Below are 53,547 nucleotides of genomic sequence, written 5' to 3'. Positions count from 1 at the left end.
GGCCGCCCATGCGCCACCGCCCGTGGCCGGTGGCGCGCGGCCCGCGGCCCGCGGCCCGCGGCCCGCGTCCACCGCCTACCGTCAACCGCCGGCCGGCCCGCCACGTCACGGACGGGCGCCGGTCCGGAAATGCGGTAACTTGTGCCCATGGACTTCGGCAGCGCGGACGGCTGGGGGGACGCGATCTATTTCTGGATCATCCCGGTTGTTATGGGCGACGCCATTTTCCCGCCCTTGCCTTCCGAAATGGTGGTCATCACCGGCGGCGCGCTGTCCGCCGTCGGGCGCGCCAACGCCTTTCTGGTGGTGCTCCTTGCCGCGGCGGCGTCCTGGCTTGGCGACATCATGGTTTTCCAGCTCTTCAAGCGGCGCCTGAGCCATACCCTGGACCGCTGGCGCTGGGGCCGGGCTTTCCATCAGGCCGTGCACACCGCCATCGGGAAAGCCGGCCGGTCGACCACCTACGGGGCGATCATCGGCGTCCGCTTCATCCCGGGCGGCCGGCTGGCGACGACGGCCGCCGCTGGCATCGCCAACGTCTCCACCCGCGGATTCAGCCTCTGTGCGGGCCTCGGCGGCCTGCTCTGGGCTGTCTGGTCCGTCAGCCTCGGCTATGTCACCGGCGCGGCCACCGGGCTGCCGTTCTGGGCGAGCTCCCTAATCGGTGTCGGCGTCGGGGTCCTGGTCGGGGTCATCCTGGGCGTGATCGTCACGCGGCGGCGCGGCAATGGCTCCCCCGTCGCGGACGGACCCGACGAGGAACTCGACTTCTGAGGCGGCCGGCACCTGCCTAGACGGGCGCCCAGCGGCCGCGGTTGCGGCGGAGCACCATCAGGTGGCCGGTCACCGCAACGCGTTCGACGGCGTCGCGCATCATCGCGGCCGACTCCAGCGCCTGGCGGTTCTCGCCGCTGGACGAGGTGGGCTCGACCAGGAAGCGCAGGTTCAGTTGCGGAACCCCGCCGGCCAGATCCAGCTGGTTCGCCTCGACGTGGTGCCGCGCCTCCAGGGCTTCGACGGCCGCGGCCATCACGGCCTCCGGCGGGTTGCCCGGCTTGAGCCCGGTGATCTTCAGTCTGGTCTGGAACGACGGCATGGAACAACCCTAGCGGGACGAGCCGCCTGCCCTCCGCACCGGTTTTAGCCGGTGTTGCGCAGGCCCGCCGCCACGCCGTTGACCGTGATCAGCATGGCGCGCTGGAGACGCTCGTCGATCTCACCGTTGGGCATGCTCCCCGCGGCGGCCTCGGAACGGATCCGGCGCAGCAGTTCCACCTGGAGGTAGCTGATCGGGTCGAGGTACTGGTCCCGGATCTCCAGGGAGCGCTTCAGGGTGGGCTGCGCGTCGAGCAGCAGGTCCTCCCCGGTCAGGTTCTGGATCTCGGTGACGGTCAGTTCGTATTCGGCCCGGATGGTGCGGAACAGGTGATGGAGTTCGGCCGGGACCAGCGTGGAGACGTAGTAGCCGGCGATGTCCATGTCCGTCTTCGCCAGCGTCATTTCCACGTTGGAGAGCACCGAGCGGAAGAAGTGCCAGCCGTCCATCATCTCCACCAGCTGGGCCGAGTGGCCGGCCTCGCGGGCAGCCTTGAGCCCGGAGCCGACGCCGAACCAGCCCGGGACGATCTGCCGGGACTGCGTCCAGCCGAACACCCACGGGATGGCCCGCAGGCCCTCGAGGCCCGCGCCGGAATCCGGCCGTTTGGACGGCCGGGAGCCGATGTTCAGGGACCCCAGCTGTTCCACCGGGGTGGACGCCATGAAGTAGGCCGGCAGGTCCGGGTCATCGATCAGTGTCCGGTACCGGGCGAAGGCGGCATCGGAAATGGTCTCCATCACGTGGCCGTAGCGTTCGCGCTGGTCCTCCGAGGTGCGCGGTGTGCGGTGCAGCGCGGAGCCCTGCATGACCGCGGCGAGCGACAGCTCCAGGTTTTCGCGGGCGAGTTCGGGCAGCGAGTACTTGTCCGAGATGACTTCACCCTGTTCGGTGAACTTGATTTCGCCTTCCAGCACCCCGTTCGGCTGGGCCATGATGGCGTCGTAGGTCGGCCCGCCGCCGCGCCCCACGGAACCGCCGCGGCCGTGGAAGAGGCGCACCCGGACGCCGTGCTTCGCCGCGATGTCCCGGAGTTTGCGCTGGGTCTTGTGGATTTCCCACTGGCTGGTCATGACCCCGGATTCCTTGTTGGAGTCCGAGTAGCCGAGCATGATCTCCTGGACGTCGCCGCGCAGCCGGACCAGCTCGCGGTAGGAGGGGTCGGAGAGGAGCTCGTCCACGATCTCGGCCGAGGCCCGGAGTTCCTCCACGGTTTCCAGGAGCGGGGCGAAGCCGATCCGGGCGTACGGGGCCGCGCCGAAAATGCTGACCAGGCCGGCCTCGCGGGCCAGCACGGCCGCGGCCAGGACGTCATCCGCGCCGCGGGTCATCGAGATGATGTACGTTTCGATCACATCCGGGCCGTAGGTGCGCAGGGCCCGCCGGATCTCACGGAAGACGTCATAGGTGCCGTCGGCGACGCCGTCGAGCTTGACCGGGTGGCCGGACAGCGGGCGGCGGGAGGCGAGCTCGGACCCGAGCACCTCAAGCCGCTCCGAACGGCTGAGTTCCGCGTACCGGACGCCCGGGCCGCCGAGGCGGTCCATCAGCTGCCCCACCGCATCGTGGTGATGGTCGGCGTGCTCGCGGATGTCCAGGGTGGCCAGATGCAGGCCAAAGGAGGCGATGGCGCGCCGGACCCGGGCCAGGGCGCCGTCGGCGGCGAGCGCGGCGTGGTGGTTACGCAGCGAGCGCTCCAGCAGGGCCAGCTCGGCGAGGAGCTCCGCGGTGGCGGTGTAGTCGCGGCCCGGTTCATGCGCCGCTCCGGCCGCCACGCGACGGCCGGTGTTGAGCAGCTTGGCCTTGATGCAGGTGAGCTTGAGGCGGTACGGCTCCTGGGCGTTCAATTCCAGGACACGGCGGTCCAGGCCCGGGAGGTTTTTGAGGTCGACGTCGATCGAGTCCAGCAGCTCCTGGTCCGCCCCGGCGAGCGCCGTCGAGTTGGACAGGATGGAGATCAGCCCATCGATCAGGCCGATGCTGATCCGGATGGCGTGCTGGTTCTGGATCTGCAGGATTTCGCGGGTGACGGCCGCGGTGACGTTGGGGTTGCCGTCCCGGTCGCCGCCGATCCAGGAGCCGAAACGGATCGGAGCCTTCTCCGCGGGGAGGCTGACACCGTGTTCGGCGAGCAGTTCGGAGAGGTCAGAGAGCATCTCCGGCATGGCGTCGCCGAGGATTCCGGTGAGGTAGTAGATCGCGTTCCGGGCCTCGTCCACCGGCGTGGGCCGGACCTGGCGGAGTTCGTCGGTCTGCCACATCTGGTCGATCACTTCGGCGAGCTGGCGGTCCTGTCGGCGGCGTGCGGAGGTGCCCTCCGCGGTGCTCTCGGCGAGAATGTCGGAGAGCCGGCGGACCTTGTCCAGCACGGAGCGGCGGGAGGCCTCGGTGGGGTGCGCGGTGAAGATGGGCCGGACGTCGAGTTCGTTCACGACCTCCTGCAGCACCGCGGGGCCGGCCAGGCCGGCGATGTCGGTGACAGCCTTGGCCAGCCAGCCGTCCTTTTCCTGCCGGGTGCGCAGCCCGCGGACCCGGTGCACCTGCTCGGCGGCGTTGGCCAGGTGGAAGTAGAACGCGAAGGCGCGGACCAGGTCGGTCGCCTGGTCCAGGGGCAGGGAGCCGAGCAGTTCGCGGACCTGGGCGACGACGTCGTGTGAGCTCCACGGCCCGGTGGCATCCGCTCCGCCGCGGGCGGCTTCCTTGGACTCCTTGGTCAGCAGGCGCACCTGCTCCACCAGATCCAGGAGTTCGGGGCCGTGCTGGCGGACCAGGGATTCGCCGAGGAGGGTGGAGACCCGGCGGACGTCCGCGCGCAGTTCGGAGGCGAGATCGGCGCCGGGATTCGTTGCAGTGTCAGCCATGGAAACAATCTTTCGAGAGGACTTGGCTCGTACACTGCGCTGGATACTGTGAGCCGGGTTACTTTCTTCCTTAGGATGCTACCCGCAGCCACGGCCGGCAGGGAATCCGTCTCAGATAGTGTCCGTTTCCTTAGCGCGCGATTTTGAAGTTGAACGCTCCGGTGCCCAGCGCGCCCCAGAGCCGCACCCAGAGGGGCAGCATCATTTCGGCGCCGCGGGCGGTGGTGATGTCGCCCAGGTCGATGATGTCCCGGTGCCCGAAGCCCGTGAGCAGCCCGCCCACGATCTCCTTGGCCGCTGCGTCGTTTCCGGACACGAAGACCGAGTGCTCGCCCCCGGCCACACTCGCCGGATCCACCATCACGCTGGCAGTCATCGTGTTGAGGGTCTTGACCACCCGGGCTTCCGGGAAGGCCCGCTGGATCTGCTCACCGAGGCTGTCGGTGTTCACCGGGGTCAGCGACGGCGGAAAGCCGCGGGAGAAGTCCAGCGGGTTCGCGACATCCATGACCACCTTGCCGGCCAGGTTTGCCGCCCCCGCAGCGGCGAGCGCCTCAAGGGAGCCCGCGCCGCTGGTGGCGTTGACGACCAGATCCGAGCGGGCGGCGGCGTCCGCGAACGTGGCCACGCCGATCCGGCGGTGCGCCGCGTGCCATGCAGCAAAGGGTGGGCCGCCCGTCGCGCCGGGCTCGGTCCGGGCCAGCGTCGCCTTCGGGTCCCGCGTGCCCATCACGACGTCATGCCCGAGGGCGGACAGTGCCGCGGCAACCGTGGGGCCAACGGTCCCGGTTCCCAATACAGCAATCTTCACGGCGTCCTCAGTTCTGGATGGTTCAGTTCTGGATGGTTCAATTCTGGATGGTTCAATTCTGGATGGCCGGTTTCAGGACATCCCCGGGTAGACAATTCCGTCTACCCCTCAGCAGGAAGTTACCAGACAGACCTGTCTACGGCAACCGTAGACAGACTTGTCTGGGTACGATGGAGCCATGACGCCGCCAGCAGCCGCAGCACCACAGGGCGCCCGCACGCCAGCAGGGCAGGCCAGGGACAAGATCCTCGCCACGGCCTTCCGGCTCTTCTACGCCCAGGGGCTCCGGGCCGCCGGCATCGACACGATCATCGCCGAGTCCGGCGTCGCGAAGGCCACGTTCTACAAGTACTTCCCGGCCAAGGATGACCTGATCCTCGCCTACCTGGAGAAGGTCGACGGGGTCTGGACCGGGCAGCTCCACGCCGCGGCGGAAGCCGCCGGACCTGATGCCGCAGACCAGCTCGTGGGGCTGTTCGACGCCCTAGCCAGCGCCTGCGGCCGCGACGGCTACCGCGGCTGCGCCTTCATCAATGCCGCCGCCGAATCCGCCTCCGGAACCCGCATTCACGCACGGACGGTGGCGCACAAGGAGCACATCCGGACCTGGATCAGGAACCTGGCCGCCCAGGCCGGCGCCCCGGATCCGGACCAGCTCGCCCGCGGCCTGACCCTGGTCCTCGACGGCGGCCTCGCCAGCGGGGTGCTCGACGCCGATCCGGCGGCCGCCACCGCCGCCCGCCACACCGCAGCCCAACTCGTGTCCGCAAGCCTCGGGAGGAACCCGTGAACACCCTGCACCCCGATCCCCACGCCCAGCTCGCCCGCTGGCAGCGCTTCCGGAACAGCCGCAACACGGCCCTGGCCAGCGCGTACGGCTGGCTGACCCTGACCTCCTTCCAGTGGCTGGAGGACCGGCCGTCGGAGGTCGAGCTCGTCCCCGGGCTCTGGTCCACGGACGGCACGACGGCGTTCCTCACCGCCGCGGCGGCCGAGGGACTGACCCTCGTGAAGACCGGCGAGCCCGTGGACGGCACCATCAGCGCGGCGCTGGCCAATGAGGAATCGCTGCTGTGGGTCCAGTACGGCGGCACGGACGGACGGCAGGTCATGGTGGAACTCGCCATGCGCGCCGAGAAGTACGCCGTGCGCACCCGGGATTCGAAGTCGCCGGTGTTCACCGGGTTCGACGGCGTTCCCGCCTTCGACTACCGGCCGGACCTGGTGGTCGAGGCCAGCTTCCACCCCTATCCGGAGCCGGTCGAGGTCCCGATCGGCACCGCCAACCCGCTGGTCGACGGCGTCCACCGGTCCGTCGGCGAACTGGTGTTCCGGCTCCCCGGCAAGGACCACGACTTCCACCTGCAGGCCGAAGCGGAGAAGCTCGGCGCGCTGACGGTGACGTTCCATGACGAGACCAATGGAGCAGCCCCGCCGGAACTGGCAACTGCCGAGTGGCGGAAGCTTTCCACGGCCCGGCCCCGCGTCGACTCCCTGGGAAACCGGACCGTGGTCCTGGACTTCAACCGGGCGATCAACTACCCCAGCGCCTTCACCCCGTACGGCACCTGCCCCATGCCGGTGAAAAACAACAGCCTGGACTACCGGATCGAGGCCGGCGAGAAAGAGCCCGCGCTGTTTTAGATCACGCCTAGACGATCGCGGACACTCCGGTCACGGCCCGGCCGACGATCAGCGTGTTGATCTCGAACGAGCCCTCGTAGGTGTAGATCGCCTCTGCGTCGGCGAAGATCTTGGCCATCCGGTAGTCGGTGACGATCCCGTTGCCGCCCAGCAGGGACCGGCCCATCCCCACGGTCTCCCGCATCCGGGCGCTCACATAGGACTTCGCCAGCGCCACCTGCGGCATGTCCGCGGCGCCCTGGTCCTGCAGCTGCGCGATCCGGACCATCATGCCCATGCTCGCGACGGCATTGCCGAGCATCGTGACCAGCTGCTGCTGGACGAGCTGGAATTTCGCCAGCGGGCGCCCGAACTGCCGGCGTTCGATGGCGTACTGCCGGGCGACGTCGAACGCCGCCAGCTGCTGGCCAACACCCTGCCAGGCGACCATGATCCGTGAGCCGCGCAGCAGCTCATTGGTGTCCTCGAAGCTGTTGATCCCGGCGAAGCGGTCCGACTCGGCCACCTGCACGTCCTTGAAGACGATGTCGGCGTTCTGCACCGTGCGCAGCGCGATCTTGTTCTCGATCCTGCTCCGGCTCACCCCCGGCAGGGTGGCGTCCACGATGAAGCCGCGGATGCCGCCGTCGGCCTCGTCGCGGGCCCACACCAGCATGTAGTCGCAGAACGTCCCGTTGCCGATCCAGCGCTTGGCGCCGTTGAGCACCCAGCTGTCCCCGCCGTCGGGCGCCCCGCCCCGGACACGCCGGGCGACGGTCTCCATGCCGCCGGCCACGTCGGAGCCATGCTCGGGTTCGGTCAAGGCGAATGCCCCGGTGGTCCGGAGGCTGGCGGCGTCCTCGAGCAGGCGCGCCTTTTGCTCCTCGGAGCCGAAGCCGTAGAGCGATTCGACAAAGAGGTCGTGGTGGACCAGGAAAAACGTCGCCAGCGAGGTGTCCACCCGGGTCATCTCGGCAATGACCAGACCGGCGAACAGGTTGCTGTAGCCGCGCTGGGCCGGGGCACTGAGCTCCAGGGCTGCGAGCTTGGGCAGGATGTGTACGGGGAACTCGGCCTTATTCCACCACTCGCCGGCGAACGGTGCCACCTCGCGGGCCAGGAACACCCGCAGTTCGGCCAGCTTTGCCTGTTCACGAGGGTTGAGCATCGACTCGAAGTCGAAGAAATCGGCGGTCGGCAGCCCCGCGACGGATTCAGCGGGAGCAGGGGAATCGGCGAGTGCGGCCTGCATCATTTCGGTCCCATCCGGATGGCGCCGTCGAGGCGGATGGTCTCGCCGTTGAGCATGGCGTTCTCCACGATGTGCGCGGCGAGGAGAGCGTACTCGGCCGGGCGGCCCAGCCGGGACGGGTGCGGCACCTGCTGGCCGAGTGAGTCCTGGGCTTCCTGCGGCAGTCCAGCCATCATGGGCGTCTCGAAGATGCCCGGCGCGATGGTGACCACCCGAACCAGCGAGCGCGCCAGTTCGCGGGCGATCGGCAGTGTCATCGCGTGCACGGCCCCCTTGGAGGCGGCGTAGGCCGGCTGGCCGATCTGGCCGTCGAACGCGGCGACGGAGGCGGTGTTGATGATGACGCCGCGCTCCGGCCCGCCGAGCTCGGTCACGACCGGCTCGGTGGCCACCATCGCGGCCGCCGCCAGGCGGATGACGTTGAAGGTGCCCACGAGGTTGATCTGGATGACGCGGTTGAAGCTCTCCAGCGGCAGTGCGCCCTCCCGGCCCAGCACCTTGCCGGGGGTGGCGATCCCGGCACAGTTGACCACGATCCGCAGCGGACCGAGGGCGACGGCGGCGTCGACGGCGGCCTGAATCTCGCCCTCGCTGGTAACGTCGGCGGGAACGAAGACCGCCCGGCGCCCCGGCAGCATCGGGCTGCCGGCCCCGGAGGTCTCTGCCCGGACGGTGCCCCCGGCGTTCAGCTCGGCGGCGAAGGCCGCGCCGGCGGAGCCTGGCAGGTCCACCAGGACCACCGAGGCGCCGGCGTCGAACAGGCGCCGCGCCGTCGCGGCCCCCAGACCGGAGGCTCCGCCCGTAATCAGCGCAACAGTACCTTTGATATCCATGCATCCTCCTTGATGTGGAACCGGAGCCCGGGCCTGCAGGGACGCTGCGCGCAGCGTCACGGCCGCACCGCGAACGTTAGTTAATGAATGTTAACTGGAATACGGGCATTCCGCACCATTACCCGGCCGCTACTAGGCTGGAACCATGACCCCGGCCGACAATTACACCTCACCCAACTGGTCTTTCCGGGCCGACGAAGCCGCCCGCTCGGTGACCAGGCTGTTCGGGCAGCGGCTCTTTTTTCTGCCGGGAACCCACCTCGCCGCGACCGTCCGGCCCTCCGGCCGGCTCAGGAACCTGGCCCGGCCCTGGCACTACTGGTGGCAGGCCCACTACATGGACGCCCTGGTGGACACCGGACGCCGCGAACTCGGCCCGGGCGGACGGCCCGGGAACCGGTTCGACGGCGGGAACCGGCCCAGCGCCGGCCGGCTCGCCTCCCGGCTCGTCACGGGAATCCGGCTGCGCAACTTCCTCACCGTCGTCAACAACTACTACGACGACATGGCCTGGCTGGCACTGTCCACGCTGCGGCTGGAGAACCTCGCCAGGGACAGCCGCATGAAAGCCGGACGCCGCCGCAACGCCAGGATCCTGCAGACCCTTACGCTGCAGTTCGACTCCGCCTCCACGGACGACCTCGGGGGCGGCACCTTCTGGAGCAAGAAACGGGACTTCAAGAACACCCCGGCCACGGCACCGGTGGCGCTCCACTTCGCCCGCACCGGCCAGGCGGCCAAGGCGCAGGCCCTGCTGGACTGGCTGGACGCCCGGCTGTTCGACCCCGAACAGGGCCTGTACCGCGACGGCCTCCGGATTGCCCCCGGCGGCGACGTGGTGCTGGAAAGCGCCATCTACACCTACAACCAGGGCCCGGTCCTGGGCGCGCTGCTGGAGCTCGGCGGCGAGGCCAACCTGGCCCGCGCCGCCTCACTCGTGGCGGCGGTGGCACGCAGCCTTACCCTCCCCGCACCCCTGGCGGGGCGCGGCGCCGCGGTGCTGCGCTGCGAGGGCACCGGCGACGGCGGCCTGTTCACCGGCATCCTCGCCCGGTACCTTTCCCTCGCCGCCGTCGACGGGCGGCTTCCCGCCGCGACCCGGGTGACGGCCGCGACGCTCGTCACCGACACCGCCGAGGCCTTCTGGGAGGGCCGGCGCCTGCTGCCGGCCGGGGAACCCCTCGCCCGCCAGGGCGGCCGGATCGTGTTCTCCAGCCGCCCCGAACTGCCGGCGCGGGACACCTACCCGGCAGGCGCCGCCGTCGAACTCTCCACCCAGCTGCAGGCCTGGATGGTGCTCGAAGCGGCCGCCGCCATCGCCACCGGGAATTAAGTCACGCAATAGTTTCGTAATTGATGTGATCCTTATCACTTAAGGCGCTTTCAGCTTGGTTGGTTAGGTTTGGCTAACCTACAGTTTTTCGTAGTGAGCATGCCCTAACTTCCCCGCTCACAGGGGGGCTGGGGTTCCTACGACCTTCCTCCAGAAAGCAGCCCCATGAAGATCCGCAAGAACGCGCTGGCAGGTATCGCACTTGCCGCCACCGCCACTCTCGGCCTGGCCGCCTGTGGCTCCGGCGCCTCCACCTCCCCCAGCAGCAGCGCCCCCGCTGGCGGCACGGTCACCGGTGAAATCACGGTCTACAACGCCCAACACGAGTCCCTGACCAAGGAATGGGTCGACGCCTTCACCGCGGAAACCGGCGTCAAGGTCACCATGCGGCAGGGCTCCGACACCGAGATGTCCAACCAGATCATCCAGGAAGGCCAGGCCTCCCCGGCCGACGTCTTCCTCACCGAAAACTCCCCGGCCATGGCCCAGGTGGAAAACGCCGGCCTCTTCGCCGACGTCGACAAGGCCACTATCGACCAGGTGCCCGCCGAATTCCGTCCCTCCACCAACAAGTGGACCGGCATCGCAGCCCGCTCCACCGTACTGGTGTACGACAAGGCCAAGCTGAGCGAAGACCAGCTGCCCACATCCATGCTGGACCTGGCCAAGCCGGAGTGGCAGGGCAAGTGGGCGGCCTCGCCGTCCGGCGCCGACTTCCAGGCGATCGTCTCCGCCCTGCTGGAACTCAAGGGCGAAGCCGCCACCGAGGAATGGCTGAAGGGCATGAAGGCGAACTCCAGGGCCTACAAGGGCAACAGCACGGCCATGAAGGCGGTCAACGCCGGTGAGGTCGACGCCGCCCTGATCTACCACTACTACTACTACGGCGACCAGGCCAAGACCGGCGAGAACTCCAAGAACGTCAGCCCGCACTACTTCAAGAACCAGGACCCGGGCGCGTTCGTGTCCGTCTCCGGCGGCGGCGTGCTGAATTCCTCGAAGAACGCGGCAGCGGCCCAGGCCTTCGTCAAGTTCATCACCGGCAAGAAGGGCCAGGAAGTCCTGCAGAAGGGCACCTCCTTCGAGTACGCCATCGCCTCCGACGTCCCGGCCAACGAGAAGCTCGTCCCGCTGGCGGAACTGCAGGCACCGACGGTGGACCCGGCCAAGCTGAACTCCGCCAAGGTCACCGAGCTGATGACCAAGGCAGGACTGCTCTAGCCACGTGACAACGAAGCTGGCGGCTCCCGGAACACCCGGAAGCACGACGACGGCGGGCAGGGGCAAGCGCCCCCGCCCGCCCTTCGGCGTTTCCATTGTTGCCGTCCTCGCGGTCCTGATCGCCCTGTTCGCGCTGATTCCGCTGGGCTACGTCATCGTCATGACGGCCGCCACCGGCTGGGACACCGCCGTGGACCTGATCTTCCGGGCCCGCGTGGGCGAGCTGCTGCTCAACACCGTGCTGCTGATGCTGATCACCGTGCCGCTGTGCCTGGTCCTCGGTGTGGGCGGCGCGTGGCTGGTGGAACGAACCCAGCTCAGGGGGCACAAATGGTGGGCCGTGCTGCTCGCGGCCCCGCTGGCTATCCCCGCTTTCGTCAACAGCTACGCCTGGGTTTCCGCGGTGCCGTCGCTCGAGGGCCTGTGGTCCGGCGTGCTGGTCGCGACGCTCTCCTATTTCCCGCTCGTCTACATCCCGGCCGCCGCCGCGCTCAGCCGGCTGGACCCGGCCATCGAACAGTCCGCAGCGTCCCTGGGCCTGGGCGCGTGGCGCACCTTCTTCCGCGTGGTGCTGCCGCAACTGCGCATCGCGATGACCGGCGGGGCGCTGCTCGTCTCCCTGCACCTGCTGGCCGAGTATGGCGCCTTCGCGATGATCCGGTTCGACACGTTCACCACCGCGATCATGGTGCAGTACCAGTCCACCTTCAACGGCACCGCCGGGAACATGCTGGCCAGCGTGCTCGTGTTCCTGTGCCTGATCCTGCTGCTGCTTGAAGTGCGCAGCCGCGGCAGCGCCCGCTACGCCAAGATCGGCCCCGGCGCCCAGGCCCGCGCCCTGCGCCTTCCGCTACACGCCTACCAGCTCCCGGCCCAGCTGTTCCTGACCGCGCTCACCGCACTGGCGTTCGGGCTGCCGCTGACGTTCGTGCTGCGCTGGATCATCGCCGGCGGCCCGGACATCTGGGCGGCCGACGAGTTCCTGCCGGCCCTGCTGCAGACCCTGATGTACGGCCTCGCCGGCGCACTGGCCACGACCGTCGTGGCGTTCCCGATGGCGTATCTGGCCGTGCGGCACCCCAGCTGGTTCAGCAAGGCCCTGGAGCTGTCCAACTACATCACGAGCTCCATGCCCGGCATCGTGGTGGGCCTGGCCTTCGTGACGGTCAGCATCAAGGCGGCGCCGAGCCTCTACCAGACCTCGGCGCTGCTGATCGCGGCCTACGTGCTGCTGTTCCTGCCGCGGGCCCTGGTCAACATCCGTTCCGGCCTGTCCCAGGCACCGAAGGAACTCGACGAGGCCGCCCAGGCACTCGGCAAGCCGCCGCTGCTGGCCTTCCTCCGGGTCACGCTGCGGCTCACCGCCCCGGCCGCCGCGGGCGGCGCCGCGCTGGTGTTCCTGGCCATCGTGAACGAACTGACCGCGACACTGCTGCTCTCCCCCAACGGCACCCGGACGCTCGCCACCGAGTTCTGGAGCAAAAGCAGCGAAATCGACTACGCCGGCGCCGCCCCGTACGCGCTGCTGATGATCCTGATTTCGGCGCCCATGACCTACCTCCTCTTCCAGCAGTCCAAGAAAGCAGCGGGACAGTGACCCAGTACAGCCCTTCCCGGCTCCCGCAACCGCGGGTCGCCGCCTCCGTGGCCACCAGCACCAACAACCACCTGGAAATCGACGCCGTCACCAAGAATTTCGGCCCCCAGGCCGTCCTTATGGGTGTCAACCTGTCGGTGGCCAAGGGCGGCACGACGGCGATCGTGGGGCCCTCCGGCTCCGGCAAGACCACGCTGCTGCGGCTGATCGCCGGGTTTGAGCACCCGGATACCGGCAGTATCTTGCTCAACGGCGCCAAGGTGGCCGGAGACGGCGTCTGGGTGCCTGCGCACAGGCGCCAGGTGGGTTATGTGGCTCAGGACGGCGCGCTCTTCCCGCACCTGAGCGTCGGGCAGAACATCTCCTTCGGACTCGACGCCGGCAAGCTCCCCGGCGGGCACCGCGGCGTGAAGGACCGGGTGGCCGAGCTGCTGGACATGGTCTCCCTGGACGCCGCCATGGCCAAGCGGCGCCCGCATCAGCTCTCCGGCGGGCAGCAGCAGCGGGTCGCCCTGGCCCGCGCCCTCGCCCGCGAGCCGGAACTGATGCTGCTGGACGAGCCGTTCTCCGCCCTGGACGCCGGCCTGCGCGTCGCCACCCGCCGCGCGGTGGGCAAGGTGCTCCAGGACGCCGGCGTCACCACCATCCTGGTCACCCATGACCAGGGCGAGGCGCTGTCGTTTGCGGACCAGGTCGCGGTGATGCGCGGCGGACGCCTCGCGCAGATCGGCAACCCGTTCGTCGTCTACACCCGCCCCGCGGACCGCGCCACCGCGGAATTCCTGGGCGACGCCGTCATCCTCGACGCCTGGATGGAAGGCTCCCTTGCCACCTGTTCCCTGGGCGGCATCCCGGTGCGCCGGCCCCCGGCGCAGGGACGGGTCCAGCTCATGCTGCGGCCGGAACAGATCCGGATCGCCGAGGACGGCCCGATCCGCGGCGTCGTGGTGGACACCGATTACTTCGGGCCCGAAACCACCGTGCGGCTTAAGCTCGCCGTCCCTCCCGTCCTCGCGGAAGGGGCCGTGGCGGACCACCGCTACCCCGGCGGCGGCGAAATCATCACCATCCGGCACTGGAACGCCTCGATCGCCCGCCCGGGCACCGAACTGTGCCTCCGCGTCGTCGGCGAAGCGGTGGCCTTCCCGATGGAAGAGCTGCCCCCGGCGTAGCCGCCGCGGGGCGTTGCCCGCGGGTTCCGTTGAGCCGGTCCGGCTCCCGGCATAGGGTGGGGCGCATGACTGTTCAGCCAGCGCTCCACCGCCAGCACTGCTCTGTTGCCGCCCCCACCCAGTTGTGGCTCGACGCCGAGGGGCGGCTCGCCAGCGGCCACGCCGCCTCCGACGGCGCGGGCTCCCCCGCCGCCGCGGGCGGTGGCTGGTTCACCGGGCTGCTGCACGGGGACACCCGGATGCTGTCCCGGGCCGAGGTGCGGGTGAACGGCCTGGCGCCGGAGCCCGCCACGGTGGAGGCCGAGGCCGGCGGTGTGCTGCGCGTGCGGGGGCTGGTCCGCGGCATCCCGGGCCCAACCGAGGACCCCGCCGTCGAACTTCTCCAGACCTGGACGGTCACGCCCGGCGTCGTCCGGCACTTCCTGCAACTGAGCACGTCCCTCGAGGCGCTCGACGTGGAAATTGAAATCCAGCTAGCCGCGGACTTTACCGACATGGCCGCCATCCGGCTCAGCCGCTTCCGGGAGCCCTCCGAGCCGTTCTCCGCAGACGATTCCACGCTGCGCTGGCGCGACGGCGCACGGTCCCTGACCGTCGCAGCACCCGGCAGCGTCATGTCAGGCGAACGGCTCCTCTGGCGCGGCAAGGCAGGACGCGGACGCCCCTTCGCGGTGGAATGGCAGGCCGTCCTGGCCGACAGCGAGGACGCCGTGGTGGCAGCCCCGCCGCCCGCCTCGCGCAGGGTCCGCGCCGAACCCTCCGGCGCCCTGGGCCTGCTGCTGGACAACGCACTCGACGAGCTCGCCGGCCTTCGCCTGGCCACGCGGACCCTGCCCGACGCGCCGTTCGCTGCCGCCGGGGCGCCCTGGTATTTCACCCTGTTCGGCCGCGACTCGCTCTGGGCCGCGCGGCTGCTCCTGCCGCTCGATGCCGGGCTCGCCGCCGGCACGCTGCGTGCCCTGGCGGCGTTCCAAGGCACGAAGCACGATCCGGGAGCCGCCGAGGAACCCGGCAAGATCCTGCACGAGCTCCGGGCCAAGGAACTCGTCCTGGAGAGCCAGGGCCTGCGCCTGCCCCCGGTGTACTACGGCGCCGTGGATTCCACCCCGCTGTGGCTGTGCCTGCTGGCCGAACTCGGCCAGGCCGGCCTGGACGACGCCGCGGTCCGCTCGCTGCTGCCCAACGCGGCCCGGGCGGTGGAATGGCTGCTGGCCGCCGCAGGTGCGCCCGGAAGCACGAACGGCGGGTTCCTCAGCTACCAGGACACGACCGGCCACGGGCTCAGCAACCAGGGCTGGAAGGACTCCGGGGACGCCCTGCAGTTCCGCGACGGCCGGCAGGCCGAGGGCCCGATCGCGCTCTCCGAGGTGCAGGGCTACGCCTACCAGGCCGCGGTGGACACCGCCGATCTCTTTGACGCCTATGGCGAGCCTGGCGCCCAGGCACTGCGGGACTTTGCCGAGGTGCTGCAACAGAACTTCCGCGAGCGGTTCTGGGTCGAGGACGACGACGGCCCCTTCCCCGCGATGGCCCTCGACGGGGACGGCGAGCCGCTGGACATCCCGGGCTCCAACATGGGGCACCTGCTCGGCACCGGAATCCTGGACGCCTCGGAAGCCCGGCTCGTGGCGGACCGGCTGCTCAGCCCGGAGCTGTTCTCCGGCTACGGCGTGCACACGATGTCCCGACGCGCCGCCGGTTTCTGGCCGTTCAGTTATCACTGCGGTTCGGTCTGGAGCCACGACACCGCGATAGCGGTCCGGGGGCTGCTTGCCGAGGGGTTCCTCGCCGAAGCCCGGACCATCGCCGAGGGCCTGCTGGCCGCGTCCGGCTCCTTCGGGCACCGCCTGCCGGAACTGTTCGCCGGCATCACTGCCGAGGAGTCCGGCCACGCGGTGCCCTATCCGGCGTCGTGCCATCCGCAGGCGTGGTCCTCGGCGTCTGCCGTGGTGATAGCCCAGGCCATGGGCGTCGGGTTCTAGGGGGCGGCCCGGGGCTGTCTCGGGGCCGGGAAGGGACCGTACCGGTCAGGTGGCCGGGGGACGTTTGTTCTGCGGATAGGGCGTTTCGTGCCGGGCGAGCATCTCAACGAATCCCGCGATTTTCGTCGCCCGCGCGGCAGCCCGCTTGACGGCGTTGGTCCGGTAAATCAGGGCATACCTGTTCACCGAGGTCAGGACATCGAACATCGCCTGCGCCCGGGGCTCGGCGGCGATCGCCGCCGCCAAATCCTCGGGTACTTCCGCCGTCCCAGCGCCGGAGTAGGCGGCTTCCCAGCGGCCGTCCGCCTTGGCGCTGGCGACGGCGGCGCGGCCGGCAGGCGCCATCCTGCCGGCAGCCTCGAGCCGCCCGATCCGCTCCACGTTCCGGGCCGACCACATGCTTTTCGGGCCCCGCCGGGTCATCCGCTGGAACGAACTCTCCGCATCACGCCGCCGGCCCTGGCCGTCGATCCAGCCAAAACACAGGGCCTCCTGCAGGGCGGCCTCGTAGTCCAGCTCCGTCACCGAGCCCCCTTTCTTGTGCAGCACCAGCCACACGCCGGGGCTCCGGGCGTGGTGGCGCTCCAGCCACGCGCGCCACTCGGCGGCATCCTTCACCAGCAGTTCCTCAAGTTCACCAGCCATGGCACCATTCTGCTCCGCACTGACCACGGACACCCATTTGGTGGGACTATATCCCTGAGAGCGAAACCCTTCACAACTCTGAGGAGCAAAGATGCTGCGTGTCCGCCTGATCCACTTCACCTCCCGCCTTGATGAATGGGAGCGGCTGCTCACCGGACTTGGCATGGTCAAGACCGTTGACGAGCCCACCTGGCGGGAGTTCGACGCCGGCTCCGGCCGGCTCGCCCTCCATTTTGTCGAGCAGGGCTCGGCCGAGGACGGCACCACATCCCTCGGCGTCGAGGTCGGCGACCTGAAGGAATTCGCCCGGCGGACCAACGAGTCCGGCGCCGCCGCAGGCACCACCGCCGCAGGCACCACCGCGGAACTCATCGACGCGGACCACGGCCCGTCCTGCCGGATCACTGCCGCGGACGGCTTCAGTTTCCTCGCCGACCCTGCCACCCGCGCACCGGACGGCAGCTGGGGCGGGGCGGCGGAAGCGGACCCGGGCACCGCCGTCGTCGGGGTCTGGTTCTCCGAGGACGCCGTCGCGGCGGCCCGGACCCTGCGCGACATCGGCGCCCAGCCCCGCCCGCTCCCGGGCAGCGGAGCCGAGATCAACACTGCCGAATCCGAGGCCTTTATGGCGAAGAACGGCGGGATCCTGATGGTCGGCGCGGGCTCCGGGTCCGGGCGTGCCGGCCTGGGCTTCGAATACGCCGGCGACCTGGCCGCACTCCGTGAGCGTCTGAACGCGGCCGGGAACGAGGCCGCGGTCATTGAGGAGGCCGCCGTCCCCACCCTGCACGTGGCCAATCCCGATGCGGACGGCATCGCCGCCCACCCGCCACTCTGGATTTCCGCGGCGCCGTCCGCCGGGTGAGTGGGACCACGCCCCAGCCGCAGTGATGGGGTAGAACTTAACCATGAACGTTCGCACTCCTGACCCGAACCCCGGCTGGCTCTCCGACGAAGATTTGTTCGAGGCGCGCGGCCGGCTGCCCATGGTCTACGTCGAGGCCGTCCCGGTCCGGCTGGATCCGCTCGGGTTTGTGAACGAGGTTGGCACGCTCCTGCAGGCTGACGAGGACGGCACGATGGTCCGCTCCCTGGTGTCCGGCCGCGTGCTGTACCGCGAGACCATCCGCGCGGCCCTGCTGCGGCATATGGAGAAGGACCTCGGACCGCTGGCCTTCCCGCAGCTGCCGATCAGCCCGGTGCCGTTCACTGTGGCCGAATACTTCCCGTCCCCGTCCCACACCGGATTCACCGATGACCGCCAGCACGCCGTCGCCCTGGCGTACGTCATCCCCGTTACCGGCGAATGTTCGCCGCGGCAGGACGCGCTGGAACTGACGTGGATGACCCCGCAGGAGGTCATGAGCTCGGATGTCCAACTGGAATTCAGCGGCGGCCGCGGCGCCCTGATCCGCCAGGCCCTGGCCTTCGCCGGCGTCGGGAACTGACCGGCGGCGGCTGCGTCCCCGACTTCCCACGCGGGCCTTTGTAGACTGTTGGGCGGACCGCAAAAGAATTTAAGGACTGCAATGACTCACCCCCCGGCCGCCCCGAACTACATCGAACAGCAGGCTGGATTTCTGCAGAGCGGCGATCAGCTGCTCTTGCCCGACGGCAACCGCTCCGCCGAAATCCTGCGCGTTGACGTCGAAACCGACGATTTCGGTACCCCTGCCATGGTCCTGGCGACCCTCACGGGAGGCGGCGGACTCCGGATCGCGGCCTCCTCCACCGTCCTAATCGTCGGCGCTGCCGCCGGGGCTGAGGAACCCACCGCCGAAGCTGCCGGCTCCCCGGCTCAGCCGCCCGAACCGGCTGCCGAGGCAGCGGGCGATGCGGCCGGCGTCCCGGCTGGGGTCCCGGTCGACGTAAGGGGCGGCGCGGGCGGGCAGGACAGTGCCGGGGAGGCCGACGGCGGCGCCGCTGCCGCCGTCGTCGTCCCCCCGTTGCCGCCCGTTCCGCCGGCGGCGAGCGGCCCCAGCGAAGAGGACCTGGCGCTGATCCCCGCCCTTGAGGGTACGCCGGAGTCCGTGGTGCAGGCTGTGGCCGAGGCCCACCCGGACTCGGCGGGAGTGCTGCTGCTCAGCGAACGGCTGGCCAAGGGCATCAATACGAAGTCCGGCAGCTGCCTCAAGGACCTCAGCGACCTCGCGCAGGAGATGTTCATCATCCTCAAGGATGCCGAAAGCGCCCTCGCCGTCGCGGACCTGCTCAACGTGCTGCCCTTCGACGGCAACCGCGGCCGCTGGGCCTCGGTGGAGGCCTCCCTCGCCCTGTCCAGTTACATCTGCCGACAGCTCGGCCAGGAGGAGCGGGCCGCGGTCTACGAGAAGTTCCTGCGCGCCCCCGATGCCATGGAGACGGACCCGTTCAAGGCCCGGATCAACGCCAAGGTCCGCCAGCGCTCGCTCAACGAACCGAACCTGTACGACAAGGAAATCTTCCGCTCGATGGACAACTCGACTCCGGATGCGGAACGCGAGTGGCGGCTCCTGCGGCTCGAGGCCCTACTCTTCCTGCGCGCCCACGGCGGCTCGGAAACCATCGGCGCCCCGGAGCTGGACCGCCGGATCGGCAACGAACTCGAGTCCGTCCGTTCCTGAGGCGTTTGCCCCCTACCCCCTTCCGGCCGGGCGTTGTAGATTCACCCCATGACGAACAATCTGAGCGTTGTGATCAACTCCGACGCGCAGCAGGTCTGGACAATGCTGCGTGAGCCCGCCAAGGTAGCCCAGTGGCACGGCTGGGAAGCCGACGACCAGGCGGCCGAGATCAATGAGATCTATTTCAGCCCCAATGTCATCGAAGGCGCCGACCACACGTCCCTGGTGGTCGACGGCGGGGACGTGTTCACCTTAAAACCGGTCCCGGCCGGCACGGAAGTCAGTGTCACGCGGGCCGCCGTGGACCACAATTCCGAGTGGGCCGCCTGGGACGAGGACATCACCCAGGGCTGGCTGACCTTCATCCAGCAGCTCCGCTTCGCCCTTGAACGGCATCCGCACGGCAAACGCCGAACCTTCTTCTTCTCCGTCCCGGGCAACGAAGGGTCCGCGATCGAAAAGCTGGGCCTGTCCGACGTCCCCAAGCCCGGCGAACCGTACTCGCTCACCCTGGCCACGGGCGAGGAAGTCTCCGGCAAGGTCTGGTTCCGCAGCAACCACCAGGTGGGGCTCACGATCCACCACTACGCGGAACACGGCGAGGGCCTGGTGATCGTGGCGGACCAGCCGGCCATCAAGGACGTCCGGCCCGAGGGCGGATCCCTGGTCATCGTCTCCACCTATGACCTCGGCGCGCACCGGCTGGAGTCCATCCGCAACTACTGGGACAAGTGGCGGGCTGAGAACTACCCCACATCCGATCCGCTGCACTAAGGGTTGAAGGCTCTTAGCTGGCACACTTGAACGGTGCCAGCCAATCCTGAAACGCCCGTGCCATCGCTCCTGCCGGCCCAGCAGTCCGAGTTTTCCTTCCGCGTGGGCAAACGCCTGAGCGAAAGCTGCTCGCCCTCGGCGGCCCAGGTCAGCGCCAATGGCGGGGAGTTCCTCGGCCGCACCGGCACCATCACCACACCGCACGGCGAGATCCAGACCCCGGCGTTCATCGCGGTCGGCACCAAGGCCACGGTCAAGTCGGTCCTCCCGGAGTCAGTCGCGGAGCTGGGCGCACAGGCCGTGCTGGCCAACGCCTACCACCTGTACCTGCAGCCGGGCGCGGACATCCTGGACGAGGCCGGCGGGCTGGGTGCCTTCATGAACTGGCGCGGGCCCACGTTCACGGACTCCGGAGGGTTCCAGGTGATGAGCCTGGGCTCGGGGTTCAAGAAGGTCATCGACATGAAAGCGGTGGACAATTCAGGACCCGACGACGCCGTCGCCCCCGGCAAGGAACGCCTGGCCCATGTGGACGAGGAGGGCGTGTGGTTCAAGAGCCACCTCAACGGCGACCGGCACCGCTTCAGCCCGGAGATCTCCATGAACGTCCAGCACCAGATCGGCGCGGACATCATGTTCGCGTTCGACGAGCTCACCACGCTGCAAAACTCCCGCGGCTACCAGGAGGAATCCCTGGAGCGCACCCGGCGCTGGGCCGAGCGCTGCATCACCGAGCACTTTCGGCTCACGTCCGAGCGTGCCGGCAAGCCCTACCAGGCGCTCTTCGGGGTGATCCAGGGCGCCCAGTACGAGGACCTGCGCCGCAAGGCCTGCCGCGACCTCGGCGCGTTGAACTTCGACGGCTTCGGCATCGGCGGGGCCCTGGAAAAGGAAAACTTGGGCACAATCGTGCGCTGGTGCAACGAGGAACTGCCCGAGAACAAGCCCCGGCACCTCCTTGGCATCTCCGAGCCGGACGACATCTTCACCGCGATCGAAAACGGCGCGGACACCTTCGACTGTGTCTCCCCGACCCGGGTGGCCCGGAATTCTGCGTTCTACCACCCAACCGGCAGGTACAACCTCTCCGGCGCCATGTACAAGCGCGACTTCGGCCCGCTGCAGGAAGGCTGCGACTGCTACGCCTGCCTGAACTACTCCCGGGCCTACATCCACCACCTGTTCAAGGCCAAGGAAATGGTCTCCGCCACGCTGATCTCCATCCACAACGAGCGCTTCGTGGTGAAGATGGTCGACGACGCCCGTCTCGCCATCGAGGCCGGCACCTTCTTCGAGCTCAAGGCCGAAACCCTGGGGCAGTACTACTCCTAGGGGCCTCCCGCCTCCCGGGGCCCGCCCACCGTCGACCTCGCCCCGGGGCCCGCCCACCGTCGACCTCGCCCCGGGGCCCGCCCACCGTCCGTCTGGGCGAACTCGGTGTAGAACCCTGCGCGATTGCCTGTCTGGAAGCGATCTGCGAGCGGCCGCCGGCTACCGGGGTGCCCTCGCAGCCGCCAGGGCACGTGGCCTCTCCGTCCCCGGCGGACCCCTCCGTGATCGGCCACGACAACTCCCAGCTGGCCATGTCGCGGTAGCTGGACATGTCGTCCATGGACAACCGCAGTGACCTTGTCGGCGTCGGTGTCGGCGTCGGCAACACGCTGCTGGCACGGATCCAGGGCCCGGCCCTCAAGCCCGAGCGCAAGCTGATCGAACCGACCCTTAGCGTCCGCGGCACCACAGCCCGACTTTCCGGCTGAGGGCCAACCCAGGCCATGGACCGCGCGCCCCGGCCGGGGGACCGCCGCCGCCCGAACTCGCCGGTTGCACCCGAAGTCGCTGAAAAGTTACGGCGAACGGGCGATTGTCCGGCGATCTCGCGCCGCCCCAGCGCAGCAATGCCTCCGCTTGCACCCGATGTCGCCGAAACCTCTCGGCGAACCGGGCGGCCATCCGGCGATCTCCCGTTTTTCCACATAGCGAAGTCCGAGCCTGCCGCCGGCGCGTTTGGGAGCTGAAGCTGGTCATATGACAATCCACCCACTTGGGTTGCCGCCGAAGGGCAACCTCTGGCGCACCGAGCAACTGTTGGACCTCGGTTATGGCTCACGGGCTATCCGTTCACTCCTGGAGTCGGGCACCCTCGTCCGGCTCCGACACGGCTGCTACATTCGGGCCAGCCTGTGGCTCGCCCAGCCCCCGAGTGCCCGGAGCAGGCAGCTCATATATGCGCATGCCCACGGAACGCGGACGACGTCGACTGGTCGTTTCCTCTATAGCCACACGTCCGCTGCGCGCCTCCGCCGGCTTCACCTGTGGGACGTGGATGACGCCATCCATATCCTCCAGAAGGTGCGGCCGTCGAACGAGCGCCACGGTAGGGACGTCCGCTGCCACACCCGTCCCTTCGCCGATGACGACGTCGCTGTTGTCAACGGACTTCGGACAACGTCCCTGGAGCGCACCGTTGCTGACTGCGCCATGATGCTGCGCTACAGGCAGGCATTGATCCTCACGGACCACGCGCTCCGTTCTGGCGCGGACCCATCCGCCCTGCAGGCCATGGCAGACTCGCTGGACGGCCGTCGGGGGATCCGGACGTTCCGCCGCGTCCTGGCCACGGCCGATCCGAGGTCCGAATCTCCCGGCGAAAGCCTGAGCCGAGAGCTGATTCTCCGGTTGCGGATCCGACCCCCGGTGCCGCAGCTTGAAGTGTCAAGCCGCGCCGGGCGGCATCGCTTGGACTTTGCGTGGAAGGAGGAGATGGTCGCTCTCGAGTTCGATGGCAAAACCAAGTACTTCGACTACAGACCGACACCCGAGGTGATCTTTGAAGAACGGCGCCGGGAGAAGGCCCTGGAGGAAGAGGGCTGGCGGTTTGTTCGCGTTGAGTGGAAGGACCTCTTCCGGGAGCAGGAGTTCAAGAGCCGCATTCTTCGCGCCTTGGCTGGACGCCAAACGCCCTGAGCCGAGCAGCGCCAGCCGCCCTACCCGTAGCTCGGTTCGCGCCGCTTGATCCAGGCGATCGCGGCCGCGGTGACCGGGACGAAGAGGAACTCCACGAGGGTCTTATAGAGGAAACCCACAACAACGTAGTTCACGAACGTGCCGACGTCGGTAATGCCGATCACGGAAGCCGCGATGCTGCAGAAGATCAGGGTGTCCACGAACTCGCCGGCGACCGAGGATCCCATGATGCGCGCCCAGAGCGACTTCTCCCCCGTGCGTGCCTTCATCTTCACGAGGATCCACGCGTTGATGGTCTGCCCGGCCAGGAACGCCAGTAGTGATGCCAGCACGATCTGCGGAACCGGGCCCAGCGCGCCCTCCAGCGCGGCCTGTTTGGCGACCCCGAAGTCGTCGTCGAAACCCGGCAAGGCGATGATGATCCAGTAGCAGAGCGAGGCAAAGACCGACAGCGCGAAGGCGATGATGATGGCCTTGCGAGCCACCTTGAAGCCATAGACCTCGCTGATGACGTCCCCGAGGATGTAGGCCAGCGGGAAGAGGAAGAAGCCGCCGTCGGTGATGACCGGGCCGATCGCCACGCCCTTCGATGCCCCGATGTTGGACAGAATCAGCACGACGGCCATGACGGCCAGCAGGATGCCGAAGTAGGAGGAACCAATCGAGGCGAACTTTGGCGGCGCATCGGCCGGGAACGTCTGGGCGGAAGTCATGGGTGTTCCTTCATAGTGGTTCGCTCGGCGTCCCGGGTCCTCGGGGAGGACCTCGCTGGGCAGCCGGCTATATTAGCACTGGACGGGTCCGGGGAAACAAGCTGCCGGAACCGTCCACCATTCTCTCACCCGCAGTCTGGAGTTGTTGTCTGGCGCTGCGGACCAGCGGCCTGCTTCCCGGCTGCAGGCACGCAGACCCGGCTTGGATTTCGGCGCGGCTTCCCATTCGGCAACCCCCTGAACGACGACGGCGGGCCGCCTGCTACCGGGCCAAAGTCCCGGAGCCGGCAACCCGCCGTCGTCGTACTCACCGCCGGTTGGGCGGTCCACCAAGCTAGCGGCGCGAGGCGTCGACGAGGTCCTTGTCGTCGTCCTTGCGGCCGTCGACCGGAACTTCCGGGGCGGCAGCGGGTTCCCACGCGTGGCCCTGTTCGTGGTCCAGGTGTGTGGACTTCTTGTTCTTCAGCGCGAAGATGTAGACCATCAACGAGATGGCGATGGCCACGGTGACGTAGGTGAAAAACAGGTCTACGCGCTCGGCCTTCTGGAACGCCGCACCCAGCAGCGGAACCGTTCCGCCGAACAGCGAGTTCGCGATGGCGTAGCCGAGGCCGACGCCGAGGGCGCGGATGGAGGCCGGGAACAGCTCGGCCTTCACGAGGGCGTTGATCGAGGTGTAGCCGCCGACGATCAGCAGGCCGCCCATCATGAGCAGGAACGCGGTAAACGGATCCTTGGTGCCGGCCAGGGTGGAGAGCAGCGGCCAGGTGAACAGGACACCGGTGATGCCGAACCAGAGCAGCAGCGGCCGGCGCCCGACCTTGTCCGAGATGATCCCGTAGAGCGGCTGGAGCAGCATGAAGATGAACAGCGCCCAGAAGTTGATCACGGAGGTGTCGGTCTTGGCGATCCCGGAGGTATCGTTCATGAACTTCAGGATGAAGTTGGTGTACGTGTAGAACGCCACGGTGCCGCCGAGGGTGACGCCGATGCAGATCAGTAGCGGCTTCCAGTGCTGCGTGAACAGCAGCTTCATGGTGCCGGGCTGCGCAACGCCGGCCACGGCCGGAATCTTGGCGGCCTCGACCTGCTCGGCGGACACGGTTTCTTCCATCGAGCGCCGCAGCCACAGGACCACGAGCGCGGCCACGCCGCCGATTGCGAACGGGATGCGCCAGCCCCATTCGGTCAGGGCGCCCTTGTCCATGGTGTTCTGCAGGATGACGAGGACCAGCAGGGCCAGCATCTGGCCGCCGATCAGGGTGACGTACTGGAAGCTGGAGAAGAATCCGCGTCGCTTGGACGTGGCGGCCTCGGACATATAGGTCGCGCTGGTGCCGTATTCGCCGCCCACGGAGAAGCCCTGGACCAGCCGCACCAGGATCAGCAGAATCAGTGCCCAGACGCCGATCTGCTGGGTCGTCGGCAGGATGGCTATGGCGAAGGAACCGGCCGACATGATCGTCACGCTGAGTGTCAGGGCCGCCTTGCGTCCCTTGCGGTCGGCATAGCGGCCGAAGAACCAGGCACCAACAGGGCGCATCAGGAACGAGGTCGAAAAGACGGCCATGGCCTCAAGGCCCGCCTGGAGCTCATCCTTGGAATTGAAGAAATGCGACTGGAAATAGGCCGCGAAAACTGTGTAAACGTAGAGGTCGTACCATTCGACGAGGTTGCCGGCAGAGCCTTTGAGAATATTGCTCACGGCTCGTCTCGTCTGCGCCGATTCGGACAGCTGGGTGCTCATCAATGAACCTTCCTGGATCCGGCGCCGCAAGAGGCAACACCGTCCGCCACCTTATTCCCGGTGATCCGGGACACGTTGGTTGTGGTCATATTGGTCATTCGCACAATGCGGCGGGCTTTCCTGGAATGGCAGGATGGGTCCATGACTTCCACCGCCCTCAACTCCGCCGCGGCTGTTTCCAACACCGCCTCCGACGCCGCCGCGGCCACTCCCGCCGTTGCCCTGACCATCGCCGGCTCCGAAGCGACCGGCGGCGCCGGCGCGCAGGCTGACCTGAAGACCTTCCAGGAACTCGGCGTCTTCGGCATCGCCAACCTGACGTGCATCGTGTCCTTCGATCCGCAGGACAACTGGAACCACCGCTTCGTCCCGATCGACCCGCAGGTCATCGCCGACCAGCTGGAGGCGACGACGGCGGCCTACGGTGCCGGGTCCGGCGCGCCGTCCGTGCTGAATACCGTGAAGATCGGCATGCTGGGCAGTCCCGCGACAATTTCGACGGTCGCCGCGGCGCTGGCCGCCGCTGGGTTCAAGAACGTGGTGTTGGATCCGGTGCTGATCTGCAAGGGCCAGGAGCCGGGCCACGCGCTGGATACGGACCAGGCCCTCAAGGCGCAGATCCTGCCGCTGGCCACGTTTGTCACGCCGAACCACTTCGAGGCCGAGTCCCTTTCCGGTCTCAAAATCACCGACCTCGAATCGCTCAAGGCCGCCGCCGTCCGGATCCACGAGCTCAGCGGCGCCGCGGTGCTCGCCAAGGGCGGCGTGCGCCTGCCCGGACCCGACGCCGTCGACGTCTACTACGACGGCGAGACACTGGAGGTCCTGTCCGCCCCGAAGGTGGGCGAAGTGGCAGTCTCCGGTGCCGGCTGCTCGCTGGCCGCCGCCGTGACGGCCGAGCTCGCCAAGGGCGCGACGCCGCTGGAGGCAGCCCGGACAGCCAAGGCTTTTGTGACCGCCGGGATCCGGAACCGGGTGGCCTCGGGAGCGCCGTTCGACGCCCTCTGGCAGGGCGGCCCGCGCTAGGGCCCTTCACCCTGCGCGGCGCCGAGTTCGCCCAAAGCCGCCCAGACCGCCGGAAGTTCCCGGCGAACCCGGCGGCTTCCGGCGACACGGCAGGACCTCAGCGCCGCGAGATCCGCCGCAGCCGATGGCGGCTGTCCGCACCGAGTCCCGGCTAAGGACTGTGTAACCGGTCTTTGTGCCGGTCACCGGACTTTTGGTGCACTCCCCTTGTCGGCCGCGACCAGCGTGTAGGTCTGGGCGGTGGCACCGGCGATTGCTGTGGCGCCGCGGTACCACTGGTATTTGAGGGCTACCGGCGAGGGCCCCACGCGCCGGGGGTTGCTGTCAGTGCGCCACCCCCGGTTTTGGTTCCAGTGATCGTGGGTGTTGGTCCGGTCAGAGTGCCACTCACTACCGCTGCCGACGCCGAGGAGGTCTTAGCCACCGTCGTCGCCGCGATGGGTAGCTACCTGTCCCCGGCCGTGCTGGCCGGGCACGCCGTAGGCCCTAGCACGCCGAGGTCGCCGGTAACTCTCCCGTTCGCCGGAAATTTTCGGCGACCCGGAGAGTTACCGGCGATCGGGGTGCTGGACCGCGGGAACGGCCGGATCAGCTGCCCGCGTGTGCCTGCAGGAAGCTGTAGACCTCGGTCTCGTCCACGCCGGGGAACGCGCCCGGCGGCATCGCGGCGAGCAGGTGCGAATGCGCCCGCGCCGAGGGCCAGGCGTTGCCGGCCCACTCCGAGGTCAGGGCCGCCGGCGGGCGCCGGCAGCAGCTTTCGTCCGGGCAGGTCGACTTGGACCGCTCCGTGGTGTCCCGGCCGCGGAACCACTTCACCTGGGCGTACGGAACACCGACCGAAAGGGAGAACTCGCCGTTGGCGGAGCGTTCGGTCCGCGCCGTGCACCAGAAGGTCCCGGCCGGGGTGTCGGTGTACTGGTTGTACGCGGAGAACTTGTCCGGCACGTCGAAGACCACCCGGGACGTCCAGTTCTTGCAGGACGGCTGGCCCTCGATGGCGCCGGTGTGGTCCTGCGGGAACGTCACGCCGTCGTTCTCGTAGGCCTTGTAGATGATGCCGCTCTTGTGGGTCTTCTGGAAGTGCGTCCGAAGGTCCAGGTGCTGGGTGGCGAGGTTGGTGAAGCGGTGCGCGGCGGTCTCGTAGGACACCGCGAAGGCGTCCCGGATGTCCTCCACCGCGATCTCCTTGGCCTGCTTGGCTTTCTGCAGGAACTCCACGGTGGCCTGTTCCGGCAGCAGGAGCGCGGCGGCGAAATAGTTCGTGGCCACCCGCTGCATCAGAAAGTCACCATAGTTGGTGGGGGTCTGGTGCCCCAGCACGTAGTGGCCCAGCGCCTGCAGCAGCACCGAACGCGGGTCGTGGTCGCTGCGCGCGCTCTGCGTGAGGTAAATCCGGCGGTTCTTAAGGTCAGTCACCGAACGGGTGGAGTGCGGCAGATCGCCCACGTGGTGGAGGGTGAACCCGAGATGCCCGGCAATGTCGGCGATGACGTGATGGGACAGCGGGCCGCTCGTGTGCCCGACGGAGGCCAGGACCTTCTGCGCTTCAGCCTCGTACTCCGGGAAGTAGTTGTTCCGCTCACGCATCATGGCGCGCAGTTCCCCGTTCGCGCGGCGGGCCTCTTCCGGCGTCGCGACCTGCTCGTTAAGCCGGCGTTCGAGCTCGTGCTGGAGCCCCACCATGGACTCCAGCACGTCCATCGGGAGCCGCGAACTGATGCGGATCTTGGGCAGCTTGAGGGACTCGTAGATGGGGCTGCGCTGGTAGCGCTCCAGCTCTATCTCCAGGGCGGCGCGCCGGTTGGGCGGCTCAGCGCCCAACAGCTCGTCGATGCTGACACCCAGTGCCGCCGCGAGCTGCTGGAGCAGTCCGAGCTTGGGCTCACGTTTTCCATTCTCGATCAGGCTCAGCTGGCTGGGGGCCGTTCCCACCGTGGCGCTCAGGTCATCGAGCGTGAGTCCGGCAGCCTTGCGGAGGTGGCGGACGCGGCGGCCCATGCTGATGACATCCACCTCCGGGACGGCGGGCGAAGCGGCGGAGGCGGGTCGATTCCAACTGGCGGGGTGCATTTATTGAGGATACGCGAAGAAGTGCGTTTCTTTCCAGTCTTTTCATCTAGAAAGCCGGTTGAAAGTACAGAAAAGTAGGTCTTACGGAAAAGTTACACCGCACCGGATCATCCAGTCGCACTGCGAGGAAGCAGTAAGGCCGGCCCGGGGCCCCACTAAGGAGACAAAGATGACTGCAGCATTTGAGCCCAACCAGACGCCCGAACAGCAGGCCACCGCACTGGAGCTCGAGTGGGCTACCAACCCGCGCTGGGAAGGTGTCACTCGGGACTACAAGGCCTCCGACGTGGTACGCCTCCGCGGCCGCGTCTCCGAGGAACACACCCTGGCCCGCCGCGGCTCCGAGAAGCTGTGGAAGCAGCTCACCGAAGAGAAGAAGGAGGGCAAGTACACCAACGCCCTCGGCGCCCTGACCGGAAACCAGGCCGTGCAGCAGGTCAAGGCTGGCCTCCGAGCCATCTACCTCTCCGGCTGGCAGGTTGCCGCCGATGCCAACAACTCCGGCCACACCTACCCGGACCAGTCCCTGTACCCGGCCAACTCGGTTCCGACCGTGGTCCGCCGCATCAACAACGCCCTGCTGCGCGCCGACCAGATTGAGTTCTCCGAGGGCATCCAGACCGTCGAGGACTGGATGGTCCCGATCGTCGCCGACGCCGAGGCCGGTTTCGGCGGCCCGCTCAACGCGTACGAGCTGATGAAGTCCATGATCCAGGCCGGCGCCTCGGGCGTGCACTGGGAAGACCAGCTCGCCTCGGAAAAGAAGTGCGGCCACCTCGGCGGCAAGGTCCTGATCCCCAGCCAGCAGCACGTCCGCACCCTGAACGCCGCCCGCCTGGCCGCGGACGTCGCGGGCACCCCGTCCGTGATCATCGCCCGCACCGACGCCGAGGCAGCCACCCTGATCACCTCCGACGTCGACGAGCGCGACCAGGAATTCGTCACCGGCGAGCGCACCGCGGAGGGCTTCTACAAGGTCCGCAACGGCATCGAGCCCTGCATCGCCCGCGCCAAGGCCTACGCCCCGTACTCAGACCTCATCTGGATGGAGACGGGCACCCCGGACCTGGAGCTGGCCCGCAAGTTCGCCGAAGCCGTCAAGGCCGACTTCCCGGACCAGATGCTTTCCTACAACTGCTCCCCTTCGTTCAACTGGAAGAAGCACCTCGACGACGCCACGATCGCCAAGTTCCAGCGCGAACTCGGCGCCATGGGCTTCACCTTCCAGTTCATCACCCTGGCCGGGTTCCACGCCCTGAACTACTCGATGTTCGACCTCGCCCACGGTTACGCCCGTGAAGGCATGAGCGCCTACGTCGAGCTGCAGGAGAAGGAATTCGCCTCCGAATCCCGCGGCTACACCGCGACCAAGCACCAGCGCGAAGTCGGCACCGGCTACTTCGACGACATCGCAACCGCGCTCAACCCGAACGCATCCACCCTGGCTCTGGTGGGATCCACCGAAGAAGGCCAGTTCCACTAAACCCCCAGCTTTTCCCGCCAGTTGCCCTATCACTTTTGGTCCTCATCGGCCTCCTTTGGAGACCAAAAGTGATAGGGCAACGGCGGACATTCAAGGAGCAACTCCCATGAACAGCTTCACTGACGACTACACCATCAACGGCGTTACGTTGACCGCGCAGCCGATTTGCCGGCAGAGCGAGGTCCTGACTCCTGATGCCTTGGCCTTTGTTGCCAAGCTGCACAAGGCGACCAAGGGTCGGCGGCTGGAGCTGTTGCAGGCCCGCCGGGACCGCCGGCAGCAGATTGGCAAGGGCCAGGACCCGCGGTTCCTGAGCGAGACCGAGTCCGTCCGGAACGATCCGAACTGGCGCGTTGCTCCCCCGGCACCGGGCCTGACGGACCGCCGCGTCGAGATCACCGGCCCGGTGGACAAGAAGATGACCATCAACGCGCTGAACTCCGGCGCCAAGGTGTGGCTCGCGGACATGGAGGACTCGTCCACCCCGTCGTGGCGCAACGTCATCCAGGGCCAGCTCAACCTCACCGACGCACTGGAGCGCCGGATCGACTTCACCTCCCCCGAAGGCAAGGAATACAAGCTCCGCTCCGCCGAGGAACTGCCCACCATTGTGGTCCGGCCCCGCGGCTGGCACCTGCCGGAAAAGCACATGCTCATTGACGGCACCCCGATCGCCGGCGGCATCGTCGACTTCGGCCTGTACTTCTTCCACAACGCCCGCCGGCTGATCGCCCAGGGCAAGGGCCCGTACTTCTACCTGCCGAAGATCGAGAGCCACCTCGAGGCCCGCTTGTGGAACGACATCTTCGTCCTCGCCCAGGACCTGCTCGGCATCCCGCAGGGCACCATCCGCGCCACCGTGCTGATCGAAACCATCACGGCCGCGTTCGAAATGGAGGAGATCCTCTACGAACTGCGCGACCACGCCGCCGGCCTGAACGCCGGCCGCTGGGACTACATCTTCTCGCTGATCAAGAACTTCCGCACCCGGGGCCCGCGCTTCGTCCTGCCGGACCGCAGCCAGGTGACCATGACCCAGCCGTTCATGCGCGCCTACACCGAACAGCTGGTCCGGGCCTGCCACAAGCGCGGCGCCATGGCGATCGGCGGTATGGCCGCAGCCGTCCCCAACCGCAAGGACGCCGAAGCCAACGCGATCGCCATCGAGAAGGTCCGCGCCGACAAGACCCGGGAGGCCGGCGACGGCTTCGACGGCTCCTGGGTGGCACACCCGGACCTGGTTCCGGTCTGCCGCGAAGTGTTCGACGGCGTCCTCGGCGACCGCCCGAACCAGCTGGAACGGCTCCGCGAGGACGTCACCCCCGACGACCGCGCCCTGCTCGACATCGCCTCCACCACCGGCACCATCACCGAACAGGGCATCCGGAACAACATCGAGGTCGGCATCCGCTACATAGAGTCCTGGCTCCGCGGCAACGGCGCCGTGGCCATCCACAACTTGATGGAGGACGCCGCCACAGCGGAGATCTCCCGCTCGCAGCTGTGGCAGTGGATCTTCTCCCGGGCCATCACGGACCACGGCGACGTCATCACCCGCGAATGGGTCGAGGACATGCTGGACGAGGAGTTCGCCAAGCTCGAACGCTTCGAAGGCGACCGCTTCGCCGATGCCCGGGACATCTTCGAGGAAGTCACGCTCACCCCGGCGTTCCCGGCATTCCTGACACTTCCGGCCTACGACCGGTTCCTGCATGAAGCGCGCGACGGCGGCGACCTCCCCACCGAGGATCCCGCCCTCGTCCCCGCCTAAGGCCGGTCCGGGAGCACACCGGTAGGTACAGATTTCCGTCTGCTGGGCTGCCATGCCCTTCGCAACAGGCACCCCCGAGATCCGGGGCGGTGGCCCAGCGACGGAAGACCCCCTCGGGGACTCGACAACGGCGTCGAGGAGACAGTTAGGGCCCATGTTCGCCATGAACATGGGCCTCAGCTGTCACCTCGGCGCGGCATTCCAGGCAGTTTAGCGAGGCAGCGAGGCAGCGAGGGTCAGTGCGCCCTGGGGACGTGGCGGAGGGAAAGCGCGGTCCCGAGGATGAACATCGCGACCGAGCCGAGCACCATCAGCAGCGGACCGGCCCACGACCCCGAGACCCCGTTGGCATAGCCCAGCAGGGTCGGCGCCAGGGCACCAAAGGAGTAGCCCACACCCTGCACGATGGCGGACATCCGGCCCGCCGAGGCCTGGTCCCGGGCCAGCCGGATGATGGCGATGAAGATGAGCGTGATGCCGCCGCCCTGGGCGATGCCGCCCAATGAGGACCACAGCCACCACAGCTCCGGCGCCAGCAGCAGGCCCGCCGGAACGGTCACCCACAACAGCCCCAGGGTGAGCCCCACCGTCGTCGTGCTGGCGAAACGGGCCGCGAGCGGCACGCCCAGGCCGCCTACGATGGCGAGGATCTGGAACAGCGAGGAGCCGGCGCCTGCCTCCGCGGCCGTCATGCCGAGTTCGTCCGCGAGGATGCTGGGCAGCCAGGCGGTCACACCGTAGTAGGAGAACGCTTGCCCGGCGAACCCTGCGGTCAGCCCGACCGTGATCCAGCGCGACGCCCGCTTGATCCCGGCACGGGCCGGCTCCGGGGTGGGAACCGGCTCGGGCCGGAACGCCCGGCTGCCGAAGGCGAGCACCCAGACTACGAGGGCCGCAACGGCGAAGAGCCCACAGGCGGCCAGGGCCAGCCGCCAGCCAAACAGTTCGGCCAGCGGCGCCATCACCATGGCGGTGACAAAGGAGCCGATGTTCAGGGCAGCGGTGTAGATGCCCATCGCCGTGCCCTGCCGGGCGGGGGCGAAGTCGCGCCGGATGATCAGCGGTACGACGATGTTGCCGATCGTGATGGCGACCCCGAGAATCACCGTGCCCAGCATGACGACCGCGCCGTTGCCCACCGACCTCACAATCACGCCCAGCAGGACGCCCAGCAGGGTGAGGGTGATGGCGACTTCCGCGCCGAGCTTGCGTCCGGTCAGCGCAGCGAGCGGCGCGGCAAGGGCGAAGCACAGCACCGGGATGCCGGTCAGCAGACCAAGTTCCACCGGCGAGAAGCCCAGTTCTGCCTGCATCGGGCCGACCAGCGGCGCCACGGCCACAAACGGGCCGCGCATGTTCAGTGCGATGAGCCCGATGGCGGCCAGCAGGATCCAGCTGCGCGGCACGTTCGCCAGCACGTTGGCGCTCATGGGTGCCGCGGCTCGGCCGGCGGGCAGAAATATGCTTTCATCAGTCCCATTGCTATCACGGGCCCCCGCCGGACCCGGCGATTGTGACACCCGCGCGGATTCCCGGTGTCAGCCCGCCGCCTGCAGGGTCGCCTCGATCACGGCAGGCGAGAGCACATACTGGGTGACCATCTGGCTGGCACCCAGGATCGCGGACTGGTCCCCCGCCATGGACAGCCCGATCCGCAGGTGGGTGGTGGCCAGCGGCAGCGAGCGCCGGTAGACGACCTCGCGGACCCCGGCCATGAGGTGTTCGCCGGCCTGGCCAAGGCTGCCACCGATCACGATGACGGACGGATTGAGCAGGTTCACGACGGTGGCCAGCACGTCGCCCAGGTCCCGGCCCGCCTGGCGCAGGGCCTGGATCGCCTGCAGGTTTCCCTCGGCCACGAGCCGCAGCACGTCGCCGCCGTTGTCGGCCTGCAGTCCCTGCAGCGTGAGGGCATGCGCGACGGCGGGACCGGAGGCGAGCGCCTCAAGGCAGCCGTAGTTGCCGCAGCGGCAGAGTACGTCGTCGCCGCGCGGCACCCGGACGTGGCCGAGGTCCCCGGCCGTGCCGTTGGCACCGCGCTGGAGCTGGCCGCTGCTGATGATGCCGGCGCCGATTCCCGTGGCGACCTTGATGAAGAGGAAGTTGTCGTGTTCCGGCCAGTAGGCGGTCCGCTCCCCCAAGGCCATGATGTTCACGTCGTTGTCCACCAGTACCGGGACCGGGACCGGGAGCGAGCGCTGGACGTGCCGGACGACGTCGAACCCGTCCCAGCCGGGCATGATCGGCGGTTTCACCGGCATCCCGGTGGCATGTTCCACCGGGCCGGGCAGCCCAATGCCGATGCCGGCCAGGCCGTCCCTGCCGCGGCCGGACCGGTCAAGCAACTTGATGCCCTCCGCCACCACCCGGTCCAGCACGGTGTCCGGGCCGTCAGCGACGTCCTGGGCCAGCCGGCGCTCCGCCAGCACGGCTCCGCCGAGGTCCGTGACGGCGATGATGACGTGGGTGGCGCCCACGTCGACCGCCAGCACGACGCGGGCGGCGGGGTTGAAGGCAAAGCGCGACGGCGGACGGCCGCCGCTGGAGCTGGCCTCGCCCGCCGGTCCAACCAGTCCTGAGTGCATCAGCGCGTCGATACGGGACGCGACGGTGGAACGGGCGAGGCCGGTAGTCAGAGCCAATTCGGCGCGGGTGCGGGCCTTGCCGTCACGCAGGAGCTGGAACAGGTCCCCGGCGCGGGACAGACTGCCGGCGGCCTCGGGGGCGGCCGGTTCAGTGCCGGTGGGCGTGCTCATGAGTAAGTGATAGCACGAAGTTCTTATGCCTGTCACGCTTCAGAAAGTTTGCAACTAGATTCGCAACTTTTGCTTGACGATCGACAAAAGTGGTCCTAGCTTGGGGTGAGGCAGCTCACTTACCTGCATAATCGGCCATCCCCTTGGGACGGCATCAGGCGGGGACTGCCGCTCATCCCCCCAACGACGAGGAGAGACAGTGTCATACTCGATCCAGCTCTACACGGTCCGTAAGGCCCTTGAAGAGGATCTGGCTGGAACCATCCAGCGCCTGGCCGCAATTGGCTTCACCATGGTTGAGCCCTACCGTTTCGTTGCCAAAGCCGCTGAACTGAAGCAGGCCATGGCCGAGAACAACCTCACCGCCCCGTCCGGCCACGCTCCGCTGCTCAGCGATGATCAGGACGCCATCTTCACGGCCGCCCAGCAGCTGGGCATCGGTACGGTGATCGATCCCCACGTTCCGATCGAGCGCTGGAACACGATCGAAGACATCAAGGAAACTGCGGCCCAGCTCAACGCCGCCGCGGCCAAGGGAGCCGGATACGGCGTTCGCGTCGGCTACCACAACCACTGGTGGGAAGTTGAGTCCGTGATTGACGGGAAGACCGCATTGGAGCACCTCACTGACCATTTGGACCCTGCGGTTGTTCTTGAGCTGGACACCTACTGGGCTGCCGTCGGCGGGCAGAATCCTGCTGAACTGCTCGCCCGGCTTGGTGACCGGGTGAAGTTCATCCACATCAAGGACGGCCCCGTCACCGCGGATCCCTCCAGCCAGCTCGCCGTGGGCGACGGCAAGATGCCCATCTGGGACGTGCTCGCATCAGCAGGTTCCCTCGAGGCCGGCGTGATCGAACTCGACGACTTCCAAGGCGATATGTTCGACGCCGTCCGGGACAGCTACAACTACCTCAGCGCCGGAAAGGTCTCCGCATGAGCCACACAGCAGGGTCCGGCTTCGGCCCCCTTGGATCAGGCCCGGTCGGCGTTGGCATACTCGGCGCCGGAGTCATCAGCAAGCAGTACCTGGACAACCTCACGAGCTTCCCGGACGTGAGGGTCGTCGCGATCGGGGACCTCTTCGAGGACGCCGCCGCCGCCCGCGCCGCGGAGTACGGGATTGAGAACCACGGCGGCGTGGAGGCCGTCCTCGGTCACCCCGACGTCGAGATCGTCATCAACCTGACCATCCCGGCAGCCCACGTCGAGGTGGCCACGCAGGCAGTCAATGCCGGCAAACACGTCTGGAGCGAGAAGCCCTTCTCACTGGACCGGGAAAGCGGCCGTGGACTGCTCAAGGCGGCCGACGCGGCCGGTGTCCGTCTCGGCTGTGCCCCGGACACTTTCCTCGGCGCTGGTCTGCAGACCGCGCGCCGGATGATCGAACGCGGCGACATTGGCACGCCACTGACCGCCCTCACCCTGATGCAGTCCCCCGGTCCGGAATCCTGGCACCCGAATCCCGCGTTCCTGTTCCAGCACGGTGCCGGCCCCCTGTTCGACATTGGTCCGTACTACCTCACCACTTTGGTCCAGACCTTCGGCAGCGTCCGCAGGGTGGCGGCGTTCGGATCCAAGTCCCGCGAAACCCGGGTGATCGGCTCCGGGCCCAAGGCCGGCGAGAAGTTCGCCGTCACCGTCCCGACGCACGTTAGCTCCATCCTGGAATTCGAAGGCGGCGAGTCCGGACAGAGCATCTTCAGCTTTGACTCACCGTTCAAGCGCGCCGGCTTCGTGGAGATCACCGGTTCCGACGCCACCATTGCGCTGCCGGATCCAAACAACTTCGACGGCGATATCCGGATCTGCGCGCTCGGCTCCGACGATTGGACCACCGTGCCATCTACCGGCTCCACCGCCAGCCGCGGGGCCGGCGTACTGGAAATGGCCCGCGCCATCCGCGAAGGCCGGCCGCACCGGGCCCAGGGTGAGCTGGCCTTCCACATCCTTGACACCATGGCCTCCATCTCCGAGTCGATCGACACCCGAGCCTTCGTGGACGTCGACAGCTCTGCCGCCAGGGTCCCGGCTCTGCCCGAAGACTGGGACCCGGCCGCGGCAACGCTTTCCGCCTAGCAGTTCAGCTTGACCCCACCAGCCCCACCTCGACGACGAGAAACCCGGAGCAACCATGAAGAACCCCCTGAAAGTCCTGTCGGCCCTGGCCGCTACGGCGACGCTGGCATTCGGAATGACCGCCTGCGGCGGCAGCAGCCAGGCCTCCAGCGACACCATCACCTACTGGGCATCCAACCAGGGCAACAGCCTCGAAGACACCGCGGCCAAGCTCAAACCCACTTTGGACCGTTTCACGGAAAAGACCGGAGTGAAGGTCAAGCTTGAGGTGATCGGCTGGAACGATCTGTACAACCGCATTCTGACCGCCGTCACCAGCGGCGACGGCCCGGACGTCCTGAACATCGGCAACACGTGGGCCGTCACGCTGCAGGAAACCGGTGCGTTCGAACCGGTGGAGGGCGCCCTTCTCGAAGCGGTCGGCGGCAAGGACCGCTTCCTGAAGACCAGCTGGTCCACCGGCGGCGCCGAGGGTAAGACCCCGACGTCGGTTCCGCTCTACGGACTCGCTTACAACATGTACTACAACCCGAAGATGTTCAAGGAAGCCGGCATCGAGACGCCGCCGGCCACCTGGGATGAGTTCGTCGCGGACGCCAAGAAACTGACCAAGGACACCACCGGCGACGGCAAGCCGGACCAGTGGGGATTCACTGCTGCTGGCGCCTCGGTCTCCGCCAACTCCCACCAGGCATTTGTGCGGGGATTGCAGAACGGCGGCGCCCTGTTCGACAAGGACGGCAAGCCGACCTTCGACAGTCCCGCTCAGGTAGCGGGGGTCAAGCAATGGATTGACCTGATGGCCACCGACAAGGTGATGTCGCCGTCGGACGCTGAAATCTCGGACGGTGCCCAGAAGGTCGACAACCTGATCAACGGCAAAGCGGCCATGATGTTCGACCAGAGCCCGGTCAAGAACTTCGACGCCCGCGGCTTCAAGGACTGGGCCGTTGCCCCCGTGCCCATGATGAAGGCCGGTGCCAGCGGTCCCGAGGGCACACAGAGCCATGTCGCCGGCATCAACCTGAGCGTGTTCAAGAACTCCAAGAACAAGGAGAACGCGATCAAGCTGACCGGCTGGCTCACCAATGACGCCGAGCAGGTCGCGCTGAACAAAGCCTTCCGCTCCCTGCCGGTGGTTTCCGGCGCCTCCTCCGACGCCGCCTTCCAGACTGACGAGGTCAAGCTCAAGAACGACGCGCTGGCCAACCACGCCCTGCCGATGCCGCTGATTCCCAAGGAAGGCCAGATGGAAACCCTCATGGGCACGGCCATCAAGAATCTCTTCGCCAAAGCAGCCACCGGAACCGTCTCCGAAGCCGACGTCCAGGCCGCCCTCAAGGACGCCAACAACCAGATGGCTGCGGCCCAGTAACAATGCCTGAGGGGTGCGGGGGCCAAGCCCCGCACCCCTGGCCAAGGAGCTTCCATGACCCATTCAGCATTGGACAGCGGCCCAGCCGCCGTCAGCGGCGAGCCCGCCCCGGGTTCCCTCCCCCTCCCGCCTAGCGACGGCGCCGACCCTCACATTCGCAAGAAGAGAAAGAACATCCTTCCCTATGGCCTGATACTGCCAGCGGCCCTGCTCGAACTGCTCATCCATATCGGCCCGATGATTCTCGGGGTCTGGATCGCCTTCATTTCACTCACGCAACTGAACCTGACGAACTGGCTCAACGCCCCGTTTGTTGGCCTGCAGAACTTTGTCAACGGCCTGAACCCCGAAAGCACCATCGGCCAAGCATTCTTCAGCACCGTGGGCCGGACCATGCTCTACACCGTCACGGTGGTTGGATTTTCCTGGGTCCTGGGCATGGCCGGCGCCGTGTTCCTCTCCTCCAACTTCAAGGGCCGCGCCATCCTGAGGACCTTCTTCTTGGTTCCCTACGCCCTGCCCGCCTATGTGGGAACCATTGCCTGGGCCTTCATGTTCAACCAGCGCGACGGAGCCGTGAACCAGATCCTCGTCGACACCCTGCACGTTTTCGGCGATGAACGCCCCTTCTGGCTCCTGGGCGAGAACTCCTTCGGCGCCATGATAGTGGTGAACGTCTGGCAGCTGTGGCCCTTCGCGTTTCTCATGCTGATGGCCGCCTTGCAGACCGTCCCAGCCGACGTCTACGAGGCCGCCTCGATCGATGGGGCATCCCTCTGGCAGCAGTTTCGCCGCATTACGCTGCCCATGGTCCGGCCAGCCAATGGTGTCCTGCTGCTGGTGATGTCGCTGTGGACCTTCAACCAATTCAATATCCCCTTCGTGCTCTTTGGCGCAGCGTCCCCGAAGGAAGCAACCTTGGTCTCGCCGCTGATCTATCAGAACTCCTTCGGCAGCTGGAACTTCGGCCTGGGCGGGGCCATGAGCGTACTGCTCCTGATCGCCCTGTTCATCGCGTCCTTCTTCTATATCCGCATGGTGCTGCCCAAGGGGGCCGACAATGATTGAGACCCGCAATTTCCGCATCCTGCGGAACATCGTTCTGACCATCCTCTCCCTCTGGGTGGCCGTCCCGCTCTACGTCGTGGTGTCCACCTCGCTAAAGCCCCTGAAGGACGTTTCCGGACTATTCCAGTGGATCCCTGACGAAATAACGGCGGCCCCGTACTTCGATATCTGGACCACGGTGCCGCTGGCCAAGTACTTCCAGAACAGCCTGATCATTACGGTGGCCGCCACGGTGTGTTCGGTCACCGTCGCCGTCCTGGCCGCCTATGCCGTCGCCCGGCTGCAGTTCCGCGGCCGCCGGGCCTTCAGCCTGACCGTGCTGTCCACCCAGATGTTCCCGGGCATCCTGTTTCTGCTGCCGCTGTACCTCATCTTCACGCAGATCCGGAACATGACCGGGCTGCAACTCCAGGGCTCGTACTTGGGCCTGATCATCACGTACATGACCTTCACGCTTCCCTTTGCGATTTGGATGCTGACCGGATATTTCGCCGCCATCCCTAAGGAACTCGAAGAGGCCTCGATGATCGACGGCACCGGCCGGATGGGCGCCCTGTTCCGGGTGATCCTGCCGGTGGCCAAGCCGGGCATCATCGCCGTGGCGGTGTACTCGTTCATATCCGCCTGGGGGGAGGTCCTGTTCGCCTCAGTCTTAACCAACGAGGCCACCAAGACCCTTTCCTTGGGGCTGAAATCCTATGCCAGCGAATCGGACGTCTTCTGGAACCAACTCATGGCCGCCTCCGTTGTGGTCAGCCTGCCCGTGCTTATCGGCTTCATCCTGGTCCAGAAACACCTCGTCGCAGGGCTGTCCGCCGGCGCCGTGAAGTAGATGCGATGCCGGGCACGTTGACTTCAACGCCGAGCGCACCCCGACCCACGCCAGCCAGGCAAGCGCCGTTGAGGCCAGCCACCCCAGTTTCAAGGAGCATCAGATGACGACGGCGCACACGCCACCGCCGGCGCCCGCCGGCACCAGCAACCCCGCCCCGCCCGGCCCTCCCGCCGGCACCAGCAACCCCGCCCCGCCCGGCCCTCCCGCCGGGACCGGTTTCCCGCTGGGCGTGGCCATGATCGGCTACGCGTTTATGGGCAAGGCCCATTCGAACGCCTGGCGCAATGTGGCCAGCTACTTCGAGGTCCCGGCCTTCGAACAGCGCGTCCTGGTCGGGCGGGACGCTGCCGGGGTCGCCGCGGCCGCCGCCAGGTATGGCTGGGCGGAGTCCTCCACGGACTGGCGCTCGGTAATCGCCCGCGACGACATCCAGATCGTGGACATCTGCGCCCCCGGCTTTATGCACGCGGAGATCGCCGTCGCAGCGCTTGAGGCCGGGAAACACGTGCTCGTGGAGAAACCGCTCGCCAACACCCTGGCGGAGGCCGAGTCCATGACCGCGGCGGCCCAGTCGGCCCGCAGCCAGGGTATTCAGTCCATGATCGGCTTCAACTACCGGCGCATCCCCGCCCTTGCCCTGGCCCGGGAACTGATCAGCGAGGGCCGGCTCGGCGCGATCCGGCATGTCCGGGCGGCCTATCTGCAGGACTGGCTCGTGGACCCGGAGTCGCCCATGACGTGGCGGCTGAACAGGGAAACCGCTGGCTCCGGGGCGCTGGGCGACATTGCCTCCCACGCCATCGACCAGGTGCTGTTCCTGCTCGGCGACCAGGTCACCGAAGTCACCGGCCGGCTGCACACCTTCACCTCGCACCGCCCCGGCCGTAACGGTCCGGAAGAGGTGACGGTCGACGACGCCGCCTGGGCGACGCTCTCGCTCGCGTCCGGGGCGGTCGCCTCGGTGGAGGTCTCCCGCATGGCCACCGGCCAGAAGAACTCGCTCAAACTGGAGATCTACGGCGAGAAAGGTGCCATCCTGTTCGATCTGGAAGACCTGAACGAACTGGGCTTCCTGGACGCCACCGTCCCCGTCCGGGAACAGGGCTTCCGGCGCATCCTGGTCAACGAACCGGAACACCCGTACGCCGCCGCCTGGTGGCCGCAGGGCCACGTGATCGGCTGGGAGCACACTTTCACCCATGAAATCCGTGACTTTCTCGTCGCGATCGGCAGCGGCAGCCAGCCCTCGCCGTCGTTCGAGGACGGCCTGACCGTTCAGCGTATTCTGGCCGCAGTCGAGGAAAGTGCGGCGGCCAAGAGCGCCATCATCCAGCTGGCCTCCGGCCCCGCCACCGTTCCGCCAACCGAAGGAGCCTGACATGGCCCGCCCGTACACCCTGTTCACCGGCCAGTGGGCCGACCTGCCCTTCGAGGAGGTCGCCCGCCTGGCCTCCGGCTGGGGCTACGACGGCCTGGAAATCGCCGTCTCCGGGAACCACCTGGACGCCTGGCGCTGGGACGAACCCGGCTACGTCGAGTCCAAACTCGCCGTGCTGGAGAAATTCAACCTCAAGGTCTGGGCCATCTCCAACCACCTCAAGGGCCAGGCCGTCTGCGATGACCCGATCGACTTCCGCCACGAGGCCATCGTCGGGGCCAGGGTCTGGGGCGACGGCGACCCCGAAGGCGTCCGCCAGCGCGCCGCCGAGGAAATGCAGCACACCGCCCGGCTCGCCAAGGCCCTCGGCGTGGACACTGTGGTCGGCTTCACCGGCTCCTCCATTTGGCAGTACGTCGCGATGTTCCCGCCCGTCCCGGAGAAAGTCATCGAGGCCGGCTACCAGGACTTCGCCAACCGCTGGAACCCGATCCTTGACGTCTTCGACGACTGCGGCGTCCGCTTCGCCCACGAGGTCCACCCCTCCGAGATCGCCTACGACTACTGGACCACCGTCCGCACCCTGGAGGCGATCGGCCACCGGGAGGCCTTCGGGCTGAACTGGGACCCGTCCCATTTCATGTGGCAGGGCATCGATCCGGTCTCCTTCATCTGGGACTTCAAGGACCGGATCTACCACGTGGACTGCAAGGACACGAAGCTGCGGCCGACCGGCCGGAACACCGTGATGGGCTCGCACCTGCCCTGGGGCGACCCGCGCCGGGGCTGGGACTTCGTCTCCGCCGGCCGCGGCGACGTGCCCTGGGAATCGTCCTTCCGCGCCCTGGCCGCGATCGGCTACACCGGCCCGATCTCGATCGAATGGGAAGACGCCGGCATGGACCGGCTGCACGGCGCCCCCGAGGCCCTCGCCGCGCTCAAGAAGTACGACTTCCCGGCGTCGAACACCTCCTTCGACGCTGCCTTCAAGCAGTAGGGATGGACGTGACCGGAGCCTCCGGTCGCCCGCCGGTGGAGGGGCTCCCGACGGCCTCCCTGGAGGTCGCCCCGTGATTCGGGCACTTCAGCCCGGCCAGCGCTGCGAGGTGTGGATCGCGTCCGTGACGGGTGAACGCGAGCTGGTTTTCACGACGGAGGACGTGCTCCTTGAGGCGCCGAACTGGACCCTCGACGGCGCGGCGCTCATCCTGAACGGCGCCGGGACGTTGTGGCGCTTCGATGTCGAGAGCCGGGCCATCGCTCAGGTGCCCCTCACCGGGATCCCGGACCTGAACAACGACCATGTCCTTGCGCCGGACGGCACCGGCATCTACCTTTCGGGGAACGATGGCCACATCTTCCGTGCGGCGCTTGACGGCGGTGCGGCCACGCGGATTACTGGTGACGACGGGTACTTCCATTTCCTCCACGGAGTGAGCCCGGACGGACAGGAGCTGGCCTCCGTGGGGATCCAGGCCGGCGATTTCAGCCAGCCTGGCAGGCTCATGACCATCCCGGCCGGCGGTGGCGCCGCCACCGAGTTGAACGTGGATGGCCACTGCGACGGACCCGAATATTCCCCGGACGGCGGATGGCTCTACTTCAACACCGAAGCCTTCACCAGCCAACCCGGCCATGCACAAATCGCACGGCTGAACACAGCCAGCGGCAGCGCCCCGGACGCGAACGCCGAGCGGCTGCTGGAGAGCGGAACCGTCGATTGGTTCCCCCATCTGTCCCCTGACGGCCGCCTGGCCAGCTACATCCGGTTCCCCGGCGGAACCGTAGGCCACCCCGCTGACCTGCCGGTCGAGGTCGTGCTTGTGTCTACCGGCGACTGGGCAGCACCCCTGCACACCTGGCCGCTCCTTGGTGGTCAGGGCACACTTAACGTCAACAGCTGGTCCCCTGATTCCACACGGTTCGCGTACGTCGCCTACCCGCTCGAGAGTTTCCCGACAACAAAGGACTAATGACGTGGCCAACCTCAACCCCGGAACCTCCGACGGACAGATCCGCTGGGGAATCCTCGGCACCGGTTTCATCGCAGGGCTGCAAACGCAGGACCTGATCGACAACGGATTCACCGTGCAGGCCGTCGGTTCACGCACGCTGGAATCGAGCAAAGCGTTCAGCGAAAAGTTCAGCATTCCCACCATCCATGACAGCTACGAGGCAATGGTCACGGACCCGGGCGTCGACGTCGTCTACGTCGCAACACCGCACACCTTCCACCATGCCCACGCACTGCTCGCTTTGAAGGCCGGGAAGCACGTACTGGTCGAGAAGCCGTTCACCATCAACGCCCGCGAAGCCCGGGAAATCGTGGAACTGGCCGAATCCAAGGGACTTGTGGCACTCGAGGCCATGTGGAGCCGCTTCCTGCCGCACATGGTCCGGCTCCGCGAGATCATCCGTGACGGCACGCTCGGCGAGATCCGGAAGGTCAGCGCCAGCCACAACCAAAACCTTCCCAAGGACCCCGCCCACCGGCTGAACGACCCTGCCCTGGGCGGCGGAGCGCTGCTGGACCTCGGCATCTATCCGGTCTCCTTCGCCTTTGATGTCCTTGGCGCTCCGGAAAACATCCGGGCCAGCGCCTCCCTGACGGCGACAGGGGTGGACCGCCAGACGGCGGCGATCTTCGAATACCCGCAAGGACAGCAGGCCATAGTGGACTGTGCGCTGGATGCCGACGGAGCCAACCGGGCAGTCGTCATCGGGACGGAAGGCTGGATCGATATCGAACCCACGTGGTACAACCCCACTCCCTTGACCCGGTTCGACACGCACGGAAACGTCCTGGAGAGGTTCGACGAGCCGGTGAAGGGCAGAGGGATGCAATTCCAGGCCGCCGAGATGGAACGTCTCATCCACGCGGGCGTCACAGCCGGCACGGTTCTTCCGCCGAGCGAGAGCGTGGCCGTCATGGCCGCCATGGACGAGATCCGCCGCCAGATCGGCCTCAGCTACGAAGCCGACGCCACGGCGGAAGGGACCCCGAGCGGCTGATACCGCCCCACCCCGGATTACCGAGCCGCGGCAGCACGGGGAGGAGCTGGCCTTCCCGGCTGAGCGGTTCGTGCGCACGCCGCTGCCCGGAGAAGACCTGCGGCGGAGCCTTCCGGGGGCTAGGGTTTTAGCTATGACGCACCAGATCCGGACAGCAACAGCGGACGACGCCGGGAGGCTGGCTGCTCTTGCGGCCGTCACCTTCCCGCTCGCGTGTCCTCCGGAGTCCCGGCCGGAGGACATCGCGGCGCATCTGGCCAACACCCTCAGTGAGGCCCACTTCGGCGCCTATCTGGCAGATCCGGACGTCACAGTGCTGGTGATCGAGACCGGCGGCGGGCTGCGCGGCTACAGCCTGCTGGTGGCCCGCCCCGCCAGGGACCCGGACGTGGCCGCGGTCCTGAGGGAACTGCCGTGCACCGAACTCAGCAAGTGCTACGTCCACCCCGACCACCACGGTCTGGGCGCCGCGGCCGAACTGATGGACGCCAGCATCGGCGCGGCAGCGGGCGCCGGCGCCCGCGGGCTCTGGCTCGGCGTGAACAGCCAGAACGCCCGGGCCATCCGGTTCTACGAGAAGTCCGGCTTCCGCAGGGTCGGCACCAAGTCGTTCAAGCTCGGCAACACCGTGGAGCACGACTTCGTTATGGAGCGCCGGGTCACCTTGGGAGTACGTGCCTGAGCGCGCGTGCCGGCGCCGCCCCCTGCCCGACGCGCCCGTGACCAAGCCGACAGTCCGCCAGGGAATGGAGCCGCCCGCGTCAGGGTTGTGGCGAGCATGAAGATTGAGATCTGGTCCGACGTCGCCTGCCCCTGGTGCTACATCGGCAAACGCCGCTTTGAAACCGCACTGGCGGCCTTCCCGCACCGCGAGGCCGTGGAGGTGACGTGGCGCAGCTACCAGCTGGATCCGTCGCTGCCCGACCACTTCGACGGCACCGAACTGGACTACCTGAGCACCCGCAAGGGCCTGGCCCCGGCCCAGGTCGCCGGAATGTTCGCGCACGTGGCAGAGCAGGCCAGGGGCGAGGGCCTCAACTACCGCTTTGACGACGTCGTGGTCGCCAACAGCTTCACCGCCCACCGGCTGATCCACCTCGCCGCCGTACACGGGCAGCAGGACGCCGCCAAGGAACGCCTGCTCAGCGACCACTTCGAGCGGGGCTTGGACATCGGCAGCCGGGACTACCTGACCTCGCTGGGCCTGGACCTGGGGATCGCCGCCGCCGAACTGGCGGAACTGTTCACCACCGACAAATACGCCGACGACGTCCGGCTGGACATCGAGGAAGGCCGAGCAATCGGCGTCACCGGGGTCCCGTTCTTCGTGATCGACCGGAAATTCGGGCTCTCCGGCGCCCAGCCCGCCGAGACGTTCACCGCCGCCCTCGAGCAGGCGTGGCAGGACAGCCGCCCGCTGGAAATGGTCAGCGCCGCCCGGGACGGGGACTCCCACGGAACCGCCGATGCGTGCGGTCCTGAGGGCTGCGCCAGCTGACGCCCCGCCGACGTCGAACTCGCCGGAAGCGTCCGGGGTCGCCGGAAGTTTCCGGCGACTGGGCCGTTCTCCGGCGAACCCGCAGCTTGGCCGCCGCCGCAGCGCCGGTTTACTGACAGATCGCGCTAAGGTGTCCGTATGCCCAGGATTTCGGCTGCGAGCAACGCCGCCCAACGAGCCGAGACCCAGCACCGCATCCTGACTGCCTTCGGCGAACTCCTCTTCACGCATGGGCTCCCGGGGCTGACCATGACCGACGTCGCACGCCACGCCCGGATCGGCCGCACCGCCGTCTACAACTATTACGCGGACATTGAAGAGCTGCTGATCGCTTATGCGCTGGACGAGACCGAGCGGTTCCTGGTCGACCTGCGCGAATCCCTGGCTGCGCTGGAGAATCCGGTCGACCGCCTGGCCCTGTACGTTCGCGCCCAGGTCGAGGACCTCAGCCGGCGGCACCTGCCGCCGGGCCCCGCGATGGGAGCCGTGCTCTCGCCGGCATCGTTCGCGAAGCTGGCGGACCACGTCGGGGAGCTCAGCGTGCTCCTGCAGGGCATCCTCCGGGACGGCATCGCCCAGCGCTACCTGCCGGAGTCGGACATCACCCAGCTCGCGCAGCTCATCCACGGCACCCTGTCCTCCAGCGCCGCCCGCGGTGACGGCGCTGGCCAGGACGCCGAGGCGGAGGCCAGGATTCTTCGGACCGTGCGGTTCGTCCAGCTCGGTGCCGGGGCCCGGTTCGACGACGACGGCCGGCCACTCCGCGCGCCCTCCTGACGTCAGGGCCCGGCTCCGCGCGCTACCCGGCCGGCGGCGTCACGGGCAACCCGGATTCGTCCACGATCCGCCGGTCCTCGCGCGGGCAGCTGAGTTGGCCCGGCGTCTGGTCGACGAGTTCCGGGTCCGTCAGTTGCTGGAAGTCTCCAGTGAGGATGACGTCCACGCTCGGGTCCGTCCGGCCGTCCTGGAAGTAGTCCGAGCCCGGCAGGTTCCGCTGCACACTGAACGCCGCGGACTGGCCCGCGGCCCCGGAGACGACCAGCGCCACCCCGCGGTAGCTTGAGCTCGTATTGGCAACGGCCCCGACGAGGAACTTGCGGGCCGCGAACTCGTCGGCCACGGAGCGGGCCAGTCCCGGGCGGGAGGTCGAGTTGTAAACGTTGAGGGTGATCGTCTCCGGCGGCGTGTAGTCAAAGCGCGCTTCCGGGCAATCGGAGGCGGCGGCCTGGCTGCGCTCCGCCGTCGGAATCTTGATCTGGCCGTTCATGATCGCCAGCGCGACCAAAATGGCTGCGGCCACCAGCCCGATGAGCAGCACCAAGACGACCCCGTGCAGGATGCGTCGTCGCATCCTGACGGGATTGTCGTGCAGCTCGTCATCCTCCACGAAGGTGGCCCGCAGATCCGAGCCGGTAATGACCTGGTGCCCGTGCAGGACGGTGATGTCCTTGGGCTTCCTAGCCATCTATCACCAGCACGCGCGCGTGGATCGCTGTGCGCTGGTGCAGAGCGGTCCGAACGGCGCGGTGCAGGCCGTCCTCCAGGTACAGGACGCCGCGGTACTCCACCACGTGCGGGAACAGGTCGCCGAAGAACGTCGAGTCCTCTGCCAGCAGCGCCTCTAGGTCGAGCGTGCGTTTGGTGGTCACCAGCTCATCCAGCCGGACTGGCCGCGGCGGAAGCGCCGCCCACTCCTTGGGCGTGCTGTAACCATGGTCGGGGTACGGGCGTCCCTCGCCCACGGCTTTGAATATCACCCTGCAAGACTAAAGAACTTGGAGCGCCAAAGGAATCCACGACTCCCGGTGCCGGGACGTTGTAGCCAAACAGTAACCATTTGTCACACCGTCCGGCCCTCGCTGCCACAGTTAACACCTTGACGGCGGTACGGTCCACAACATGCAAAGATGCCCGGCTGCTGGGAGAATGGGGCCATGACAATTCCCGAGACCTCAGCTCCCCTCTCGCCGTCGGCTCCCCCGCTGGCACTGCTGCTCGACGTCGACGGTCCCGTGGCGAGCCCCGTCACCCGTGCAGTACAGCCGGTGATCATCGCGGACCTGCTAGCGCTGGCCGCGGCGGGGATCCCGGTAGTCTTCAACACCGGCCGATCGGCTGCCTTCATCCGCGAACAGGTGATGGAGCCGATGATCGCCGCGGGAATGCCGGCCGGCACCCTCATCCATGCCGTGTGCGAGAAGGGCGCCGTCTGGTTCAGCTACACCGCGGAGGGACCCGGGCCGGTCCACGTCGATCACGATCTGGCCATTCCGCGGACCTTTGGCGACGACGTCCGGCGTCTGGTGGCCGAGGATTACGCCGGTCACATGTTCTTCGACGAGACCAAGCTGGCCATGGTCTCCGTGGAGCAGCACATCGCCGTCGAGAACTCCGACTACCGCGCCGAGCAGCAGCTCTTCGACTCCGACGCCATGGACCTGATGGGCCGGCACGGTCTCGGCGTGGTGCGGCTGGACCACCACGCCCCGGATTCCGATGACCGGATCGATTACCGGGTGGATCCGACCATTATCTCCACCGACATCGAGTCGGTCCGGCTCGGCAAGGACCTCGGCGCGAGCCGGGCCGTGGAGCTGCTGGCGGCGCAGGGCGTCACCCCGCAGGCCTGGCGGACGGTGGGCGATTCCCGCACCGACTACGCCATGGCCGACTGGCTGCACCACAACGACCACCCGGTGAAACACGTGGACGTCCGGCCCGCCGACGGCGTCCCGGTGAAACCGTACGACGTACTCACCGCGGCGGATCTGGGACTCGGAGAGGACGTCATCCACGACGACGCCGGGGCGGCTTTCCTGCGCAGCTGGCGCGCGGCCCTGCTGGGCTGAACCGGCGGACTGCAACACTCCCGGACCAGGAGTCCGGGGGTGGACGGGGGCTCTTGCGGCCCCCACTGGCGGCGTTTAAGCGCCGGGGAAATTCGGGTCGATGTTGGGGCGGACGTTATCATGCAAGTAGGGACACATTCACGCAAACAATCACGGAGAACCAAAATTACAGACGCATTGGTCCAGGACGAGATCTACTACGGCAGCCAGGCATCGGTAGACGCCCATGATGAGGTCACTTCCGCTGCTGCCGTCGCGAGATTCCGGGCGCGCCAGGACGTTGTGCGCCGCCGGGGCCGGTACGGCCTGATCAATGAGAACCGCACGCCGTACCAGGCCATGGTCGAGGACCTGATGTTCATCCGTTCGGTGCTGGACGGCGCCGGCCTGGACTACCTCCTGGTCCGCGGCAACAACGACCGGCCCGTCATGGCCGTGGACTGGAAGGACCGCAAGGAACTCCGCGCCGCGCTCGTGGAGGCCTGCCACGATGAGCCCTTCTACTCGATGAGCGTCGATGCCAAGAAGAAGTCCTCGGTACTGGTCGCCGACGGCGAGCTCTCCCCCAACCGGCAGTCGCGGATCTTCCGGCTGTACCGTCCCCGGGTCGAACCGGAAGGCGGCTTCGAGTTCGGCGCCTCGGCCGGGGTGCAGCTGGAACTGTGGAGTTTTGAAGGCGACGAGCTGATCCTCCCGATCGAGAACTCGCTGACCCGCAGGACGATGCTGGCTCAGGACGCCGTCCGCGGCACGGTGGAGCGCTACGGCCACACCTGGCCCACCATCGAGAACATGTTCGCGGACCACGCCAGTGACATCAGCTTCGATGTCGATCTCGTGTTTTCCTGGGTGGACGGCAGCTCCCCGGAGTACATTGCGGCGCGGCGCGCACGGATGGCCGGCGTCGTGGTGGGCGAAGGCGACGATCACGAGGCCCGCTTCCGCCAGATCGACGAACTCAAGTACGCGCTGCGCTCGGTTTACATGTTCGCGCCCTGGATCCGCCGCATCTTCATCGCCACGGACTCCCCCGCGCCCTCCTGGCTGGCGGATCACCCGGGTGTCACGATCGTCCGCAGCGAGGAGTTCTTCGCGGACCCCTCCGTGCTGCCCACCCACAACTCGCAGGCAGTGGAGTGCCAGCTCCACCACATCGAAGGCCTGTCCGAGCACTTCCTGTACTCCAATGACGACATGTTCTTCGGCCGCGCCGTCGGACCCGACCTGTTCTTCACCCCTGGCGGCGTCACGAAGTTCATCGAGGCGGAAACCCGGATCGGGCTCGGGGACAACGACACGGAGCGCAGCGGGTTCGAGAACGCAGCCCGGGTGAACCGTAAGCTGCTCTGGGACCGCTTCGGCCGGATCACCACCCGGCACCTGGAGCACACGGCTGCACCGCTGCGGCGCAGCGTCGTCGCCCAGATGGAGCAGGAGTTTCCGGCGGAATTCGCCAAGACGGCGGCCAGCACGTTCCGCGCCGCGGACAACATCTCGGTGACCAACTCGTTCTACCACTACTACGCGCTGCTCACCGGCCGCGCCGTCACCCAGACGGCGGCCAAGGTGCGCTACGTGGACACCACCGCACGGGCAGGACTCAACTATCTGCCCAAGCTTCTCGCCAAGCGGAACATGGACTTCTTCTGCCTCAACGACGGCAGCTTCCCGGAGGTCCCGGCCGGGGAACGGGCCGAACTCGTGACGGACTTCCTGGAGAAGTATTACCCCATCAAGGCTCCCTGGGAGAAGTAGGGGTTAGTTGCTGGCGGTCAGCGTGCGGTGGTCCGGCGTCCTGGCCGGGTCTTCGAGTTTCGCCTTGACCGGGATGCGGATCCCTGCGGCGGTGATCCGCCGCTGGGCTTCCGCGGCCGAGACGAGTTCGCCGACTGCCGGGGTGTTGCCGAGCAGGACCACGGAGTGCACGATCGTGTGCTCGTAGACGTGGACCAGGTTGAAGGCCTGTCCGCCGTCCCGTCCGCGGGTTCCTCCGACCGGAACGTTGAGGTCCTGGGTATAGCAGGTGGCCGACGCCACGGAGACCGGGATCCCCGCGAAAGTCGCCGTCGTCGAGTAGTGCAGGTGGCCGCCCAAAATCGAGCGGACGTCAGAGTTCCGCAGAACGCCGGCCAGTGCCGTCTGGTTCCGAAGCTCCACGAGGACGGCGAGGTCCAGGACCGAGGGCACCGGCGGGTGGTGCAGGGCAAGGATGGTTCCGTCCGGGGCGGGAGTGGCGAGTTCGGCCGCGAGCCACTCCAGCTGATCGGGGCTCAGCTCTCCGTGGTGGAAGCCGGGGACTGAGGTGTCGAGCGTGATAATCCGCAGCCCGTTGATGTAGTAGGTGTGGTCCACGGGGGCGTCGTCGGCCGGCAAGTCCAGCAGGCCGGTGCGGAAGTGGGCCCGGTTGTCGTGGTTGCCCATCGCCCAGATGACTTTCGCGCCCATGGCCTTGCAGGCGGGCTCGACGATGGCCCGCAACTTGGCATAGGCCTCGGGTTCTCCCCGGTCGGCGAGGTCGCCGGTGAAAATCACGGCTTCGGGGCGGGCGCCGGAAGCCCTGACTTCGTCAAAGAGTTGCTGGAGCAGGGCGTCGCTGTCGACCACACCGTGCAATGGTGCCGAACCTCCCAGCAGGTGGGGGTCACTCAGATGGAGTAAGAAATGACGTGGCCGGGGGTGTTCGGCCTCGATGAGCTCCATTGCTACCTTCCTGGTTGGGTGGAAGCGGTTGCCTCCAGCGTCCCTCTCAGTAATGTCTATCCAACCAGACATTCGGCTAACAATGTGCAAACTCCAGTAGGCATGTTCGAAAAGAGGCAATAACCGAGTAATCCGGCGGACACATACCTGCCCTGGTCAGGGCCGGCCGTGCCCGCCGGATAATCGCTACTCGGCGTCCGTGCAGTTAGCTCAGGTATCCGTTCGGATTCAGCACGTATTTCGTGGCCGCGCCGGCGTCGAACTCCGCGTAGCCCTTCGGTGCGTCCTCGAGCGGGATTGCCTTGGCGTTGACGTTCTTGGCGATGTGGACCTTGTCATGCAGGATCGCCATCATGAGCTGGCGGTTGTACTTCATCACCGGACACTGGCCCGTGGTGAAGCTCAGCGACTTGGCCCAGCCGGTGCCGAGGCTGAGCGAGAGAGCGCCCTTCTTGGCGGCCTCGTCGATGCCGCCCGGGTCCCCGGTGACGTAGAGCCCCGGAATACCCAGCGCACCGCCGGCGGCCGTGATCTCCATCAGCGAGTTGAGTACTGTTGCCGGAGCTTCCTTGGCGTCGTGACCGTGCCCCCGGGCTTCGAAGCCGACGGCGTCGACACCGCAGTCGACTTCTGGCACGCCGAGGATCTGCTCGATCTGCTCGGCGGGCCCGCCCTCGGACAGGTCAATGGTCTCGCAGCCAAAGCTGCGCGCCTGCGCCAGGCGCCCGGCGTTCAGGTCACCGACAATCACGACGGCGGCACCCAGCAGCTGCGCGCTGGTGGCCGCGGCCAGCCCGACCGGGCCGGCCCCCGCGATGTAGACCGTGGAGCCAACGCCCACGCCGGCACTGACGGCGCCATGGAAGCCGGTCGGGAAGATGTCTGACAGCATCGTCAGGTCCATCATCTTCTCGAGGGCCTGGTCCTTGTCCGGGAACTTCAGCAGGTTCCAGTCTGCGTACGGCACCAGGACGTAGTTGGCCTGGCCGCCGACCCAGCCTCCCATGTCAACGTAGCCGTAGGCGGCGCCCGGGCGGGCGGGGTTGACGTTGAGGCAGATGCCCGTCTTCCGCTCCTTGCAATTGCGGCAGCGGCCGCAGGCGATGTTGAAGGGGACCGAGCAGATGTCCCCTACCTTGATGAATTCGACGTCCGGTCCAACTTCCACGACTTCGCCGGTGATTTCGTGGCCCAGCACCAGGTCCGCGGGGGCTGTGGTGCGCCCTCGAACCATGTGCTGGTCGGAGCCGCAAATGTTCGTGGCAACGGTTTTCAGGATTACGCCATGGCGCACAGAACGGCCCACGTTGGCGGGGTTAACCCCCGGGCCGTCTTTGAGTTCGAAGCTGGGGTAGTCTATGTCGATCAGTTCGACCTTGCCCGGCCCCTTGTAGGCAACGGCTTTGTTCCCTGTCATCACTTTCCTCCTGGTTTCACGGACCCCAATATGAGTGTCCAGTTGTGATTCACGAAGCGTGCTGATGTACCGTCCCCGGGCGCGTGGCGGCGGTACCGCCAGCTCACCCACGCGCGTCCGCGCCGTGGGTGTGCCCGGCTCATCTGGAAGGTCCGGCCAGTCTAGGGCGGTAATCATACTTAGGGATAGGGGCCGTTGTCCCCTTGTGCTCTGCGAGCCGGCTCTCAACTAAGGGCGGACTGCACCGCTTCAATAATCTCCGGTGAGTCCGGCTCCACGGTGGGGGCGAAACGGGCCACCACGTCGCCGTCGCGGTTCACCAGAAACTTCTCAAAGTTCCATTTCACCCGTCCCGGCAGAAAACTGGTCTTGAACTTGGTGAGCTCGGCGTAGAGCGGGTGCTGGTTCTTGCCGCGGACGTCGGCTTTGGTGGTAAGCGGGAAGGTCACGCCGAAATTCCGTTCGCAGAATTCAGCGATTTCGGCGTCGGCGGCGGGTTCCTGGCCCGCGAACTGGTTGCAGGGGACACCGAGCACCTGGAAGCCCTGACCGCGGAACTTATTATGCAGCGCTTCGAGTCCGCCATACTGCGGCGTGAATCCGCACTGCGACGCCACGTTCACGATCAGCACCACCTCACCCTCGAAGCGGCCAAAATCGGTGTCCGTGCCGTCGATGAGGGTAAGCGGAATGCTGTACAGGGAAGTCATGGGTTCCTCGCGAAATCGGTCTGAAGTTCGTGTCCGGGGCGGTGTGCCGGAAGTGGTCACGACTGTCATTCGATACCAACGCGTGGAGGTATGGGTTAGTGCCGTCTACGGGCCAGGGGTCAGTGACGGGTCGGTGGTCGCCGAGGGTTCAGCGGTCACGGTGGGCGCGGGCGGTGCAGGTTCCGCAGTGGGCGGGGGCGGCGGAGCCACCGCAGGTGGCGGCGCGGGCGCCACGGCCGGCGGCGGAGGAGGAGGCGCGGGCGCCACGATCGGCGGCGGCGGAGGCGCGG

General features: G+C 67.5%; 49 protein-coding genes. 32 read left to right on the top strand and 17 right to left on the bottom strand.

The genetic code is table 11. The features are described 5' to 3' along the window. Positions 1-147: 147 nt before the first annotated feature. Positions 148-774, top strand: coding sequence for a DedA family protein (locus tag ACZYZ3_RS16480; protein ID WP_463964889.1), 627 nt, complete (start codon positions 148-150; stop codon positions 772-774). 16 nt (positions 775-790) lie between these two features. Here ACZYZ3_RS16480 and ACZYZ3_RS16475 read toward each other — a convergent pair whose 3' ends face one another. The 3 genes from ACZYZ3_RS16475 to ACZYZ3_RS16465 all read right to left on the bottom strand — a co-directional run bounded on the left by ACZYZ3_RS16475 (position 791) and on the right by ACZYZ3_RS16465 (position 4,768). Then, the gene (locus tag ACZYZ3_RS16475; RefSeq protein WP_463964888.1) at positions 791-1,096 is read right to left on the bottom strand and encodes a hypothetical protein; all 306 of its coding nucleotides are present in this window, start codon (positions 1,094-1,096) and stop codon (positions 791-793) included. 44 nt (positions 1,097-1,140) lie between these two features. After that, a complete protein-coding gene (gene ppc, locus ACZYZ3_RS16470) occupies positions 1,141-3,957 on the bottom strand; it encodes a phosphoenolpyruvate carboxylase (protein ID WP_463964887.1) in 2,817 nt (938 codons plus the stop codon). 130 nt (positions 3,958-4,087) lie between these two features. Then, entirely contained in the window at positions 4,088-4,768 is a 681-nt protein-coding gene (locus tag ACZYZ3_RS16465) for an NADPH-dependent F420 reductase (RefSeq protein WP_463964886.1), read from the bottom strand. Positions 4,769-4,946: 178 nt separating this feature from the next. On the opposite strand from ACZYZ3_RS16465, the gene ACZYZ3_RS16460 reads away from it, so the two are divergent. Both ACZYZ3_RS16460 and ACZYZ3_RS16455 read left to right on the top strand, forming a co-directional pair. Continuing rightward, on the top strand, positions 4,947-5,558 hold the full coding sequence (locus tag ACZYZ3_RS16460) for a TetR/AcrR family transcriptional regulator (protein WP_463964885.1): 612 nt from the start codon (positions 4,947-4,949) through the stop codon (positions 5,556-5,558). Then, a complete protein-coding gene (locus ACZYZ3_RS16455; RefSeq protein WP_463964884.1) occupies positions 5,555-6,412 on the top strand; it encodes a DUF1684 domain-containing protein in 858 nt (285 codons plus the stop codon). The genes ACZYZ3_RS16460 and ACZYZ3_RS16455 overlap by 4 nt, the downstream gene beginning before the upstream one ends. A 7-nt stretch (positions 6,413-6,419) precedes the next feature. Here the strand turns inward: ACZYZ3_RS16455 and ACZYZ3_RS16450 are convergent, their stop codons facing one another. Together ACZYZ3_RS16450 and ACZYZ3_RS16445 are read right to left on the bottom strand one after the other, a co-directional pair. Further along, positions 6,420-7,646, bottom strand: a complete 1,227-nt coding sequence (locus ACZYZ3_RS16450; RefSeq protein ID WP_463964883.1) for an acyl-CoA dehydrogenase family protein — start codon at positions 7,644-7,646, stop codon at positions 6,420-6,422. Beyond that, positions 7,643-8,476 (bottom strand): SDR family NAD(P)-dependent oxidoreductase, encoded by an 834-nt coding sequence (locus ACZYZ3_RS16445; RefSeq protein ID WP_463964882.1) that lies wholly within the window; start codon positions 8,474-8,476, stop codon positions 7,643-7,645. The genes ACZYZ3_RS16450 and ACZYZ3_RS16445 overlap by 4 nt, the downstream gene beginning before the upstream one ends. Positions 8,477-8,621: 145 nt before the next feature. On the opposite strand from ACZYZ3_RS16445, the gene ACZYZ3_RS16440 reads away from it, so the two are divergent. The 5 genes from ACZYZ3_RS16440 to ACZYZ3_RS16420 all read left to right on the top strand — a co-directional run bounded on the left by ACZYZ3_RS16440 (position 8,622) and on the right by ACZYZ3_RS16420 (position 15,781). Next, entirely contained in the window at positions 8,622-9,809 is a 1,188-nt protein-coding gene (locus ACZYZ3_RS16440) for a glycoside hydrolase family 76 protein (RefSeq protein WP_463964881.1), read from the top strand. Positions 9,810-9,974: 165 nt separating this feature from the next. Continuing rightward, the gene (locus ACZYZ3_RS16435; protein ID WP_463964880.1) at positions 9,975-11,030 is read left to right on the top strand and encodes an iron ABC transporter substrate-binding protein; all 1,056 of its coding nucleotides are present in this window, start codon (positions 9,975-9,977) and stop codon (positions 11,028-11,030) included. Between the two features lie 4 nt (positions 11,031-11,034). Next, positions 11,035-12,627, top strand: a complete 1,593-nt coding sequence (locus ACZYZ3_RS16430) for an ABC transporter permease (protein ID WP_463964879.1) — start codon at positions 11,035-11,037, stop codon at positions 12,625-12,627. After that, positions 12,624-13,799, top strand: coding sequence for an ABC transporter ATP-binding protein (locus ACZYZ3_RS16425; protein WP_463964878.1), 1,176 nt, complete (start codon positions 12,624-12,626; stop codon positions 13,797-13,799). The genes ACZYZ3_RS16430 and ACZYZ3_RS16425 overlap by 4 nt, the downstream gene beginning before the upstream one ends. Positions 13,800-13,864: 65 nt before the next feature. Then, positions 13,865-15,781 carry a glycogen debranching N-terminal domain-containing protein gene (locus ACZYZ3_RS16420; protein ID WP_463964877.1) on the top strand — a complete coding sequence of 639 codons (1,917 nt, stop codon included), beginning with the start codon at positions 13,865-13,867 and terminating at the stop codon, positions 15,779-15,781. Positions 15,782-15,826: 45 nt separating this feature from the next. Here the strand turns inward: ACZYZ3_RS16420 and ACZYZ3_RS16415 are convergent, their stop codons facing one another. Further along, entirely contained in the window at positions 15,827-16,426 is a 600-nt protein-coding gene (locus tag ACZYZ3_RS16415) for a YdeI/OmpD-associated family protein (RefSeq protein ID WP_463964876.1), read from the bottom strand. A 91-nt stretch (positions 16,427-16,517) separates the two neighbouring features. Here ACZYZ3_RS16415 and ACZYZ3_RS16410 point away from each other — a divergent pair, with 91 nt between their 5' ends. The 7 genes from ACZYZ3_RS16410 (at position 16,518) to ACZYZ3_RS16380 (ending at position 22,770) form a co-directional block, all read left to right on the top strand. Then, positions 16,518-17,291 (top strand): VOC family protein, encoded by a 774-nt coding sequence (locus ACZYZ3_RS16410; RefSeq protein ID WP_463964875.1) that lies wholly within the window; start codon positions 16,518-16,520, stop codon positions 17,289-17,291. Positions 17,292-17,334: 43 nt separating this feature from the next. After that, positions 17,335-17,874: an NUDIX hydrolase family protein gene (locus tag ACZYZ3_RS16405; protein WP_463964874.1), complete on the top strand. Its 540-nt coding sequence runs from the start codon at positions 17,335-17,337 to the stop codon at positions 17,872-17,874. A gap of 81 nt (positions 17,875-17,955) precedes the next feature. Beyond that, entirely contained in the window at positions 17,956-19,029 is a 1,074-nt protein-coding gene (locus ACZYZ3_RS16400) for a DUF6707 family protein (protein WP_463964873.1), read from the top strand. Positions 19,030-19,077: 48 nt separating this feature from the next. Beyond that, positions 19,078-19,803 carry an SRPBCC family protein gene (locus ACZYZ3_RS16395; RefSeq protein ID WP_463964872.1) on the top strand — a complete coding sequence of 242 codons (726 nt, stop codon included), beginning with the start codon at positions 19,078-19,080 and terminating at the stop codon, positions 19,801-19,803. Between the two features lie 33 nt (positions 19,804-19,836). Continuing rightward, positions 19,837-21,135, top strand: a complete 1,299-nt coding sequence (gene tgt / locus ACZYZ3_RS16390) for a tRNA guanosine(34) transglycosylase Tgt (RefSeq protein WP_463964871.1) — start codon at positions 19,837-19,839, stop codon at positions 21,133-21,135. A 278-nt stretch (positions 21,136-21,413) separates the two neighbouring features. After that, positions 21,414-21,563, top strand: a complete 150-nt coding sequence (locus ACZYZ3_RS16385; RefSeq protein WP_463964870.1) for a hypothetical protein — start codon at positions 21,414-21,416, stop codon at positions 21,561-21,563. Positions 21,564-21,831: 268 nt separating this feature from the next. Beyond that, positions 21,832-22,770: a type IV toxin-antitoxin system AbiEi family antitoxin domain-containing protein gene (locus tag ACZYZ3_RS16380; protein WP_463964869.1), complete on the top strand. Its 939-nt coding sequence runs from the start codon at positions 21,832-21,834 to the stop codon at positions 22,768-22,770. A 20-nt stretch (positions 22,771-22,790) separates the two neighbouring features. On the opposite strand, the gene ACZYZ3_RS16375 is transcribed toward ACZYZ3_RS16380, so the two are convergent. Then, positions 22,791-23,483, bottom strand: coding sequence for a queuosine precursor transporter (locus ACZYZ3_RS16375; RefSeq protein WP_463964868.1), 693 nt, complete (start codon positions 23,481-23,483; stop codon positions 22,791-22,793). Between the two features lie 334 nt (positions 23,484-23,817). Continuing rightward, a complete protein-coding gene (locus tag ACZYZ3_RS16370) occupies positions 23,818-25,230 on the bottom strand; it encodes an MFS transporter (RefSeq protein WP_463964867.1) in 1,413 nt (470 codons plus the stop codon). A gap of 141 nt (positions 25,231-25,371) precedes the next feature. Between ACZYZ3_RS16370 and ACZYZ3_RS16365 the strand changes: the two genes are divergently transcribed. Further along, a complete protein-coding gene (locus ACZYZ3_RS16365; protein WP_463964866.1) occupies positions 25,372-26,256 on the top strand; it encodes a hydroxymethylpyrimidine/phosphomethylpyrimidine kinase in 885 nt (294 codons plus the stop codon). Positions 26,257-26,438: 182 nt separating this feature from the next. On the opposite strand, the gene ACZYZ3_RS16360 is transcribed toward ACZYZ3_RS16365, so the two are convergent. Beyond that, the gene (locus tag ACZYZ3_RS16360) at positions 26,439-26,564 is read right to left on the bottom strand and encodes a hypothetical protein (protein ID WP_463964865.1); all 126 of its coding nucleotides are present in this window, start codon (positions 26,562-26,564) and stop codon (positions 26,439-26,441) included. A gap of 280 nt (positions 26,565-26,844) precedes the next feature. After that, positions 26,845-28,326 (bottom strand): helix-turn-helix domain-containing protein, encoded by a 1,482-nt coding sequence (locus ACZYZ3_RS16355; protein WP_463964864.1) that lies wholly within the window; start codon positions 28,324-28,326, stop codon positions 26,845-26,847. Between the two features lie 169 nt (positions 28,327-28,495). On the opposite strand from ACZYZ3_RS16355, the gene aceA reads away from it, so the two are divergent. Both aceA and aceB read left to right on the top strand, forming a co-directional pair. Continuing rightward, complete coding sequence (gene aceA, locus ACZYZ3_RS16350; protein ID WP_463964863.1) at positions 28,496-29,809, top strand: isocitrate lyase; 1,314 nt, start codon at positions 28,496-28,498, stop codon at positions 29,807-29,809. 106 nt (positions 29,810-29,915) lie between these two features. Beyond that, positions 29,916-31,580: a malate synthase A gene (gene aceB, locus ACZYZ3_RS16345; RefSeq protein WP_463964862.1), complete on the top strand. Its 1,665-nt coding sequence runs from the start codon at positions 29,916-29,918 to the stop codon at positions 31,578-31,580. 236 nt (positions 31,581-31,816) lie between these two features. On the opposite strand, the gene ACZYZ3_RS16340 is transcribed toward aceB, so the two are convergent. Both ACZYZ3_RS16340 and ACZYZ3_RS16335 read right to left on the bottom strand, forming a co-directional pair. Next, entirely contained in the window at positions 31,817-33,010 is a 1,194-nt protein-coding gene (locus ACZYZ3_RS16340) for an MFS transporter (RefSeq protein ID WP_463964861.1), read from the bottom strand. A gap of 108 nt (positions 33,011-33,118) precedes the next feature. Further along, the gene (locus ACZYZ3_RS16335) at positions 33,119-34,336 is read right to left on the bottom strand and encodes an ROK family protein (protein WP_463964860.1); all 1,218 of its coding nucleotides are present in this window, start codon (positions 34,334-34,336) and stop codon (positions 33,119-33,121) included. 199 nt (positions 34,337-34,535) lie between these two features. Between ACZYZ3_RS16335 and ACZYZ3_RS16330 the strand changes: the two genes are divergently transcribed. From ACZYZ3_RS16330 to ACZYZ3_RS16275, 12 genes are all read left to right on the top strand, one after another. After that, entirely contained in the window at positions 34,536-35,276 is a 741-nt protein-coding gene (locus tag ACZYZ3_RS16330) for a sugar phosphate isomerase/epimerase family protein (protein ID WP_463964859.1), read from the top strand. Further along, positions 35,273-36,415 (top strand): Gfo/Idh/MocA family protein, encoded by a 1,143-nt coding sequence (locus ACZYZ3_RS16325; protein WP_463964858.1) that lies wholly within the window; start codon positions 35,273-35,275, stop codon positions 36,413-36,415. Before ACZYZ3_RS16330 ends, ACZYZ3_RS16325 begins: the two co-directional genes overlap by 4 nt. Positions 36,416-36,470: 55 nt before the next feature. Then, positions 36,471-37,790, top strand: a complete 1,320-nt coding sequence (locus ACZYZ3_RS16320; RefSeq protein ID WP_463964857.1) for an ABC transporter substrate-binding protein — start codon at positions 36,471-36,473, stop codon at positions 37,788-37,790. Between the two features lie 54 nt (positions 37,791-37,844). Continuing rightward, positions 37,845-38,858, top strand: coding sequence for a carbohydrate ABC transporter permease (locus ACZYZ3_RS16315; protein WP_463964856.1), 1,014 nt, complete (start codon positions 37,845-37,847; stop codon positions 38,856-38,858). Next, entirely contained in the window at positions 38,851-39,690 is an 840-nt protein-coding gene (locus tag ACZYZ3_RS16310; RefSeq protein WP_463964855.1) for a carbohydrate ABC transporter permease, read from the top strand. Before ACZYZ3_RS16315 ends, ACZYZ3_RS16310 begins: the two co-directional genes overlap by 8 nt. Positions 39,691-39,928: 238 nt before the next feature. Continuing rightward, entirely contained in the window at positions 39,929-41,071 is a 1,143-nt protein-coding gene (locus tag ACZYZ3_RS16305; protein ID WP_463964890.1) for a Gfo/Idh/MocA family protein, read from the top strand. Position 41,072: 1 nt separating this feature from the next. Then, positions 41,073-42,068 carry a sugar phosphate isomerase/epimerase family protein gene (locus tag ACZYZ3_RS16300; RefSeq protein ID WP_463964854.1) on the top strand — a complete coding sequence of 332 codons (996 nt, stop codon included), beginning with the start codon at positions 41,073-41,075 and terminating at the stop codon, positions 42,066-42,068. Between the two features lie 73 nt (positions 42,069-42,141). Further along, the gene (locus ACZYZ3_RS16295) at positions 42,142-43,044 is read left to right on the top strand and encodes a TolB family protein (protein WP_463964853.1); all 903 of its coding nucleotides are present in this window, start codon (positions 42,142-42,144) and stop codon (positions 43,042-43,044) included. 4 nt (positions 43,045-43,048) lie between these two features. After that, entirely contained in the window at positions 43,049-44,083 is a 1,035-nt protein-coding gene (locus ACZYZ3_RS16290; protein WP_463964852.1) for a Gfo/Idh/MocA family protein, read from the top strand. Positions 44,084-44,216: 133 nt separating this feature from the next. After that, the gene (locus ACZYZ3_RS16285) at positions 44,217-44,765 is read left to right on the top strand and encodes a GNAT family N-acetyltransferase (RefSeq protein WP_463964851.1); all 549 of its coding nucleotides are present in this window, start codon (positions 44,217-44,219) and stop codon (positions 44,763-44,765) included. Between the two features lie 96 nt (positions 44,766-44,861). Next, positions 44,862-45,581, top strand: a complete 720-nt coding sequence (locus tag ACZYZ3_RS16280; protein ID WP_463964850.1) for a DsbA family oxidoreductase — start codon at positions 44,862-44,864, stop codon at positions 45,579-45,581. 138 nt (positions 45,582-45,719) lie between these two features. Continuing rightward, positions 45,720-46,358: a TetR/AcrR family transcriptional regulator gene (locus ACZYZ3_RS16275; RefSeq protein WP_463964849.1), complete on the top strand. Its 639-nt coding sequence runs from the start codon at positions 45,720-45,722 to the stop codon at positions 46,356-46,358. 22 nt (positions 46,359-46,380) lie between these two features. Here ACZYZ3_RS16275 and ACZYZ3_RS16270 read toward each other — a convergent pair whose 3' ends face one another. After that, positions 46,381-47,046: a LytR C-terminal domain-containing protein gene (locus ACZYZ3_RS16270; protein WP_463964848.1), complete on the bottom strand. Its 666-nt coding sequence runs from the start codon at positions 47,044-47,046 to the stop codon at positions 46,381-46,383. Further along, positions 47,039-47,338 carry a type II toxin-antitoxin system VapB family antitoxin gene (locus ACZYZ3_RS16265; protein WP_463964847.1) on the bottom strand — a complete coding sequence of 100 codons (300 nt, stop codon included), beginning with the start codon at positions 47,336-47,338 and terminating at the stop codon, positions 47,039-47,041. Before ACZYZ3_RS16265 ends, ACZYZ3_RS16270 begins: the two co-directional genes overlap by 8 nt. 177 nt (positions 47,339-47,515) lie before the next feature. Here ACZYZ3_RS16265 and ACZYZ3_RS16260 point away from each other — a divergent pair, with 177 nt between their 5' ends. Next, positions 47,516-48,430: a hypothetical protein gene (locus ACZYZ3_RS16260; protein ID WP_463964846.1), complete on the top strand. Its 915-nt coding sequence runs from the start codon at positions 47,516-47,518 to the stop codon at positions 48,428-48,430. A gap of 120 nt (positions 48,431-48,550) precedes the next feature. Further along, positions 48,551-50,185 carry a stealth family protein gene (locus ACZYZ3_RS16255; RefSeq protein WP_463964845.1) on the top strand — a complete coding sequence of 545 codons (1,635 nt, stop codon included), beginning with the start codon at positions 48,551-48,553 and terminating at the stop codon, positions 50,183-50,185. A 3-nt stretch (positions 50,186-50,188) separates the two neighbouring features. On the opposite strand, the gene ACZYZ3_RS16250 is transcribed toward ACZYZ3_RS16255, so the two are convergent. From ACZYZ3_RS16250 to ACZYZ3_RS16240, 3 genes are all read right to left on the bottom strand, one after another. Further along, entirely contained in the window at positions 50,189-51,130 is a 942-nt protein-coding gene (locus tag ACZYZ3_RS16250) for a phosphodiesterase (protein ID WP_463964844.1), read from the bottom strand. 205 nt (positions 51,131-51,335) lie between these two features. Then, a complete protein-coding gene (gene fdhA, locus ACZYZ3_RS16245) occupies positions 51,336-52,547 on the bottom strand; it encodes a formaldehyde dehydrogenase, glutathione-independent (protein ID WP_463964843.1) in 1,212 nt (403 codons plus the stop codon). 224 nt (positions 52,548-52,771) lie between these two features. Then, positions 52,772-53,257 (bottom strand): glutathione peroxidase, encoded by a 486-nt coding sequence (locus ACZYZ3_RS16240; protein ID WP_463964842.1) that lies wholly within the window; start codon positions 53,255-53,257, stop codon positions 52,772-52,774. Positions 53,258-53,547: the final 290 nt, after the last annotated feature.

The sequence above is a fragment of the Pseudarthrobacter linnaei genome (assembly GCF_055412825.1).
This window is presented reverse-complemented; position numbering and strand designations above follow the sequence as displayed.

Coding starts and splice junctions, on each gene's coding strand:
- fdhA (WP_463964843.1), bottom strand. CDS start 52,547: ATGACAGGGAACAAAGCCGTTGCCTACAAGGGGCCGGGCAAGGTCGAA.
- ACZYZ3_RS16475 (WP_463964888.1), bottom strand. CDS start 1,096: ATGCCGTCGTTCCAGACCAGACTGAAGATCACCGGGCTCAAGCCGGGC.
- ACZYZ3_RS16415 (WP_463964876.1), bottom strand. CDS start 16,426: ATGGCTGGTGAACTTGAGGAACTGCTGGTGAAGGATGCCGCCGAGTGG.
- ACZYZ3_RS16445 (WP_463964882.1), bottom strand. CDS start 8,476: ATGGATATCAAAGGTACTGTTGCGCTGATTACGGGCGGAGCCTCCGGT.
- ACZYZ3_RS16365 (WP_463964866.1), top strand. CDS start 25,372: ATGACTTCCACCGCCCTCAACTCCGCCGCGGCTGTTTCCAACACCGCC.
- ACZYZ3_RS16300 (WP_463964854.1), top strand. CDS start 41,073: ATGGCCCGCCCGTACACCCTGTTCACCGGCCAGTGGGCCGACCTGCCC.
- ACZYZ3_RS16275 (WP_463964849.1), top strand. CDS start 45,720: ATGCCCAGGATTTCGGCTGCGAGCAACGCCGCCCAACGAGCCGAGACC.
- ACZYZ3_RS16375 (WP_463964868.1), bottom strand. CDS start 23,483: ATGACTTCCGCCCAGACGTTCCCGGCCGATGCGCCGCCAAAGTTCGCC.
- aceB (WP_463964862.1), top strand. CDS start 29,916: ATGAACAGCTTCACTGACGACTACACCATCAACGGCGTTACGTTGACC.
- ACZYZ3_RS16315 (WP_463964856.1), top strand. CDS start 37,845: ATGACCCATTCAGCATTGGACAGCGGCCCAGCCGCCGTCAGCGGCGAG.
- ACZYZ3_RS16460 (WP_463964885.1), top strand. CDS start 4,947: ATGACGCCGCCAGCAGCCGCAGCACCACAGGGCGCCCGCACGCCAGCA.
- ACZYZ3_RS16380 (WP_463964869.1), top strand. CDS start 21,832: ATGACAATCCACCCACTTGGGTTGCCGCCGAAGGGCAACCTCTGGCGC.
- ACZYZ3_RS16340 (WP_463964861.1), bottom strand. CDS start 33,010: ATGAGCGCCAACGTGCTGGCGAACGTGCCGCGCAGCTGGATCCTGCTG.
- ACZYZ3_RS16250 (WP_463964844.1), bottom strand. CDS start 51,130: ATGGAGCTCATCGAGGCCGAACACCCCCGGCCACGTCATTTCTTACTC.
- ACZYZ3_RS16450 (WP_463964883.1), bottom strand. CDS start 7,646: ATGATGCAGGCCGCACTCGCCGATTCCCCTGCTCCCGCTGAATCCGTC.
- ACZYZ3_RS16325 (WP_463964858.1), top strand. CDS start 35,273: ATGAGCCACACAGCAGGGTCCGGCTTCGGCCCCCTTGGATCAGGCCCG.
- ACZYZ3_RS16435 (WP_463964880.1), top strand. CDS start 9,975: ATGAAGATCCGCAAGAACGCGCTGGCAGGTATCGCACTTGCCGCCACC.
- ACZYZ3_RS16270 (WP_463964848.1), bottom strand. CDS start 47,046: ATGGCTAGGAAGCCCAAGGACATCACCGTCCTGCACGGGCACCAGGTC.
- ppc (WP_463964887.1), bottom strand. CDS start 3,957: ATGGCTGACACTGCAACGAATCCCGGCGCCGATCTCGCCTCCGAACTG.
- ACZYZ3_RS16440 (WP_463964881.1), top strand. CDS start 8,622: ATGACCCCGGCCGACAATTACACCTCACCCAACTGGTCTTTCCGGGCC.
- ACZYZ3_RS16370 (WP_463964867.1), bottom strand. CDS start 25,230: ATGAGCACCCAGCTGTCCGAATCGGCGCAGACGAGACGAGCCGTGAGC.
- ACZYZ3_RS16305 (WP_463964890.1), top strand. CDS start 39,929: ATGATCGGCTACGCGTTTATGGGCAAGGCCCATTCGAACGCCTGGCGC.
- ACZYZ3_RS16285 (WP_463964851.1), top strand. CDS start 44,217: ATGACGCACCAGATCCGGACAGCAACAGCGGACGACGCCGGGAGGCTG.
- ACZYZ3_RS16405 (WP_463964874.1), top strand. CDS start 17,335: ATGAACGTTCGCACTCCTGACCCGAACCCCGGCTGGCTCTCCGACGAA.
- ACZYZ3_RS16320 (WP_463964857.1), top strand. CDS start 36,471: ATGAAGAACCCCCTGAAAGTCCTGTCGGCCCTGGCCGCTACGGCGACG.
- ACZYZ3_RS16395 (WP_463964872.1), top strand. CDS start 19,078: ATGACGAACAATCTGAGCGTTGTGATCAACTCCGACGCGCAGCAGGTC.
- ACZYZ3_RS16310 (WP_463964855.1), top strand. CDS start 38,851: ATGATTGAGACCCGCAATTTCCGCATCCTGCGGAACATCGTTCTGACC.
- ACZYZ3_RS16335 (WP_463964860.1), bottom strand. CDS start 34,336: ATGAGCACGCCCACCGGCACTGAACCGGCCGCCCCCGAGGCCGCCGGC.
- ACZYZ3_RS16255 (WP_463964845.1), top strand. CDS start 48,551: ATGCAAGTAGGGACACATTCACGCAAACAATCACGGAGAACCAAAATT.
- aceA (WP_463964863.1), top strand. CDS start 28,496: ATGACTGCAGCATTTGAGCCCAACCAGACGCCCGAACAGCAGGCCACC.
- ACZYZ3_RS16260 (WP_463964846.1), top strand. CDS start 47,516: ATGACAATTCCCGAGACCTCAGCTCCCCTCTCGCCGTCGGCTCCCCCG.
- ACZYZ3_RS16240 (WP_463964842.1), bottom strand. CDS start 53,257: ATGACTTCCCTGTACAGCATTCCGCTTACCCTCATCGACGGCACGGAC.
- ACZYZ3_RS16355 (WP_463964864.1), bottom strand. CDS start 28,326: ATGCACCCCGCCAGTTGGAATCGACCCGCCTCCGCCGCTTCGCCCGCC.
- ACZYZ3_RS16385 (WP_463964870.1), top strand. CDS start 21,414: ATGGACAACCGCAGTGACCTTGTCGGCGTCGGTGTCGGCGTCGGCAAC.
- ACZYZ3_RS16420 (WP_463964877.1), top strand. CDS start 13,865: ATGACTGTTCAGCCAGCGCTCCACCGCCAGCACTGCTCTGTTGCCGCC.
- ACZYZ3_RS16400 (WP_463964873.1), top strand. CDS start 17,956: ATGACTCACCCCCCGGCCGCCCCGAACTACATCGAACAGCAGGCTGGA.
- ACZYZ3_RS16280 (WP_463964850.1), top strand. CDS start 44,862: ATGAAGATTGAGATCTGGTCCGACGTCGCCTGCCCCTGGTGCTACATC.
- ACZYZ3_RS16480 (WP_463964889.1), top strand. CDS start 148: ATGGACTTCGGCAGCGCGGACGGCTGGGGGGACGCGATCTATTTCTGG.
- ACZYZ3_RS16410 (WP_463964875.1), top strand. CDS start 16,518: ATGCTGCGTGTCCGCCTGATCCACTTCACCTCCCGCCTTGATGAATGG.